Source organism: Streptomyces sp. NPDC053069 (genome assembly GCF_044546895.1).
Taxonomy (GTDB): domain Bacteria; phylum Actinomycetota; class Actinomycetes; order Streptomycetales; family Streptomycetaceae; genus Streptomyces.
Map to the genome: position 1 here is coordinate 518,301 of NZ_JBITZN010000001.1, position 55,757 is coordinate 574,057.

50 protein-coding genes and 4 pseudogenes (1 of these 54 only partly in view) are annotated in these 55,757 nt (G+C 71.7%); 29 read left to right on the top strand and 25 right to left on the bottom strand.

Annotated elements, in window-relative coordinates:
* Positions 1-258 precede the first annotated feature (258 nt).
* A complete protein-coding gene (locus ACIGXP_RS02290; protein WP_363215377.1) occupies positions 259-1,347 on the top strand; it encodes a sialidase family protein in 1,089 nt (362 codons plus the stop codon).
* Between the two features lie 270 nt (positions 1,348-1,617).
* Here ACIGXP_RS02290 and ACIGXP_RS02295 read toward each other — a convergent pair whose 3' ends face one another.
* Positions 1,618-2,295: a uracil-DNA glycosylase gene (locus ACIGXP_RS02295; RefSeq protein ID WP_363215376.1), complete on the bottom strand. Its 678-nt coding sequence runs from the start codon at positions 2,293-2,295 to the stop codon at positions 1,618-1,620.
* A 152-nt stretch (positions 2,296-2,447) separates the two neighbouring features.
* Here ACIGXP_RS02295 and ACIGXP_RS02300 point away from each other — a divergent pair, with 152 nt between their 5' ends.
* The 3 genes from ACIGXP_RS02300 (at position 2,448) to ACIGXP_RS02310 (ending at position 4,756) form a co-directional block, all read left to right on the top strand.
* Positions 2,448-2,642: a hypothetical protein gene (locus tag ACIGXP_RS02300; RefSeq protein WP_399763066.1), complete on the top strand. Its 195-nt coding sequence runs from the start codon at positions 2,448-2,450 to the stop codon at positions 2,640-2,642.
* Positions 2,639-3,613: an N-acetylglucosamine kinase gene (locus ACIGXP_RS02305; protein WP_399763067.1), complete on the top strand. Its 975-nt coding sequence runs from the start codon at positions 2,639-2,641 to the stop codon at positions 3,611-3,613. Before ACIGXP_RS02300 ends, ACIGXP_RS02305 begins: the two co-directional genes overlap by 4 nt.
* 216 nt (positions 3,614-3,829) lie before the next feature.
* Positions 3,830-4,756 carry a hypothetical protein gene (locus ACIGXP_RS02310; RefSeq protein WP_363215374.1) on the top strand — a complete coding sequence of 309 codons (927 nt, stop codon included), beginning with the start codon at positions 3,830-3,832 and terminating at the stop codon, positions 4,754-4,756.
* Positions 4,757-4,824: 68 nt separating this feature from the next.
* On the opposite strand, the gene ACIGXP_RS02315 is transcribed toward ACIGXP_RS02310, so the two are convergent.
* Complete coding sequence (locus ACIGXP_RS02315) at positions 4,825-5,862, bottom strand: lactonase family protein (protein ID WP_399763068.1); 1,038 nt, start codon at positions 5,860-5,862, stop codon at positions 4,825-4,827.
* 186 nt (positions 5,863-6,048) lie between these two features.
* Entirely contained in the window at positions 6,049-7,539 is a 1,491-nt protein-coding gene (locus tag ACIGXP_RS02320; RefSeq protein ID WP_399763070.1) for an FUSC family protein, read from the bottom strand.
* Between the two features lie 230 nt (positions 7,540-7,769).
* Between ACIGXP_RS02320 and ACIGXP_RS02325 the strand changes: the two genes are divergently transcribed.
* Complete coding sequence (locus tag ACIGXP_RS02325) at positions 7,770-8,246, top strand: Lrp/AsnC family transcriptional regulator (protein ID WP_363215371.1); 477 nt, start codon at positions 7,770-7,772, stop codon at positions 8,244-8,246.
* A 145-nt stretch (positions 8,247-8,391) separates the two neighbouring features.
* Complete coding sequence (locus ACIGXP_RS02330; protein ID WP_399763072.1) at positions 8,392-9,849, top strand: MFS transporter; 1,458 nt, start codon at positions 8,392-8,394, stop codon at positions 9,847-9,849.
* A gap of 119 nt (positions 9,850-9,968) precedes the next feature.
* Here ACIGXP_RS02330 and ACIGXP_RS02335 read toward each other — a convergent pair whose 3' ends face one another.
* Positions 9,969-10,754 carry a LysR family transcriptional regulator substrate-binding protein gene (locus ACIGXP_RS02335; protein WP_399763074.1) on the bottom strand — a complete coding sequence of 262 codons (786 nt, stop codon included), beginning with the start codon at positions 10,752-10,754 and terminating at the stop codon, positions 9,969-9,971.
* An 82-nt stretch (positions 10,755-10,836) separates the two neighbouring features.
* Between ACIGXP_RS02335 and ACIGXP_RS02340 the strand changes: the two genes are divergently transcribed.
* Positions 10,837-11,238 carry a DUF5997 family protein gene (locus tag ACIGXP_RS02340; RefSeq protein WP_363215368.1) on the top strand — a complete coding sequence of 134 codons (402 nt, stop codon included), beginning with the start codon at positions 10,837-10,839 and terminating at the stop codon, positions 11,236-11,238.
* Positions 11,239-11,585: 347 nt separating this feature from the next.
* On the opposite strand, the gene ACIGXP_RS02345 is transcribed toward ACIGXP_RS02340, so the two are convergent.
* Positions 11,586-12,008, bottom strand: coding sequence for a secondary thiamine-phosphate synthase enzyme YjbQ (locus tag ACIGXP_RS02345; RefSeq protein WP_363215367.1), 423 nt, complete (start codon positions 12,006-12,008; stop codon positions 11,586-11,588).
* 213 nt (positions 12,009-12,221) lie between these two features.
* Between ACIGXP_RS02345 and ACIGXP_RS02350 the strand changes: the two are divergent.
* Positions 12,222-12,425 (top strand): annotated as a pseudogene (locus tag ACIGXP_RS02350) (hypothetical protein); the annotation flags it as partial.
* 193 nt (positions 12,426-12,618) lie between these two features.
* Here ACIGXP_RS02350 and ACIGXP_RS02355 read toward each other — a convergent pair.
* Together ACIGXP_RS02355 and ACIGXP_RS02360 are read right to left on the bottom strand one after the other, a co-directional pair.
* Entirely contained in the window at positions 12,619-14,253 is a 1,635-nt protein-coding gene (locus ACIGXP_RS02355; protein WP_399763075.1) for a vanadium-dependent haloperoxidase, read from the bottom strand.
* A 283-nt stretch (positions 14,254-14,536) separates the two neighbouring features.
* Positions 14,537-14,959 carry an ATP-binding protein gene (locus ACIGXP_RS02360; protein ID WP_399763076.1) on the bottom strand — a complete coding sequence of 141 codons (423 nt, stop codon included), beginning with the start codon at positions 14,957-14,959 and terminating at the stop codon, positions 14,537-14,539.
* A 520-nt stretch (positions 14,960-15,479) separates the two neighbouring features.
* Here ACIGXP_RS02360 and ACIGXP_RS02365 point away from each other — a divergent pair.
* Positions 15,480-15,746: a hypothetical protein gene (locus ACIGXP_RS02365; RefSeq protein ID WP_399763077.1), complete on the top strand. Its 267-nt coding sequence runs from the start codon at positions 15,480-15,482 to the stop codon at positions 15,744-15,746.
* Between the two features lie 180 nt (positions 15,747-15,926).
* Here ACIGXP_RS02365 and ACIGXP_RS02370 read toward each other — a convergent pair whose 3' ends face one another.
* Positions 15,927-16,718, bottom strand: a complete 792-nt coding sequence (locus ACIGXP_RS02370) for an anti-sigma factor family protein (RefSeq protein WP_399763079.1) — start codon at positions 16,716-16,718, stop codon at positions 15,927-15,929.
* Between the two features lie 25 nt (positions 16,719-16,743).
* Positions 16,744-17,364, bottom strand: coding sequence for a sigma-70 family RNA polymerase sigma factor (locus ACIGXP_RS02375; RefSeq protein WP_399763543.1), 621 nt, complete (start codon positions 17,362-17,364; stop codon positions 16,744-16,746).
* Between the two features lie 994 nt (positions 17,365-18,358).
* Here ACIGXP_RS02375 and ACIGXP_RS02380 point away from each other — a divergent pair.
* Entirely contained in the window at positions 18,359-19,438 is a 1,080-nt protein-coding gene (locus ACIGXP_RS02380) for an NAD(P)-binding domain-containing protein (RefSeq protein WP_399763081.1), read from the top strand.
* Positions 19,439-19,450: 12 nt separating this feature from the next.
* Here the strand turns inward: ACIGXP_RS02380 and mltG are convergent, their stop codons facing one another.
* Positions 19,451-20,353, bottom strand: a complete 903-nt coding sequence (mltG, locus tag ACIGXP_RS02385; RefSeq protein ID WP_399763083.1) for an endolytic transglycosylase MltG — start codon at positions 20,351-20,353, stop codon at positions 19,451-19,453.
* 133 nt (positions 20,354-20,486) lie between these two features.
* Positions 20,487-22,295 (bottom strand): ABC transporter ATP-binding protein, encoded by a 1,809-nt coding sequence (locus tag ACIGXP_RS02390; protein ID WP_363215360.1) that lies wholly within the window; start codon positions 22,293-22,295, stop codon positions 20,487-20,489.
* A gap of 114 nt (positions 22,296-22,409) precedes the next feature.
* Here ACIGXP_RS02390 and ACIGXP_RS02395 point away from each other — a divergent pair, with 114 nt between their 5' ends.
* Positions 22,410-22,859, top strand: coding sequence for a MarR family transcriptional regulator (locus ACIGXP_RS02395; RefSeq protein ID WP_363215359.1), 450 nt, complete (start codon positions 22,410-22,412; stop codon positions 22,857-22,859).
* Between the two features lie 218 nt (positions 22,860-23,077).
* Here ACIGXP_RS02395 and ACIGXP_RS02400 read toward each other — a convergent pair whose 3' ends face one another.
* Complete coding sequence (locus tag ACIGXP_RS02400) at positions 23,078-24,688, bottom strand: peptide-N4-asparagine amidase (RefSeq protein WP_399763086.1); 1,611 nt, start codon at positions 24,686-24,688, stop codon at positions 23,078-23,080.
* A gap of 150 nt (positions 24,689-24,838) precedes the next feature.
* Between ACIGXP_RS02400 and ACIGXP_RS02405 the strand changes: the two genes are divergently transcribed.
* Positions 24,839-26,413 carry a M1 family metallopeptidase gene (locus tag ACIGXP_RS02405; RefSeq protein WP_399763087.1) on the top strand — a complete coding sequence of 525 codons (1,575 nt, stop codon included), beginning with the start codon at positions 24,839-24,841 and terminating at the stop codon, positions 26,411-26,413.
* Positions 26,414-26,572: 159 nt separating this feature from the next.
* Entirely contained in the window at positions 26,573-28,588 is a 2,016-nt protein-coding gene (locus tag ACIGXP_RS02410) for an N-acetylmuramoyl-L-alanine amidase (protein WP_399763089.1), read from the top strand.
* On the opposite strand, the gene ACIGXP_RS02415 is transcribed toward ACIGXP_RS02410, so the two are convergent.
* Positions 28,585-29,349 carry a L,D-transpeptidase family protein gene (locus tag ACIGXP_RS02415; protein WP_399763546.1) on the bottom strand — a complete coding sequence of 255 codons (765 nt, stop codon included), beginning with the start codon at positions 29,347-29,349 and terminating at the stop codon, positions 28,585-28,587. The two genes, ACIGXP_RS02410 and ACIGXP_RS02415, sit on opposite strands and share 4 nt — an antisense overlap.
* A 152-nt stretch (positions 29,350-29,501) precedes the next feature.
* Here ACIGXP_RS02415 and ACIGXP_RS02420 point away from each other — a divergent pair, with 152 nt between their 5' ends.
* The 4 genes and pseudogenes from ACIGXP_RS02420 to ACIGXP_RS02435 all read left to right on the top strand — a co-directional run bounded on the left by ACIGXP_RS02420 (position 29,502) and on the right by ACIGXP_RS02435 (position 34,598).
* Positions 29,502-31,307, top strand: a complete 1,806-nt coding sequence (locus ACIGXP_RS02420) for an ABC transporter transmembrane domain-containing protein (protein ID WP_399763090.1) — start codon at positions 29,502-29,504, stop codon at positions 31,305-31,307.
* Positions 31,304-33,085, top strand: a complete 1,782-nt coding sequence (locus ACIGXP_RS02425; RefSeq protein WP_399763092.1) for an ABC transporter ATP-binding protein — start codon at positions 31,304-31,306, stop codon at positions 33,083-33,085. Before ACIGXP_RS02420 ends, ACIGXP_RS02425 begins: the two co-directional genes overlap by 4 nt.
* 767 nt (positions 33,086-33,852) lie before the next feature.
* Positions 33,853-34,323 carry a DUF5709 domain-containing protein gene (locus ACIGXP_RS02430; protein WP_363215353.1) on the top strand — a complete coding sequence of 157 codons (471 nt, stop codon included), beginning with the start codon at positions 33,853-33,855 and terminating at the stop codon, positions 34,321-34,323.
* 18 nt (positions 34,324-34,341) lie between these two features.
* Positions 34,342-34,598 (top strand): annotated as a pseudogene (locus ACIGXP_RS02435) (type B 50S ribosomal protein L31).
* Between the two features lie 35 nt (positions 34,599-34,633).
* Here the strand turns inward: ACIGXP_RS02435 and ACIGXP_RS02440 are convergent.
* Positions 34,634-35,428 carry a metal-dependent hydrolase gene (locus tag ACIGXP_RS02440; RefSeq protein ID WP_363215351.1) on the bottom strand — a complete coding sequence of 265 codons (795 nt, stop codon included), beginning with the start codon at positions 35,426-35,428 and terminating at the stop codon, positions 34,634-34,636.
* A 145-nt stretch (positions 35,429-35,573) separates the two neighbouring features.
* On the opposite strand from ACIGXP_RS02440, the gene ACIGXP_RS02445 reads away from it, so the two are divergent.
* Together ACIGXP_RS02445 and ACIGXP_RS02450 are read left to right on the top strand one after the other, a co-directional pair.
* On the top strand, positions 35,574-38,087 hold the full coding sequence (locus ACIGXP_RS02445; protein WP_363215350.1) for a DUF3516 domain-containing protein: 2,514 nt from the start codon (positions 35,574-35,576) through the stop codon (positions 38,085-38,087).
* Between the two features lie 40 nt (positions 38,088-38,127).
* Positions 38,128-38,997 (top strand): acyl-CoA thioesterase, encoded by an 870-nt coding sequence (locus ACIGXP_RS02450; protein WP_399763094.1) that lies wholly within the window; start codon positions 38,128-38,130, stop codon positions 38,995-38,997.
* A gap of 21 nt (positions 38,998-39,018) precedes the next feature.
* Here the strand turns inward: ACIGXP_RS02450 and ACIGXP_RS02455 are convergent, their stop codons facing one another.
* Positions 39,019-39,597: a TetR/AcrR family transcriptional regulator gene (locus ACIGXP_RS02455; protein ID WP_399763095.1), complete on the bottom strand. Its 579-nt coding sequence runs from the start codon at positions 39,595-39,597 to the stop codon at positions 39,019-39,021.
* 90 nt (positions 39,598-39,687) lie between these two features.
* Here ACIGXP_RS02455 and ACIGXP_RS02460 point away from each other — a divergent pair, with 90 nt between their 5' ends.
* From ACIGXP_RS02460 to ACIGXP_RS02475, 4 genes and pseudogenes are all read left to right on the top strand, one after another.
* The gene (locus tag ACIGXP_RS02460; RefSeq protein WP_399763097.1) at positions 39,688-40,134 is read left to right on the top strand and encodes an anthrone oxygenase family protein; all 447 of its coding nucleotides are present in this window, start codon (positions 39,688-39,690) and stop codon (positions 40,132-40,134) included.
* 92 nt (positions 40,135-40,226) lie between these two features.
* Positions 40,227-40,653 (top strand): annotated as a pseudogene (locus ACIGXP_RS02465) (DUF4267 domain-containing protein).
* Between the two features lie 162 nt (positions 40,654-40,815).
* Complete coding sequence (locus tag ACIGXP_RS02470) at positions 40,816-41,352, top strand: GNAT family N-acetyltransferase (protein WP_399763098.1); 537 nt, start codon at positions 40,816-40,818, stop codon at positions 41,350-41,352.
* Between the two features lie 304 nt (positions 41,353-41,656).
* The gene (locus ACIGXP_RS02475; RefSeq protein ID WP_399763100.1) at positions 41,657-42,877 is read left to right on the top strand and encodes a metallophosphoesterase; all 1,221 of its coding nucleotides are present in this window, start codon (positions 41,657-41,659) and stop codon (positions 42,875-42,877) included.
* A 279-nt stretch (positions 42,878-43,156) separates the two neighbouring features.
* Here ACIGXP_RS02475 and ACIGXP_RS02480 read toward each other — a convergent pair whose 3' ends face one another.
* The gene (locus tag ACIGXP_RS02480; RefSeq protein ID WP_399763102.1) at positions 43,157-44,341 is read right to left on the bottom strand and encodes a DUF6397 family protein; all 1,185 of its coding nucleotides are present in this window, start codon (positions 44,339-44,341) and stop codon (positions 43,157-43,159) included.
* Positions 44,342-44,467: 126 nt separating this feature from the next.
* Positions 44,468-44,881, bottom strand: coding sequence for a roadblock/LC7 domain-containing protein (locus tag ACIGXP_RS02485; RefSeq protein ID WP_363215344.1), 414 nt, complete (start codon positions 44,879-44,881; stop codon positions 44,468-44,470).
* A gap of 91 nt (positions 44,882-44,972) precedes the next feature.
* Between ACIGXP_RS02485 and ACIGXP_RS02490 the strand changes: the two genes are divergently transcribed.
* Entirely contained in the window at positions 44,973-45,401 is a 429-nt protein-coding gene (locus ACIGXP_RS02490) for a PPOX class F420-dependent oxidoreductase (RefSeq protein ID WP_363215343.1), read from the top strand.
* Positions 45,402-45,416: 15 nt separating this feature from the next.
* Here ACIGXP_RS02490 and ACIGXP_RS02495 read toward each other — a convergent pair whose 3' ends face one another.
* From ACIGXP_RS02495 to ACIGXP_RS02515, 5 genes are all read right to left on the bottom strand, one after another.
* Positions 45,417-46,019, bottom strand: coding sequence for an ATP/GTP-binding protein (locus ACIGXP_RS02495; protein ID WP_363215342.1), 603 nt, complete (start codon positions 46,017-46,019; stop codon positions 45,417-45,419).
* A gap of 70 nt (positions 46,020-46,089) precedes the next feature.
* A complete protein-coding gene (locus ACIGXP_RS02500) occupies positions 46,090-46,503 on the bottom strand; it encodes a DUF742 domain-containing protein (RefSeq protein WP_363215385.1) in 414 nt (137 codons plus the stop codon).
* Between the two features lie 19 nt (positions 46,504-46,522).
* Positions 46,523-46,960, bottom strand: coding sequence for a roadblock/LC7 domain-containing protein (locus ACIGXP_RS02505; protein WP_363215341.1), 438 nt, complete (start codon positions 46,958-46,960; stop codon positions 46,523-46,525).
* Positions 46,957-49,491, bottom strand: a complete 2,535-nt coding sequence (locus ACIGXP_RS02510; protein ID WP_399763105.1) for a nitrate- and nitrite sensing domain-containing protein — start codon at positions 49,489-49,491, stop codon at positions 46,957-46,959. Before ACIGXP_RS02510 ends, ACIGXP_RS02505 begins: the two co-directional genes overlap by 4 nt.
* Positions 49,492-49,539: 48 nt before the next feature.
* Positions 49,540-50,313, bottom strand: a complete 774-nt coding sequence (locus ACIGXP_RS02515; protein WP_399763107.1) for an MHYT domain-containing protein — start codon at positions 50,311-50,313, stop codon at positions 49,540-49,542.
* A 151-nt stretch (positions 50,314-50,464) separates the two neighbouring features.
* On the opposite strand from ACIGXP_RS02515, the gene ACIGXP_RS02520 reads away from it, so the two are divergent.
* Complete coding sequence (locus ACIGXP_RS02520) at positions 50,465-51,064, top strand: class I SAM-dependent methyltransferase (protein WP_399763108.1); 600 nt, start codon at positions 50,465-50,467, stop codon at positions 51,062-51,064.
* Positions 51,065-51,092: 28 nt separating this feature from the next.
* On the opposite strand, the gene ACIGXP_RS02525 is transcribed toward ACIGXP_RS02520, so the two are convergent.
* Complete coding sequence (locus ACIGXP_RS02525) at positions 51,093-51,848, bottom strand: alpha/beta fold hydrolase (RefSeq protein ID WP_399763109.1); 756 nt, start codon at positions 51,846-51,848, stop codon at positions 51,093-51,095.
* 113 nt (positions 51,849-51,961) lie between these two features.
* Here ACIGXP_RS02525 and ACIGXP_RS02530 point away from each other — a divergent pair, with 113 nt between their 5' ends.
* Positions 51,962-52,495, top strand: a complete 534-nt coding sequence (locus ACIGXP_RS02530; protein ID WP_363215384.1) for a PadR family transcriptional regulator — start codon at positions 51,962-51,964, stop codon at positions 52,493-52,495.
* Here the strand turns inward: ACIGXP_RS02530 and ACIGXP_RS02535 are convergent.
* Positions 52,472-52,659, bottom strand: a pseudogene (locus ACIGXP_RS02535) (DUF2236 domain-containing protein); the annotation flags it as partial. The gene ACIGXP_RS02530 and the pseudogene ACIGXP_RS02535 sit on opposite strands and share 24 nt — an antisense overlap.
* A 180-nt stretch (positions 52,660-52,839) precedes the next feature.
* On the opposite strand from ACIGXP_RS02535, the gene ACIGXP_RS02540 reads away from it, so the two are divergent.
* Together ACIGXP_RS02540 and ACIGXP_RS02545 are read left to right on the top strand one after the other, a co-directional pair.
* On the top strand, positions 52,840-53,136 hold the full coding sequence (locus ACIGXP_RS02540; RefSeq protein ID WP_399763110.1) for a hypothetical protein: 297 nt from the start codon (positions 52,840-52,842) through the stop codon (positions 53,134-53,136).
* 137 nt (positions 53,137-53,273) lie between these two features.
* A complete protein-coding gene (locus ACIGXP_RS02545) occupies positions 53,274-54,134 on the top strand; it encodes a hypothetical protein (RefSeq protein WP_363215383.1) in 861 nt (286 codons plus the stop codon).
* 249 nt (positions 54,135-54,383) lie between these two features.
* On the opposite strand, the gene ACIGXP_RS02550 is transcribed toward ACIGXP_RS02545, so the two are convergent.
* Entirely contained in the window at positions 54,384-54,566 is a 183-nt protein-coding gene (locus ACIGXP_RS02550; RefSeq protein WP_351243327.1) for a hypothetical protein, read from the bottom strand.
* A 252-nt stretch (positions 54,567-54,818) separates the two neighbouring features.
* Here ACIGXP_RS02550 and ACIGXP_RS02555 point away from each other — a divergent pair, with 252 nt between their 5' ends.
* Positions 54,819-55,757: the beginning of an SNF2-related protein gene (locus tag ACIGXP_RS02555; protein ID WP_399763112.1), read on the top strand. Its footprint extends 1,935 nt past the window's final position; the window shows 939 of its 2,874 coding nt (coding positions 1-939); it begins with the start codon at positions 54,819-54,821; the stop codon falls past the right edge of the window.

Below are 55,757 nucleotides of genomic sequence, written 5' to 3' on the forward strand. Positions count from 1 at the left end.
CGCCCTCCCATACGCGGGAGATCGCTCCGTTGCTCACGACGAGCCGTCTCCCCGACGGTCGCACGAGACACCCCGTTCGCGCAGGCGCATGCCGCAACGGGCCCCGGCCGATCGTCGTCACGGGCCGACGACACCGCTGTGACCTGCAGAAACACGCTCTCCGGGGGAGAGTGTCAGTGGTGGGGTGCAGACTGGCCGATAACTGACGACTACCTGACTCACGACTACCTGGACGACGGCGTCCCGGAGGTGATCGGCATGACCGAGGTACTGCTGGCGGTGGGCACCCGCAAAGGTCTGTTCATCGGGCGCCGAAGGGACGGTGGCGCCTGGGAGTTCGACGACAGTCCGTATTTCAATGCTCAGGCGGTCTACTCGGTCGCGATCGACACCCGGGAGGACCGGCCCCGGCTGCTGGCGGGCGGCGACAGCGCGCACTGGGGTCCGTCGGTCTTCCACTCCGACGACCTCGGCCGCACCTGGACCGAACCGGCGCAGCCGGCCGTCAAGTTCCCCAAGGACACCGGCGCCTCCCTGGAGCGCGTCTGGCAGCTGCATCCGGCCGCCGCCGAGCCCGGCGTGGTCTACGCGGGCACGGAGCCGGCGGCGCTGTACCGCTCGGAGGACCGCGGCGAGAGCTTCTCCCTGGTCCGGCCGCTGTGGGAGCATCCGACGCGCTCGCAGTGGGTGCCGGGCGGCGGCGGTGAGGGCCTGCACACCGTGGTCACCGACGCCCGTGACCCCCGCGCGGTGACCGTGGCCGTTTCGACGGCCGGGGTGTTCCGCTCCACCGACGGCGGTGCGAGCTGGGCGCCGTCCAACTCGGGGGTGTCGGCGGTGTTCCTGCCGGATCCGAACCCGGAGTTCGGCCAGTGCGTGCACAAGGTCGCCAAGGATGCGGGCGACCCCGACCGGCTGTATCTGCAGAACCACTGGGGGGTGTACCGAAGCGACGACGCGGGCGCGCACTGGACCGACATCGGCGCGGATCTGCCGTCGACGTTCGGCTTCGCGGTGGCCACGCATCCGCACCGGGGCGACACGGCGTACGTCTTCCCGATCAACGCCGACGCGGACCGGGTGCCCGCCGAGCGCCGTTGCCGGGTCTTCCGGACCACGGACGCGGGCCGGACCTGGGAGCCGCTGTCGACGGGGCTGCCGGCGGAGGACCACTACGGCACGGTGCTGCGGGACGCCCTGTGCACCGACGACGCCGAACCGGCGGGGGTCTATTTCGGCAACCGCAACGGCGAAGTGTTCGCCTCGGCCGACGACGGCGACAGCTGGCGGCAGTTGGCTGCCCATCTGCCGGACGTGCTGTGCGTGCGGGCGGCGGTGATCGGCTGAGCCGCACGGGTGGGCCGCGAGGGCGTCTGCGTCGCGCTTTGGGGCTCGGCCACCGGTTGATCGTCCTCCTGCCCGCGGCAGGAGGTGACGCCCGTGGCACCCCGGCGAGCGGCCCGGGACAGCGGATCGACCGGTGTCCCGGGAGGTGCCACAGCGAGTGCCGGCCCTCGTGATCGACCAGCAGCTGTGGCCCGGCACCTGACGGCCTCTCAACGGTCACGCCGCCGATGCAAGGGCTGGACGCCGCCCGGACGCGGAGGAGCCGTGGCGTTACGGCAGTCGCCAGTCCACAGGCTGGGCACCCTGCCGCAGCAGCAGGTCATTGGCCCGGCTGAACGGCCGCGAACCGAAGAAGCCGCGGTCCGCCGACATCGGAGACGGGTGCGCGGACTCGATCGCCGGAAGGTCCCCCAGCAACGGCCGCAGATTCCGCGCGTCACGCCCCCACAGGACCGACACCAGCGGTTTGCCGCGCGCGGCCAACGCCCGTATCGCCTGCTCCGTGACCTGCTCCCAGCCCTTCCCGCGGTGGGCCCCGGGCTTGCGCGGGGCCGTCGTCAACGCCCTGTTGAGCAACAGCACGCCCTGCTGCGTCCACGGCGTCAGATCGCCGTTCGACGGCCTGGGCAGCCCCAGATCGGAGTGCATCTCCCGGAAGATGTTCTCCAGACTGCCCGGCAACGAACGCACCTCCGGGGAGACCGCGAAGCTCAACCCGATGGCCATACCCGGCGTGGGGTAGGGGTCCTGACCGACGATCAGGACGCGGACGTCGTCGAAGGGCTGCTGGAAGGCCCTCAGGACGTTCGGTCCAGCCGGCAGATAGGTCCGGCCCGCAGCTATCTCGGCCCGGAGGAAGTCCCCCATGGCGGCGATACGTTCGGCCACAGGCTCAAGAGCCTTCGCCCAGCCTGGTTCAACAAGTTCGTGCAAGGGTCGTGGTGCCACGGCGCGTCACTCTACTGGCACGCACAGGCACCCTGCATACGCCGGTAAGCCTCCGCCCGAGGGCCATCCCTCAGGCGCTACTCTTCGTCCTCGTCGAAACCTTCGATCCGGTCGGGCGGGTCACGCAGCCGGTCACCGAGAAGGAGGGCAGCTTGTTCCGTCCAGTGATCAAGCACCGCCTGTCGTTCTCGGCCGCCCCCGAGGTACGCCCGCTGCCGGCGGTGAAGTCCGCGCGCCCGGCGCCCGGCTCGGCCGACTACGGGTTCTTCGGCTCGCGCCCGCTCAGCCGGGCCGCCGCCCTGCCGAGCCGGCAGGGCGGCCGGCCGGTGGACAGGCGGCTGCCATGACCGTCCCCGGTTGTCTGGCGGTGGACTCGGGAGGCTCCGGCCTGCGGGTAGCCGTCGGCGTGCCGGGCCGGGCGCCCGCCGCAGAGCGGGAGTCACGGGAACCGGTCCGCACGGGGGCACGGGGCATCGATCCCGCCCATCTGATGGCGCAACTCGTCCCGCTGGCCCGGGCGTCCGCCGCCGAGGCCGGGATCAGCCGGCTGGAGACGGCCGTCATCGGCGCCGCCGGGTTCGCCAGCCTGGGCGACGCCCTGCGCGCCGAACTGCCGGGCGCCCTCGCCCGGGAGCTGGGCGTCCGGCAGGTGGCGCTCGCCGCCGACGCCGTCACCGCCTACGTCGGCGCCCTCGGGCCGCGCCCGGGTGCGGTGCTCGCCGCGGGTACCGGGCTGATCGCGGTCGGCACCGACCTGACCGCCTGGCACCGGGCCGACGGGTGGGGCCATCTGCTCGGGGACTGCGGTAGCGGCGCATGGATCGGGCGGGCCGGCCTGGAGGCGGCGCTGCGCGCCCACGACGGCCGGGACGGCGGCTCCGCACCGCTGCTGGCCCGTGCGGAGGAGCAGTTCGGGCCGGTGCGCGGCCTGCCGGGTCTGGTCTATCCCCGCTCCGACCGACCCGCCGTACTGGCCTCCTTCGCCCCCCAGGTGGCCGCGTGCGCCGCGCAGGACCCGACCGCCGCGGGCATCCTGCGCGCGGCGGCCCGGCACATGGCCGAGTCCGCGGCGGCCGTGTGCCCGGCGGAGGGCACGCCCCGAGTGGCGCTCACCGGTGGCCTGTTCCGCCTGGGCGATCCACTCCTCAACCCTCTGCGCGAGGAGCTGGCCGGCAGGCTGCCGCACGCCCGGCAGGTGCCGGCCGAGGGCGATCCGCTGCACGGCGCCGTGAGGATCGCGGCCGACCTGGCGGTCGGGCGGCTCACCCTGCCGGGTGAAAAGACCATGCTCCACGTGGTCCCGGTGCAAGCCGGCTGAGGCCCCCGCGAGGCGGATCGTTCCCCCCTTTCACTGCCTGTCGCCCCCTTGGTGCCCCTGTCACCCTCTTGCCGCCCTTTTGTCAGCCCATGTTCTCGGCACGTGCTCGGAACATGTGTCATACGCTTGTCACTCATCAGACAAAACCGGACGGAAACCGCTCACCTGCACCCTCCCCGAACGGAGGAACCCGCAAAGCCAGTAACATGCGGCGCCATGAGCACCCCCACTGGGCCCGAGTCCGGCCTGCCCGTACGAATGCCGCGACCCCGCCAGCCCGGACGGCACCGCCGACCGGAACCGCTGGTCGCTCCCGAGGGTGCGCCCGCGCTCGCCCTCGCGGTGCCCGGTGCACCCAGCGCCGCCACGCGCGCCCTTGCCGAGGAGGTCGTGAGCATCGCCCGCTCCGAGCTGCCCGGCCTGGACGCCCGGATCGGATACCTGGACGGGGACGACGCCGAGTTCCCCACGCTCCGGTCCGTGCTCGCGCACGCCGCCGACCAGCGCACGGCCCGTTACGAGCAGGCCGTCGCCGCGGGGCTCGAAGGGGTCAAGGAGCCCGACGGCCCGGTCGCGGTCGTCGTGCCGCTGCTGGCCGGCCCGGACAGCGCCCTGCTGCGGCAGATCCGCCAGTCCGTGATGGACAGCCGGGTCGCCGCCGAGCTGACCGATGTGCTCGGCCCGCACCCGCTGCTCGCCGAGGCGCTGCACGTGCGGCTGTCCGAGGCAGGTCTGGCCCGTGCCGACCGCGCCCGCCTGTTCACCGTGGCCACCGCCGCGGACGGGATCATCCTGGCGTCCGTGGGCGGCGACGAGGCCGTACAGGCGGCCGGGATCACCGGCATGCTGCTCGCCGCGCGCCTGGCCGTGCCGGTGATGGCGGCGGCCCTGGACCAGGAGGGCTCGATCTCCTCCGTCGCCGGGCAGCTGCGGTCCTCGGGCTCGCAGCAGCTGGCCCTGGCGCCGTATCTGATCGGCCCGGAGATCGACCCGGCGCTGCTGGCGGCGGCCGCCGAGGAGGCGGGCTGCGCCACGGCCGAGGCGCTCGGCGCATACCCGGCGATCGGCAAGCTCGCCCTCGCCAAGTACACGACGGCGCTGGGCATCGCCCCGCAGCAGCCGCAGGGCATGCCGGTCCGCTGACCACACGCCGGCATACGGCACCCGTACGACAAAGGGCCCGCTCCACACCCCGGAGCGGGCCCTTCGCCTCAGCCGAAGACGATGCAGGAGGCCGCAGGAACCGGCACCGAACCGTCGTACCGGGGCACCCCGGTCGCCTCGTCCACGGCGAACCATGTGACCTCGCCGGAGCGCTCATTGGCCGCGTAGAGGAAGCCGCCGTGCTCGGCGAGCGCGCGTGGCCAGTGCCCGCCGCAGGGCACGGTGCCGGTCAGCCGGAGTGTCTCGCCCTCGGTGGCGAGGACCGACAGGACGTCCTCGCCGCGGGTCGCGGTCCACACGAAGCGACCGTCGGGCGAGACCACGATGCCGGACGGATAGGCGTCGCCGGCGGGCGCACCGGGCAGCACGGGGACCTCGGTCAGCGGCTTGAGGGAGCCGGCCTCGGCGTCCCAGCGGCACACGGTCACCGTGGGGGTGAGTTCATTGACGACGTAGGCGTGCGCGCCGTCCGGGTGGAAGGCCAGATGACGGGGGCCTGAGCCGGGGCGCAGGGCGAACTCGCGGTGCAGGGCGGGGGCACCGTCCGCGAGGGTGCAGACCCGTACCGAGTCCGTGCCGAGGTCGACGCTGACGGCCCACCGGCCGCTCGGGTCGGCCTGCACCTGGTGGGCGTGCGGTCCGCGCTGGCGCCGGTCATGCGGTCCGGAGCCGGTGTGCTGCAGCTGCCCGGAGGGCTTGGCGGCGAGCGTGCCGTCCGGGAGCAGGGGTACGGCGGTGACGCTGCCGGAGCCGTAGTTGGCGGTGAGCAGGTGTCCGGCGTACAGGCCGAGGTGGGCCGGTCCGCTGCCGTCGACCGGTACGGGGGGCCCGGCGAGTACCGGCCGGCCGCCGTCGACGCGGTAGGCGGCGACGGCGCCCTCGGCCGTCTCGCTGACCGCGTAGAGCGTCTCCCCGTCCGGCGACAGGGCCAGGTAGGACGGGTCGGGTACGTCGTTCACGGCGGGGCCGAGGGCGAGGGCGCCGCCGTCCGGCGCGACCTCGGCGGTCACGAGGCCGGGGCCGCCCGCGGCCGTGAACGAGCCGATGAAAGCCCGGCACCTGCCGGGCCTGCCGTCCTCTGCCACCGCTGTCCCCTCTCGGTCCTCGGTCGAGCCCGTCCGGGGCCGACGGTAGCAGTCGATCAGGCCGGTCTAGACCAAGAGGCGCGGGCACGCAGGGAGGTTTTGCACGCACCCTCCGGCGCCGGCTCCGCACAGTCACCTTGGGGCATTCGACTGCCGGGAAGCGGAGCCGGTCACTGGGGGATGTGCTCAGGCCCCCACCAACCGCGACCCCGACGGTGCCCTCAGGGGTTCGGCCAGGTCGGCGAGGGCGCGTTCCAGGCCGTGCAGGTGGGCCAGGGCCGGTTCGGAGGGCGGGTCGGCGGGGCCGTGGACAGGCTCCGGACGGCCCGCGGTGAGCGCCTCGACCGCGGCCTCCACCCGCCAGCAGGCCGCGGCCAGGCGGGCGTCGTGGGAGGCCTCGGGATCGGCGGCGACCGCCACCAGGCCATGGACCTCGCGAGCACAGTCGTCGAGAAGGGCGAGGACCCTGCGGGCGCGCCGCTTGCGGGCCGGCATCGGGTTCAGCGGGTGCACCAGCGGGGCCACCGAGAGCCGGACCCGGCCGAGCAGCTGCTCCAGTTCGGCCACGCGAGGCGCCGGGTCCGCCGTCGGGGAGCCGGCGAGGCGTGCCGCGGCCTCGGCCGTGCAGGCGTGGACGCAGCGCAGGGCACGCTGGATCCAGGCATCCGTGACGGCATGGGTGGTGACCGGCAGCACGAACAGCACGGCGAGCGCGGCGCCCAGCGCGCCCACGCCGGTCTCGGCCAGGCGCAGCGCGAGCAGGCCGGGTTCGAGGACGCCGAGGAGGCCGTAGAGCAGCTCGGCGAGCAGCGTCACCCAGAGCATCATCCAGGTGTAGGAGACGGCGGCCGTGTAGAAGATGCCGAAGACCGCGACGGCGACGAGGACGGCCGTCGGGACCGGCGCGCCGTCCACGGGGACGGCGACGAGGAAGCCCAGGCAGATGCCGATGACCGTGCCGAGGACCCGGCGGAAGCCGCGTACCAGCGTCTCGCCGCGCGATGCGGTGTTGACGAAGATCCACCAGGTGGCGCCGACGGCCCAGTACCAGCGCTGTCCGGACAGCAGCTGGCCCACGACCAGCGCGAAGCCCGCGCCCGCCGTCGCCTGGACGGCCTGCCGGGTGGTCACCCGGGCCAGCCCGCGCCAGGCGGGCGGGGCAGGTACGGCGGCTGGGGGCAGCCGGCGCTCGTAGCACCACACGCCGAAGCGCACCACGGCCGCACTGAGCACGGACAGCAGGACGGCGGCGTACAGCTCGGGCAGCTGTGCCGGGGCGGTGTGCAGGAACTGCGCCACGAAGAACGTCATGAAGGCGAACACGCCGAGGCTGTGCCCGCGCGGTCCCCAGCGGCGCGCGTACACCCCGGCGCCGACGACGGCCAGGAAGGCCAGGTCGCGCGCGACGGGTACGTCGTGCAGCTCGGCCGCGACGGCGAGCACCGGCACGCCCACGGCGGGCAGCAGCGCGGTGGTGACCACCTGCCCGCGCACGGTCGGGTCGGCGACGGTGAACAGGGCGAGCAGTGCGGCGAGGCCGCCGGTGACCGCACCCGCGAGGGAGTGCCCGGCGAGGAGGCAGACGACGACCGCGAGGCCGATGCCGAGGACGGCCCGCGCGGCGAAGCGCAACCGCGCCCGCCCCGGGTCCGGAGCCACGAACATCCTCTTCACCACTGCTGCCCTCCCCATGGAACACCGGCACAGAAAAGGCGCCGCGGAGGTCCGCAGCGCCATCGACGGATCCATGAGAGCATCCCCCGGGTCACTGGCTCAAGTGTGATCCGAATCGCTGAGCCATTGGTACAACTCCTGGCAGGCGGTCGTGCTGACCGGAATGCCAACGGACCAGGTCGGGCGGCACACAGGGCAGCACGCATGCTGAGCCATTGGTACAGTCGTCCATCATGGCCGTGGACGAACTCGACACCCGCATCCTGCGGCTGCTTCTGGAGCAGCCGCGCACCAGCGTGCGCGAGTACGCCCGTATCCTCGGCGTCGCCCGTGGCACGCTCCAGGCACGCCTGGACCGTTTGGAACGGGACGGTGTGATCACCGGCACCGGGCCCTCCCTCTCCCCCGCCGCCCTGGGTCATCCGGTGCTGGCGTTCGTGCACATCGAGGTCACCCAGGGCCATCTGGACGACGTGGGGGACGCGCTGGCCGCCGTGCCGGAGATCGTGGAGGCGTTCTCGATCACGGGTGGCGGGGATCTGCTCGCCCGGGTGGTGGGCCGGGACAACGCCCATCTGGAGGACGTCATCCAGAAGCTGATCAGCCTGCCGGGCGTCGTGCGCACCCGCACGGAGGTGGCGCTGCGCGAGCGCGTCCCGCACCGGTTGCTGCCCCTGGTGGAGTCGGTGGGCCGGGCGGTCCGCGCCTGACCCTTGGCACGCTCGGTTGCGCGATCCCGGCGCCCTCTCGGGTCGTCTTCGATCTCGCGCGAGTGCGGGCGCGGCCGGGCGGAGCGGCGCGCTCGGCGGCTCTTCCCGCCGTGCGGGGGACGCCACGGATGCATAGCGTGATCGTATGACTACAGACCAGGTCGACCCGGCCCAGCGCGATCGACGGTGGAAAGCGCTCGCCGTCTGCCTGACCGCCGCCTTCATGTCCTTGCTGGACACGTCGATCGTGAACGTGGCACTCCCCTCGGTCGAGCGCGGGCTCTCCGCCACCCCGGCCGACCTGTCCTGGGTCGTGTCCGGTTACGCGCTCACCTTCGGTCTGGTCCTGGTCCCGGCGGGACGGCTCGGTGACCTGCGCGGACAGCGCGAGACCTTTCTGGCCGGGCTCGCCCTGTTCACGCTCGCCTCGGCGGCCTGCGGGCTCTCCTCCAGCCCGGCCTGGCTGGTGCTGTTCCGGCTGGTGCAGGGAGCATCGGCCGGCATGCTCGCACCGCAGACCACGGCGCTGATCCAGCTGATGTTCCAGGGTGCTGAACGGGCCCGCGCCTTCGGCATGATGGGCGCCACCATCGGCGTCTCCACGGCGGTCGGCCCATTGGCGGGCGGTCTGCTGATCCACGCTGCCAGCGGGGACGACGGCTGGCGCTCGGTGTTCTACGTCAACCTGCCCATCGGCGTCGTCGTCTTCTGCGCGGCGCTGCGGCTGCTGCCCCGCTCCCCCGGCTCACCGGGCAAGCGCGAGTGCTTCGACGTGCCGGGTGTCCTGCTGCTCGGCTCGGGTGTGCTCGCCCTGATGCTGCCCCTGGTGCAGGAGCAGCAGTGGCACGGGCGGCTGAAGTGGGCCCTGCTTCCGGCCGGCGCCGGGCTGCTGGCCGCATTCTGGACGTGGGAACGGCGCCAGCAGCGGCACGGCCGGGCCCCCCTGGTCGATCTACGGCTCTTCGCACTGCGCTCCTTCTCGCTCGGCGCACTGCTGAGCCTGGTGTACTTCGGCGGCTTCACGACGCTGTTCTTCGTCTACACGATCTTCCTGCAGAACGGGATGGGCTACAGCGCGCTGGCGGCGGCCCTGTCGTCGATGCCCTTCGCGACGGGGACGGCGGTGGGTGCCGCGGTCGGCGGCCGCCTGGTCACACGCTTCGGACGCAAGCTGGTCGTCACCGGGCTGTGCACGGTGACGGTGGGGATCCTCGGCGTCATCGCGGCCGTGCACTGGGTACCCGGCCGGGGCGTGGCCTGGGCGGCAGCCCTCCCCATGCTGCTCGCCGGGCTCGGCTCGGGTCTGACCACCTCCCCCAACACCACGCTCACCCTGACCCTCGTGCCGGTGCGGCGGGCCGGAGCGGCGGGCGGGGTGCTGCAGACCGGGCAGCGCATCGGCTCGGCTGCCGGTGTCGCGGCGGTGGGTTCGGTGTTCTTCGCCCACCTGGCCAACCACGGCGACCCGGCCGCCGCACTCCAGTACGGCCTGCTCACCTGCGTAGGCATCATCCTGCTGGCCCTCTGCCTGGCCTTCGCCGACCTGCGGGAACGCAGGACCCAGCCCGACCAGCCGAGGCAGACCGCGCGGCAGGAGGCGTAGGCGGGGCGCCGCGACGCGGGGCCGTACGGCGGCGGTCCGGTCTCGTCGCGGCCGTGGCTCGATTCCGCAGGGCGGGTTCGTGCGCCGGCCCGCGTTCCGTCGCGGTGCCGCTCCGGGTCTCACGACCTCCGGCGCGGCTTGCCCCGCTTGGGGGTCTGCTTGGTTCCCGCCCCCCGCGCGCGTGGCGTGCGCCCCGTGGACTTTGCCGCAGGCTTCTGCCGGGTGCCACCCGGTTCGGCACGCTTCCGCTGCTGCTCGGCCGGCGCGGAGGCCGGAGGGTTGGGCTTCGTACGGCCCCGGGTGCTGTTGACGGTGCGGCCGCGGACGATGCCGATGAGGTCCTCCACCAGCTCGGTGGTGGCCTCCTCGGGCCAGGAGAGGGCGACGCTCGACTGGGGGGCGTCGGTGACAGGGCGGTAGGTGAGGTCCTTGCGGTGGTACAGCCGGGCGAGGGACTGCGGCACGACCAGGAGGCCGACGTTGGCGGCCACCAGCTCGATCGCATCCTCGGTCGTCGCGGGACGCTCGAAGGCGGGCTCCCCGGGCGGGCCGTCGCCGTCCCACTCGAAGACGTCGTCCAGGGGGTGGAAGAGCACTTCCTCGGCGAGGTCGGCGAGAGTCACCTCGTCCACAGCCGTGATCAGGTGGTCCTTGGGGACGACGACCACTGTGGTCTCGGTGTAGAGCGGGATCGCGCTGAAGAACGTACGGTCCACAGGGAGCCGTACGAAACCCGCGTCGGCCTCCCCCGCACGCAGCACCTCGGGCGCCTCGGCGGCCGTTACCTGGACGAGGGTGAGCGGGATGTCCGGCAGGCGCTCGCCCCAGATCCTCGCCCATTTGGCGGGCGTCACTCCGGGAACGTACGCGAGCCGGAACGACGGTGATACCTCCGAGCCTGTCACCAGGCCAGGTTACCGGCCGTGGCCGGCTCACCGGCACCGGCCGTGGTCGGGCCCCCTGCACGCGGCCGATACCCTTGACCTCATGAGTTCGCAGCAGAGCACCCAGACGATGAAGCCCGCGACCGCGGCGAAGAAGCTGGGTGTGTACCTCCCCGCCACCCCCGCCTCGTTCCAGGAGGGCGTCATCTCGCGCGCCGAGCTGAACGAGCTGCAGGCGAACCCGCCGGAGTGGCTGAGCGAGCTGCGACGCAACGGCCCCCACCCGCGTCCGGTGGTCGCCGCGAAGCTCGGGGTGTCCATCGCCGGCCTCGCGCGCGGCGGGGTCACCGAGCCGCTGACCACCGAGCAGATCGAGGCGCTCAAGCAGGAGCGGCCCGAGTGGCTGGAGAAGGAGCGCGCCACGCAGGCCGACGTCCGCAAGGAGGCCGCACGGATCAAGCAGATGAAGCAGGAGAAGCAGGAGCGCGCCGCCGGGCGCGACTGATCTTCCCTTGGGCGCGGCCGGCCGCGGCGCCGCCCACTGCCACGAGTTCGCCGCGTTTGCTGTGGCTGGTGACGACGACCGTGCTGCCGGGGCCGCTCGGGATCAGCGACCGGACCTGGAGCCGCGCCCTCTTCCCCGGCGCCGTCGCTCCGGGCGGCCTCCAACTCCTCGCGCGTGGTGTCGAGTTCGTCGCCCGCTCCGCACCGCGAGAGCCACCGGGCGCCCCGCCGCCGGACATGCTTCATCTGCACTCAGGCGTCCGCGACCACCACTCCGACCAGGACCATGGCCCCCTGCGCGGCGAGCGTCCCCGACTCAGGAGCGGGCCGGTGTCGGCGCCGCCGGGGTCAGCCGAGGAAGCTGAGTCGCACCTTGCGTTCGGGGTTGTCGCGGTTGGTGTCCACCAGGCACACCGACTGCCAGGTGCCCAGTTCCAGGCGGCCGGCGATGACCGGGAGGGTCGCGTGGGGCGGGACGATGGCCGGGAGGACGTGGTCGCGGCCGTGGCCGGGGCTGCCGTGGCGGTGCTGCCAGCGGTCGTCGGCGGGGAGCAGGGTGTGCAGGGCGGCGAGGAGGTCGTCGTCACTCCCGGCACCGGTCTCGATGACGGCGATTCCGGCGGTGGCGTGCGGGACGAAGATGTTGAGCAGGCCGTCGCGGCCGGCCGCCGCCTCCCGCAGGAAGTCCTCGCAGTCTGCGGTGAGGTCGACGACGCGTTCCCGGGAGCCGGTGGAGACGTCCAGCATTCGGGTGGTGAAGGCATCTGACATGCCCCCATCCTGACCCATACGCCGCGCTTCATACTCTGCGGCGCGGGCGATTGCAGAGACGAGCGGTCCATGGGGCGAGAGACCATGGACCACGGAGCGGCCGTCTGGCTACGTATGGCCGCATGTTGCGTACGGCCCTGCTCACCACGCACGCTCACATCGACCTGCCGCGGATGGGCTCCGCCGCGTGTCGCCGCGGCCGCTGACCACTTGCTGCCGGCGCCCAGGGCGGAAGCAGTGCTCTCCCGCCCGGCCGACGCCGAGTGCCCTGAGCTGCGTGTCTGGCTGTCAACCGAGGTGCTGGCGATCTTCCGCTTCCATGCGGTGGAGAAGATCGACTTCGATGCAGATCTGCAGGAGCTCCAGGGGCAGGAGCGACTCGTCGTAGTAGGTCCTAGAGGCCGGGTCGGCCAGCGACGCGAACGCGGAGAGGAAGAACGGCTCCGGACCTTACGCCGATCCCCGGCATGGACGTCAGGACCTTTGAAAAAGGGCCTCGGCGCGCAGGATGGCCGCCCTCTGAGCGTGGCCCGAGCCAGTGGTACCCGATGCGCCGGGACCACTGGCTTCTCGGCCCAACCATGTGCATGGTTGTAGCGTGGCGGCGCGGTCAGAGCCGACCTGCCACGAAGTCGGCCACCTGGGCGCCGAGTTGCTGGCCCGCGTGATTGTCGAGGGAGGTGTGCTGGCCGGACCAGATCCGGCTGAGCCACGCTTCGGTGGCGGCGTCCTGGAAGCCGGTGAAGGTTCGAGTGACGCCCTTCGAGGTCACCGCAAAATGATGCCGCGCCCCGTAGAGTCCGGCGAGCGTCGTTGCCGCAGCCTGGCTGAGAGCGCCGTGAGCGCCCGGATAGGACGGATCCGGTGCGGTCGGCAGCAGAGGGGTCCAGCTGGGATCCCCGACGATGCTCGGGTTGTAGTGCGTACCGCCGAGCCGGATGGCCGTCACTGGCCGCCATACGCGGTAGGCGTACTTGGCGTCGTACATCGCGATCGCGGTGTCGGCGAGGGACAGGTCGAGCCGGGCGAAGACCTTCACCGCCTTCTCCAGGTTCGCGTTCTGGGAGGTGACGAGGTTCTGCGTGATCTGGTTCCAGACGTTCCATACGGGTGCCGCCGCCCAGAACTTCGCGGCTGCCGTCTGATCGGGAGTGCGGGTGGTGCTGGTCTTGCTCCCCAGGCTCTTGACCTCGTTCAAGGAGGTGGCGTACGCGGCGCTGCTCACGGCCGGCGGCGGTGCCGGGCGGAACTGCCGTCCGTGGGCCAGTACGAACGGCTTGACCGAGCCCCATTCGGTGAACACCGGTGTCGGGAAATTGGGAGGGGTGGGCCGGTAGTCCCCGGCCTTGTCGCCGGGGCGGAACCGCGGCGGCTCGGCTGAGGATCCGTCGTTGGACCGCAGGGCGATCAGCCGGCGGGCGACCTCCGCTCCCACACCAATGCCCGCCTGCTTGCCCGGGCCGTCGGAAATCGCGGACAATTGGCTGCTCAGCCGCTGGTTCAAGCCTGCACGCCTGGCCGGGTAAAGGGCGACCAGCACATCGTGGGCCGCCTGGTCCGCTGCGGCGTCCGCACGAGCGCCTCTGGGCGCCGTCACCGAGAACACGTAGGCGGGGCCGGCCCGGGTGATCGATACCACCGCGTCGTACTCGGCAGCCTGCAGAAGCGCGAAGCTGCGCGTGGGTTGGACGGTGGACGGCTGCGCCTTCGGATTGCTGAGGATGGTGACGAGCTCGCGGTTCCACTCCACGACCGACATCCCTGCCCCCGTCGCGGCGGTGCGCGGGGCCGGCGAGTGAGCGGTGGTGGACCCGAAGGCCGGGCCGGCGAGTCCGGCTGCCAGCGCGGCTCCGGCAAGTATGGCGAGTGTCTTCTGCTTTCCACCCATGTTCTGTGGCTCCTTGTCGCTGGTGGCGGGCTGTGACAACTGGCGGTCATGCGCGTGGCTCATCTGTGTCGGCCACGCGAGCGTGATGGTGTCGGGGTGGTACGAGCCGGCAGCCAGGTCGAGATGGCGGCGGTCGTGGAGGACGAGTTGCCCGGCGGGTTCCGCGGCAGCTGCGACGGGGCCGGGGTAGTCCAGGGCCCTCCGGCCCATGAGGGCCTTCCGGCGTAGCGGCCAGGCGCGTTCGGCTCCGGGGGCCAGCACTTGGTGCATCTCGCGGCGCAGATCTGGCGCATGCGTACATGCCTCGTGCGGGGGCGGGGCGTCGATGCCCTTGCCGCTGTTCGGGGTGACGTCCACGCTCACACCTCCGCCGGTACGCAGGGGCCGGCGCCGCAGCGTTGACACAGCACCGTGTCGTGGTGGGTGCCGCCACGATCGAGTGCCGATGGGCGGGCCGCGGACCGCATGGGCACCTGGGCCGGGCCCGGGCAGCCGTCGATGGGACACGGCTTGTGGGTCGCGAAGGACCACTCGGCGAGGGTGTCGGGTGGCCCTTCGCCGCGGCCGCCCCCGGTGGCCCGTCGCTGTGCTGCAGTGCCGGCCCCGGCAGGTGGCAGCTCGTGCGGAGCGTCCGGCCCGGTCATGGCGAGCACCTCAGGCAGGCGCGGACTTCGCGGCCGCTGCGTGTCTGGCGAATCTCGGTCGACTGGGCAAGGGACTGGACGATGCCGGTGCCACGGCCGTGTTCGTCGGAGGCGATGCCGGGGCGATGACGCTCCACGGCGGCGCCGGAGTCGGTGACCACGATGTGCAGAGTTTCGTGGTCGAGGGCGAGCAGCAGGGTCATGCGCTCATGGCCGTACTGGGCAGCGTTGGCGGCGAGTTCGTCGACGATGAGAACGGCGGAGTCCCGCTCACCCGCGGGCACACTCCAGGTCTCCAGCAAATCGGCTGCGAAGTGACGAGCGGCGGAGACGTGCGCCTCCTGCGCCGGCAGGGTGAGCAGTGCATGGCGGCGGCAGGGCCGGCCGAGCAGTGAAGTCGGGCTGGGGGAGTCGGTCACGAACATGGTCTTCTGGCTCTTCTGTCGATGTGCGGAGACCGGAACGGGGTGACCACAAGCAATTCGGGGGTGGTCGGCAGGCCGGATCCTGATCCTGCGTGGGCGCGCTCAATCAGTTCCACGGACGACACATGCCGGACGGTTCGAGCTAATTGCCTTTTTTGTTCCCTGCCTACATTTCGGCTGGATCGCGGTCCTCCGCGTGCAGACGTGATGGATCCTCTTCTCCGGGTTGTACGGACTTCGGGAAAAAGAGGAGTCGTGCGCGCCCCGTCGGCCCGCTCATGCATGAAGTCAGCTGCGGACTGGGCCGGTTCGACGGAGCGGGGGCGAGAGTGACCACGGCCCGGAAACCGTCGGCGCGTCGTGGGAAGGGCCAGGGTGTCGGTCTTCGCCTCCTCCGGCGGAAGCGGAGATGTATGCCGCCGCACCCCTTTCGCACAGCCGTGGTCACCCGTGTACGCGGCCGGCACCCGCGGGGCCCGGCGCGGGATGGCCGACCGGCCCCTGCGGAGGTCGCGTGACGGAAGCAGGCCAGAGCCCCAGCCGGTCGCGTACCCGGATGGCCTTCGCCTTGATCAACCTGGCGGGGGTGATCATTCCCGGCTGGCGGCGGCCGACTCGGCCATCAGCCGCCTCCGCGCGCCGGCTGCCGCTCAGCCCCTCGGCCGTACAGGTGCCGGTGCCGGCCTCCGAGGCCGCCACATTCATCGGCCGCGAGCCCTTGTCGGACGGTCCCGCCGATCCCGGAGCCACGCGGTCCGGCGGGATCGAGGGGCTACGGTGATCACGAGCGTGACCGTCCAGCCGGTGTCACGGGCAGAAACCTCTTCCATGACCATCAGCTGGACGTCCTGTGCGCGCGACGTCATCTTGGCCTCTTGTGCCACCAATCCTCACGCCCCGCTGCTGCCGTCACGCCACTGGGCGACCGGCCGCCCAGTGACATGACCGCCATGGTCTGGCCTCACGCTCGGATGGTGACCAGCTTCTGACCGTTGCCTGCGAGGATCTCGAAGTGCTCGATGGCTCCCGGAGCCATGGCGACCGCTCCTGGGATCGTGGTGCCGGGAGGGTACTCGCCTGCCCGCCAGGTAGCGCCGTCCGTCCTGGCCCCGCCGGGCCCGACCGCCTGCAGCCGACAGGTGATTCCGGCGGGTGCCCCTCCTGCGGAGATCTGCAGGACACTGCCCCAGGCAGAGGGCGAGACCTTCACCGAGGCGGAGACGCCGGTGGTGGGATCACTCCCGGAGAAGGTGCGCCAGACGGTCGGCGCGGTCGGCCCGGGCGGCCTCGCCTGACTGCCCACGGATCCGATGGCCGCCAGCCACGTGCCACCGGCCGCTGCCGCGATGAACGTCAGTGAGACTGCAGCGCCGGCCAGTTGCAGACGCCAAGACCTGCGGCGCCTGGCCGCAGCCTGCTGGAGCAGCCTCTCCAGCACACCCCCCTCTGGGGTCTTCGACACCGCGGGCGCGGCGGGCCGTTCGGGCAGCGGGGAGCCCTGCGCGCTTTCGGCTGCCCGTGCCATCAGTCGGTCGGTCAGGTCCGTTTCGGCCGCCGGCACCGTCTGGCCCGAGGCTTCGGCTTCGGTCACCGTCGCCAGCAGCGCAGGCAATCCCGCCAGCTGGGCGTGTTCGGCCCGGCATTCGGTGCATGCCGCGAGGTGGATGCGCACCTGTTCCATTTCCGCCGAGGGCAGCGTGCCCAAGACGTAGCCTCCCAGCATCAGCCGGAGGGCGTCGTGCTCCGCACTCATGGTCGCCGCCTCCTGCCCGCCACGGTCATGGCTCGATCCCCCGTTCCTGCAGCGCCAGCCGCAGGGCGTGCAGGGCGTAGTACGTCCGCGACTTCACTGTGCCCAGCGGGATGCCCAGCACCTGTGCGGCCTCCGCCATGGTCCGGCCCCGGTAGTAGGTCTCCAGCAGGACGGCGCGGTGGTCCGGGGACAGTGACCGGACGGCTTCGGCAACCGCCCAGCTCTGCAGTGCCTGCTCGATCTCGTCCTTGCCCGGCTTCTGCTCGGCGGCTCGCTCCAGCACATCGCCGCCGGCCTCGGCCGGCCTGGACTGCCGGGCCCGGTGGGCGTCGATGACCAGGTGTCGAGCGACCGTATACAGCCATGCCCGGGCCGGGCCGCGGGCGGGGTCGAATGCGGCGGGATGCTGCCACGCTCGCAGCAGTGTCTCCTGTACCACGTCCTCTGCCCATTGCCAGTCTCCCGAGGTCAGTCGCAGCACGTAGTGAAACAGGGCTCCTGCGTGCTCTGCGTACAGAGTGCGCAGCAGTTCCTCATCTGCGGTCGAGAGGGTCCCTCTATCAGAGACACGGTGCGCGGAGCGATCCGGATCGGTCCTTGAACCACGCTTTCGGGAACTCCTGGGCATAACACGATCATCAGTCATATGCACCGCTTTGTCCTGTACGGGCAGCTCGGTGCCGGGCACGCGCTGTGGGTGCTGCAGGTGGTACGCCCTTGCGGCGTTACGACCTCGCCATGATCAAGCATGCGCGGATCCTGGACCGACTCGCTTCCGCTGTGGCAAGGGGTGGAACAGGGGTGACCGAAATGCACCAGGCGACGCACGCGCTCTCGCCACCGGCCCCGCTCCCCTGCCCCCGTGCATCGAAGCCGGTGCCACTCCGCAGCCCCGACCGATGTCCAGCACACACCCACGCCGATGGCGCTATGCACAGTGATCGGTGGCTGTGCGGCGACCGGGGCAGAGTTCCATCCGGCCAGTGTGCGCATCACCCGTATGGGCGACGCCGACCTGCCCCGAGTCGCTCGTGGCTGCCCGCTCGGGTGAACTGCCGCGTGTCGCCTTCATCTTCGTGGCGTGGCAGGGCGGATGCGCAGCGCGGAGCACCTGGAGGCGGGCAGCCGGCACGGGGCGGCACCCAGGCTCGCTCGCTGGGTCCGTGAGGACGCGTGCCGATGAACGCGGCATCCACCACATCGCTGCGGTTGCGTCCAGAACGACAGCCGGGCCCGCGAGCCAGAGAGCGGCAAAGGCCCGGGCCGACCGCGGCCGACCTGTAGGTGAAATGGTCTGACATCGACGACCAGCGGCACATGCCCGTCCCGCCGAACAAGAAAGTCCGGGACATGACGTCTTCTTGCACATCCACCTTGGCGGTGAGCAGGAACGGCTGGGCCCAGATGCCCGTTACGCTCCGGTCGAAGTCAGCGTAGAGCAGGCGCGTCAACTCGAGTCGCGACTCGTAATCACATGATCACATGATCCCGCATGGGCGAGGACCAGACGACGCGCGACATGCATCCCGTTGTCCTTTGGGCCGAACATGGGCCATGCTCCGCGAGAAAAGGACATACGAGATGAAAACCCACAACCGGCTCCCGGGAAGATCCGCACCGAGACCCCTGTTAGTAGAAGAGTGAACGAACTGCGTGAGGTCGAGGTTGTCGTCATCGGCGCCGGCCAGGCCGGGCTGTCCAGCGCCTATCACCTGCGGCGCACCGGCTTCGAGCCGGAGCGCGACTTCGTGGTCCTCGACCACTCCCCCGCGCCGGGCGGCGCCTGGCAGTTCCGGTGGCCGTCGCTGACGTACGGCAAGGTGCACGGGATGCACGCCCTGCCCGGCATGGAGCTGACGGACGCCGACCCCGCGCGCCCCTCGGCGGAGGTGATCGGTGCGTACTTCGACCGGTACGAGCGCACCTTCGGCCTGCGCGTGCGACGGCCCGTCAATGTGCAGTCCGTCCGGGAGGGAGACGGCGGGCGGCTGCTCGTGGAGACCTCGGACGGCAGCTGGTCGACGCGCGCCCTGATCAACGCGACCGGCACCTGGGACCGGCCGTTCTGGCCGCACTGCCCCGGCCAGGAAACCTTCCACGGACGGCAGTTGCACACCGCGCAGTACGCCGGACCCGAGGAGTTCACCGGACAGCGGGTCGTGGTCGTCGGCGGCGGCGCCTCAGGCACCCAGCACCTGCTGGAGCTGGCCCCGTACGCGGCCGCGACCACCTGGGTCACCCGGCGGCCTCCGGTGTTCCGCGAGGGGCCCTTCGACGAGGAGACGGGCCGGGCCGCCGTCGCACTGGTGGAGGAACGGGTGCGCCAGGGGCTGCCGCCGCGCAGTGTGGTCTCGGTCACCGGGCTACCCCTCAACGACGCCGTTCGGCAGGGGCTCGCCGACGGGGTCCTGGACCGGCAGCCGATGTTCGACCGGATCACCCCGGACGGCGTGGCGTGGAACGATGGACGGAGCATCGACGCCGATGTGATCCTCTGGGCGACAGGGTTCCGGGCCGCGCTCGACCATCTGCGTCCGCTGCGGCTGCGCGAGCCTGGCGGCGGGATCCGGATCGTGGGCACCCGGGCGGTGGCCGATCCGCGTGTCCACCTCGTCGGCTACGGCCCCTCGGCCAGCACCATCGGCGCCAACCGTGCGGGCCGCGCGGCCGTCCGGGACATCAGGCGGCTGCTGGAGAAGGAACAGCCGGTCGCCGCGTGACCTTCCGCCGGGTCAGCGGACCGAAGGCTGCGAGGCTCCGGACCCGTCCGGACCCTGACCCGGGCTCTGGCCCTGTCCCTGCCCCGCGGCCTGGCGCACGGCGTTGAATTCCGCCACGTTGCGCAGGTGCGTCTGGTAGTCGGAGGTGAAACGGGTGTCTCCCGGCTTGACCGTGACGAAGTACAGCCAGTCGCCCGGCGTCGGGTTGAGCGCGGCGCGCATCGCCTCCTCGCCGGGGTTGTCGATCGGTGTGGGCGGCAGGCCCATGCGCTGATAGGAGTTGTACGGGCTCTCGATCCGGGTGTCGTCCTGGCTGGTGCGGACGGTGCTGCGGTTCATCGCGTAGTTGATCGTCGAGTCCATCTGCAGCGGCATCCCGCGTTCCAGCCGGTTGAGGACGACCCGGGCGACCTTCCCCATGTCCGCCTGCGTCGCCGCTTCCGCCTGGACGATGCTGGCGATGGTGACGGCCTGGTAGACGTTCATCGCGTTGCGCTGCGCCCCGGCCGCAACTGGCGCCGCATTGAACTCGCTGTTGGCGGTGTCGACCATCGAGCGCAGCAACGACTCGGGCGTCGCGCCCTTCTCGATGCGGTACGTCGCCGGAAAGAGATAGCCCTCCGGGTTGCCCTGGGCTTCGCCGGGCAACTGCAGGCCGGCTTTCCCGATGGACTTGCGGGTGCTGCCCGGGGGCAGCCTGAGGGCCCTGTCGATCGCGTCGTACACCTGGCTTGCGCGCCAGCCTTCCGGGACGACCAGCGCGGTGGGCGGTGGCGGCTCCTTCGGGCCGCTGTCCAGCGTCAGCAGCGGCACCGCCACGGCGGTGCCGACCAAGACGGCGCCGGCCGCGAGGAGGGCGAGTCTGCCCCGGCGTGTCAGTCGCATCGTGCCTCGTGACGGAATCTTCGTCTGCATGCGGGAACGGTAATACGCATATCGCTCTAAATCCGGTACATATGCAGTTGTCGGGCACAGCGTCAGCTTGTCGGTTCCGGCCGCGCTCAGCTCACGGGTTCCGGCCGCGCTCAGCACGAGGTTCGATCTGCGCTCAGCTCGTCGGTTCGAGTTGGGCGTCCCGGCGCACCAGCGCGGCGTACCTCCCGTCAAGCTCCAGCAGCTCCTCGTGACTGCCGCGTTCGGCGACCCGCCCGGAGTCGAGGACCACGATCTGGTCGGCGCCGCGGACCGTGGACAGGCGGTGGGCGATGGTGATCGTGGTCCGGTCCGCCGACAGGGCGTCGATCGCCTCCTGGACGGCGGCCTCCGTACGGGTGTCGAGCGCGCTGGTCGCCTCGTCGAGGATGAGGACCGGCGGATCGCGCAGGATGGTACGGGCTATCGCCAGGCGCTGTTTCTCACCGCCGGAGAAGCGGTGGCCGCGTTCGCCGACGACCGTGTCGTAGCCGTCGGGGAGCGCGGCTATGTGGTCGTGTATCTGCGCCGCCCTGGCCGCCGCCCGCAGTTCCTCGTCGGTGGCGTCCGGCTTGGCGAAGCGGAGGTTGTCGGCGACCGAGGCGTGGAAGAGGTACGTCTCCTGCGAGACCACACCGACCGCGCGGGCGAGGGTGTCGAAGTCGAGGTCCCGGACGTCGATGCCGTCCAGGGTGACGCGGCCGCCGGTGACGTCGTAGAGGCGGGGCACCAGATAGCCGAGCGTGGACTTGCCGGCGCCGGTCGGACCGACGACGGCGAGGCTGCCGCCCGCGGGCACGGTGACGTCGATGCCGTCGAGGACGGGGCGGGTCCTGTCGTCGTTGTCGTAGCGGAACTCGACGCCCTCGAAGCGGACTTCGCCCTTGACCTGGTCGAGACGGACGGGCCGTTCGCGCTCGGTGATGTCGACCGGCAGGTCCAGGTACTCGAAGATGCGCTGGAAGAGGGCGAGGGAGGTCTGGATCTGGACGCCGGTCGCGAGCAGGCTCACAGCCGGGCGGAACAGCCCCTGCTGGAGCGAGACGAAGGCGACGATGGTGCCGAGCGAGACCTTCGGGCCGCCGAACTGGAGGGCGAGACCGGCGGTCCAGTAGATGACGGCGGGCATCGCGGCCATGACGATCGTGATCACGGCCATGCGCCAGCGGCCGGCCATGTTCGACCGCACCTCCAGGTCGACCAGGCGCTCGGACTCCTCCGCGAAGGACGCGGTCAGCGAGTCGGAGCGGCCCATGGTGCGGCCGAGGAGAATGCCGCTGACCGAGAGCGACTCGGTGACGGTGGCCGCCATCGCGGCCATCTGCTTCTGCCGCTGCGTGGTGATTTTCTTGCGTTCGTTGCCGACGCGGCGGCTTATCCACACGAACACGGGCAGCAGGAGCAGCGAGACGATCGTGAGCCGCCAGTCGAGGGCGACCATCGCGACGATCGTGGCGACGACGCTGGTGGCGTTGGAGACGAGGGAAGTGGCGGTGGAGGTGACGGTGGCCTGCATGCCGCCGATGTCGTTGGCGATCCGGGACTGCACCTCGCCGGTGCGCGTGCGGGTGAAGAAGGCGAGCGACATGCGCTGCAGGCGGCCGTAGACGGCGGTGCGCAGGTCGTGCATGACGCGCTGGCCGACCGTGGTCGAGATCAGCGTCTGCAGCACGCCGAAGACGCTGGAGAGGACCGCGCTCAGGATCATGCCGAGCGCGAGCAGGCTGAGCAGACCGGTGCGGCCCTGGGGGATCGCGACGTCCAGGGTCTCCTTGAGCAGGAACGGCGTGGCCACCGAGACCAGGGAGGAGGCGCCGACCAGCAGGCCGACGACCGCCAGCCGGCCCCGGTAGGGACGGAAGAGCTTCAGGATGCGGCGCACCTGCCGGGGCTGTTCCTTGGCGTCGGCAGGCGGGGTCCAGGACGTTTCACGGTCGGGGTGCATGGGCTCCTACGGAGGTGAACGGGCGCCGGACAGGGATCGGCCGACGGTGACGAACGGATCGTAGCTCATTGTTACCTATACTCACAATGAACGGCATCCTGATATTGTTCCCGCATGACCATCCCCGACCCCGACGGCCTGCTCGCCGAGCAGTTGCTGCGGCTGACCCGCCGGGTGCACCGCATCCAGAAACGCCATCTGGAACGCCACGACCTGGGCATCACTCCGGCCCAGTCCCGGCTGCTGCGCACCCTCGCGCACTACGCTTCCCCGCCGCGCATGGCCGACCTGGCCGAGCGTCTGGAGGTGGTGCCGCGTGCGGTGACAACACTGGTCGACGGTCTGGAGGCGAGCGGGAAGGTACGGCGGGCGCCGGATCCGGCGAACCGGCGGGTGACGCGGATCGAGCTGACGGACGAGGGACGCACGACCCTGCGCGAGCTGCGCGGCGCGCGCCGCTCGGCGGCCGAGGAGATCCTCGCTCCGCTGACGGAGAAGGAACGCCAGGTGCTCGGTGTCCTGCTGGACACCCTGATCGAGGGGGACGGCGGCCAGCGCTGCTGAACCCACCGCCCCGGGCTCGGCGTACAGCGCGGCGGGCCGTACACCACTGGTGCCCAGACAGCTCTTGATGACCCCGAGGCCGCTTGCGTGCGACGCGTCGCGGCAGGGACGGATGCGGACTGCGGCACGGGCGTTCATCCGAAGGCCCGCTCGATCCCCACGGTGACGCCCGTGCCACAGCCGCTCACATCACCGTGGCGCATGCCACATCGCCGTGCTCAACAGCGGTAGCGGTCCTCCGTGAGCGCCCCTTGAGCCGTGGCCAGCGAACGGTCGTAGCAGCCGTCGGAGCCGTACAGCCGGTAGCGCTCGCTCGACGTGCCGACCGCGTGCCGCTGGTCGCGCGGGACGTTCATGGTGTACGCCGCGTCACCGTTGTAGGTGTCGTCCAGCCGCGACCACGCGGTGCGCCGGCCGCCTTGCAGTTCCACGACCGACGCGCGGTCGCCGAGTGTCAGCACGGTGCGCAGCCGGTCGTCGGTGCCGATGGTGGTCGCGCCGTTCATGGTGTACGTCCGGTGTGTGTGCGTCGTCCGCGCGGGGCCGTGTCCGCCGACGGTGACCGTCTGGTCGTCGGACCAGGTCGCGTCCAGTCCGTCCATGTTCTCGCCGTCGGTCCAGCGGTGGACGGAGGTGTTGGCGAGCGCCCGGGTGACGGTGGTGGTCACACGGCCGTGCGAGGTGTCGAGGTATCCCGAGACGGTGAGCCGGTGTCCGGCGTCGGTGGCGACACGGTTCTCCGAACCGGGCGTGTACACGGAGGAGTTGGCGATGTCCGTCGCCCGGTCCGCGGTCAGCGCGCCGGTGACGCGGTCACGGTGCGCGTCCTGCCAGACCAGGACGTTGACCGGCGCGCTCCAGCCCGGCCGGCCCGCGGGCAGACCGGCCACGGAGACCTCGAAACGGTGCGGACGGCCGTCGTTGAGCAGACCCGCGAAAGGCGTGAGGTCGTATGCGATCGGGCGGACGTCGAAGGCTCCCGGTGCCGGGAGGACGTACCAGAGGAACGGGTTGGACCAGCCGCCGGTCCAGACGTTCGGGAAGGGCGCGGCGATTCCGGCGAGCCGGCCGTCGACCTTGATCTGCACCTCGCGGTAGGGGCCGTGATCGGCCTTGCAGGAGTACGACGCCGGGTCGGCCACCGTCAGATACCAGAACTCCTCGCAGCCGCCGCCCGAACCGGTCGCGTACACCTCGGCGACGATCCGTTCGCTGTTGCGCGGCGTGGTGAGGGTCGTGCCGTCGGGCGTGTCGGCCAGGGTGAGCACGCGGTCGGGGGTCCGCTCCGCGGGACGGCCCGCGTAGAAGGTCAGGGTGACGTGCACGTCGATGACACCGGTGTAGGTGCCGTCCACGACGTTGCCGATCAGCATTTCGACGTCCTGCGCCCTGCGGAAGGTGTCGCTGTACCGGGTGACGTCCTTCTCGACGTGCCATTCGATCCCGTCGGGCGAGGGCTCCGGTGTGGAGGTGCGCAGGATCTCGACCCCGCCGACATGCAGATAGCCCAGGCGGTCGTACTGACGGCCCTTCACCTTGCCGTCGAGCCGCAGGACGACCTTGCTCCAACGGTCGCCGCAGTCCTGGGGCGGGGTGTACGCGCCCCGGTACGGCGTGAAGTCGCGGAACTGGGCGTCGGCGAGCGTGACCTGACAGGACGGGGTGTGCGGCAGGTCGACGGGCGGCGCCGCGGTGACCGGGTCGTGCCAGTCGGTGCCGAACTCGGCCGGAGCGTCGGCCGCCTGGGCGGCAGCGGCTCCCGGGCCGAACAGGGCGCTCGCCAAGAGGGTCGCTCCGGCGAGCATGGACATGACTATCCGTCTTCTCATGGCCGTGTTCTACGGGGAGTTGACCACCCACCGCAATGAGGAGATCGGACGACAGTCGCCGCGCGAGCCGGTCCGGCGGGAGCGCATACCGGCTGACCGCACAGCGGAACATTTAGTGCTATATGCACACCTCGCTGACATAGTGCGGTCATGAAGATCATGCCCGCCGGCCGCCCAGCGGGGTCCTCGCGCCGCGAGTCCCGGCACCGGCGCCCCCGCCCCGTCCTCCGCACCCCTCGCGTGACCCTGTCCCTGGCCCTCGCCGTTGCCGTCACCGGTGCCGCCGCGTTCGCCGCCCTGTCCTCGCACGGCGCCCACCGCTCGCCCGCCCCCGGCCCGGCCGCCTCCTCGGGCCCGGTGCCCTCCCCCGGCGCACCGGGCATCGGCGACCCGCTCATGCCGCTCGCCGGAAACGGCGGCTACACGGTCCGCCGCTACACGCTCGACTTCGACTGGCGGGCGCCGCGGACGCCGTTCGCCGCCGGCGCCACCATCAGCGCCACCGCCACGCAGTCCCTGTCCCGCTTCGACCTCGACTTCGCGGGCAACACGCTGCACCGGGTCACGGTCGACGGGGCGCCGGCCACCGCGGTACGCGACGGCGACGAACTCGTCGTCACCCCGGCGCGCCCCATCCCCCTCGGCAGCACCTTCACCGTGCACGTCACCTACACCGCCGACCCCAGGCAGAGCCGGCACCGCGACGATGCGATCCAGGACTACGGCTGGGTGCCCACCGCCGACGGCACCTTGGTCTGCGCTCAGCCCGACGGCGCGAAACTGATCTTCCCGGCGAACGACCACCCGAGCCTGCGGGCGCCCGTCACCTTCCGCATCACCACACCGCCCGGAATCAGTGCGGCGGCCAACGGCCGCCTCGTCGGCACCGTCCGGCAACCCGACGGACGCGTCCGGTGGACCTACGACTCCGAACAGCCGATCGCGGCACAGCTGGTCCAGATGGCGATCGGGAGGTTCACCTTCGCCGACAGCACCGGTCCGCACGGACTTCCGGTCCGGGACGTGGTCCCGGACGACCTGGTCGGCGACACGGAAGGCTTCCGCTCGCTCACCCCGGAGCATCTCGCCTGGCTGGAACAGCGGCTCGGCCCGTACCCGTTCCGCCGCTACGGCGTACTGGTCGGCGACACCGACCTGCCGGTGGCACTGGAGACACAGTCGCTGTCCGTCGTACCGAAGGACGACCTGCTGGGCGACCGGGTCGACGCCGAGCGCAACCTCGTACACGAGCTGACCCACCACTGGACGGGTGACAGCGTCGCCGTCCGGCGCTGGGCCGACCTCTGGCTGAGCGAGGGTCACGCCCGCTTCTACGAACGTCTGTACTCGGCCGAGCACGGCGGCATCAGCCTCACGGACGCGATGCGGGCGGCCTACGAACAGCACGACCAGTGGCGGCACGACGAGGGGGCGCCCGCCGAGCCCACGCAGTCCACGCTGTTCAAGGTGATGCGCTACGACGGCTCGGCGCTCGTGCTGTACGCCCTGCGGGAGAAGGTCGGCGCGGAGACCTTCGGCCGGATCGAACGCTCCTGGGTGACGGCGTATCAGGGCCGGGCGGCCGGCACCCGGGACTTCATCGCACTCGCGTCGCAGGTCGCGGGCGAGGACCTGAGCCCGTTCCTGACCCCGTGGCTGTACGGGCCGCACACCCCGCCCATGCCGGGCCACCCCGACTGGCAGGTGGACCCGGTCGAGGACTGAGCCGGCACGCCGCCGACCGAGTGGCCCCTGCCCGGCCGCTCGGCCACCCCGGTGACGCTTGGCGCGACACGGCGCGGAAGGCACGGAAACGTACCAGGGGTGGCGTCCAGGACAACCCCCTGTGTTCTGGTGGTGACGACATGTCTGGAGAACCGTGCAATGAGAAGACCCGCCGCCCCACGTGTTCCCAACTCCCTGCGCGAGTGCCGCCGGGCAGCCTGCGTGATCGCGTCGGCGGCGGTGCTGGTGCCGCTGCTGCTCATCCCACTGGCCGACGACGAAACCCCGGACCAGCAGCTGCAGAACACCTTCGCGGAGGCCGCCCGCGAGTTCCACGTGCCGCGCAGTGTGCTCATGAGCGTGTCCTACATGCAGACGCGCTGGGACACCCATCCGGGTGCCCCGAGCGTCGCGGGCGGCTACGGGCCGATGCACCTGGTGGACCCCAGCCGGACCGAGGCTCCCGCAGCGGCAGCCGGCTCGGCGGAGAACGGCGCCGGCATCCGGCCGCACGCGGGGGCGGCCGGAACCTCTGCCGCACCCGAGGCCACCCCGTCGCCCGGTCACACCGTCCAGCCGGCGGACCTGGACCGCGCCGCACGCCTGATCGAGGTCCCGGCCGAGCGCCTGCGGACGGATCCGACCGCCAACATCCGCGGCGGCGCGGCGATCCTGGCCGCCACGCAACGCCAGCTCGGCAAGCCCCTCAGCGACAACCCGGCGGACTGGTGGGAGGCGGTGCAGCACTACCCGGGCACCCGTGACATCACGGCGGCGACCACGTACGCGAACGATGTCTTCGACGTGATCCGCAAGGGGGCGCACCGCACCACCGCCGAAGGACAGGACGTCACCCTCGCCCCCAACCCCGGCGTACGCCCCCACGTCACACGGGCACAGGCCCCGCCGCGGCCCAAGCAGGTCGAGTGCCCCGCGGAGCTGGCCTGCGACTGGCTCAGCGCGCCGTACGAGGAGATCGACGAGGACGGCGACTACGGCAACCACGACCTCGGCAACCGGCCTGTCGACCAGAAGATCGACTACATCGTCATCCACGACACCGAGGCGTATCTGCCGAACATGTTCAAGACGGTGCAGGATCCCACGGAGGCGTCCTGGCACTACTCGATCCGCTCCAGCGACGGCCACATCACCCAGCATGTGAGGACCAAGGACGAGGCCTGGCACTCCGGCAACCAGTTCGTGAACGCCCGCTCGATCGGCGTGGAGCACGAGGGCTTCCTCGCCCAGCCCGGCAAGTGGTACACGGAACCGATGTACCGGGCCTCGGCGCGCCTGGTGGGCTACCTGGCGAAGAAGTACCAGGTCCCGCTCGACCGGCAGCACATCATCGGCCACGACAACGTACCGGCGCCGACCGACGACTCCATCCCCGACATGCACGACGACCCCGGTCCCTTCTGGGACTGGCGGCACTACTTCGACCTGCTCGGCGCGCCGCTGCGGGCCTCGGCCGGTCCGGACAGCGACATGGTGATGATCCTGCCGGACTACGCCATCCACAAGCCACGGTTCACCGGGTGCAAGGGCAGCGGTCAGCCGTGTGCGCCGCACGGCTCCAGCGCCGTACGCCTCCACACGCGACCGGACGACAACGCCCCGCTGATCCAGGATCCCGGCCGCAAGCCGGACGGCGACCCGTCCACGGAGGACGTCAACGACCTGGGTTCCCGCGTGTCCGCAGGGCAGTCCTTCGCCGTCGCCGACCGCAGCGGCGACTGGACGGCGATCTGGTTCCAGGGCCACAGAGCATGGTTCAGGAACCCGGCGAAACACCCGACGGCCGTCGGTGCGAGCGGCCACATGGTGACCCCGAGGGAAGGCCTGGACGAGATCCCGGTGTACGGGCGTGCCCTTCCGGAGGAGGACGCCTACCCCGAGGGCGTGGAGGGGGAGCCCGAATCGCCGCTGCCCTACCGGTTGCGGGCGGGACAGCGGTATGTGACACAGGCCCTCGTCCGCAGTTCGTACGTCCCCCGGTCGTCCATCGTCGACACACCCGACCCGGTGGTGAAGGGCCAGGAGGGGTACTACGAGATCCAGTTCGGCCACCGGCTCGCCTATGTCAGGGCCAGTGACGTGGACATCGTCGACAGTACCTCTGCGGCGGCGGGACCGCCGTCGGCGCCCACGGACGACCCGGCCGCGCGCTAGGCGGCCAGTTCCGCCCGGTCCCCCATCACCACGACCGGATCGAGCGCCGGGTCGAGCGTGCGCAGCAGGACTTCCATGGCCTGCTTGGAGACGCTGACGCAAGCCGAGGTGCCGCTGCCGTGGTCCATGTGCAGCCAGATGCCGCCCCCCTTGCCCGCACCCCAGGGACGGCCGGCGTCGCGCGGCGGGGTGCCGGGGAGGCGGTTGTAGTCGATGGCGATGACGTAGTCGAAGTCGTGCTGGTGCGCCTCGTCCCAGTCGGCCGGCGGCGTATAGGCGCTTACGTCGTGGTCGTACGGCAGTCGGGCGCCCGGGTCGGGGAGCACACCGCCCGCGTCGGAGAGGGTGAACACACCGACCGGGCTGCGCTGGTCCCCCTCATGGTGGTCGGCGGTCCAGCCGTGCCGCCCGTTGTGGGCGGGCCAACTGCCCGTCGAGTGCCACCCGGCACCACGCCGGGTGTACAGCACCAGCCTGGAGTCGGCGGAGTTCGCGCCCTCGCCGTAGACGGCCACGATCTGGCGGGAGCCGGCGGGGATCCGCCGGCGGAGGCGGGCGCCGACGCCGGGGATACGGGTCGGGTCGGTCGTGGGAACCGAGGACACGGTCGGGCTCTGCGCCGGCCGGCCGGCGGGCGCCGGCGCTCCAGCGGTGCGCGCGGGGCCGGATGCGGGGCCGCCGCACGCGGTGAGGGTGGCGAAGAGCGCTCCCAAGGCCGCCACCGCGACCGTCCCACGCCGCCGTACGTTGTCGATCTCCATGTGCACCGGGCCATGGTGGCCTGAAGCCGGTGGATTCAGATAGCGGTCGAGGAAAACCGTTTGAAATTCACCACTCTGCGACGCCAACCTGTCACGGCTTGTCCGCGTTCATCGCCGCTTCCCCCTGCCCTGACACGAGCCACTGGGACGTCATGCAGATTCAAGACCTGCCGTATTCCGATCCGGGCGTCCCCGACGCACGTTCGGGCCCCCGACTCCTGTGGTGGCTCTGGCGGAACCAGCTGGGCGGACAGCTGAAGTCGCTCGCCTGGGGCCTGTTGCACTTCGTCTCCGTGTCGGCCCTGCCCTTCTGCGTCGGCCTCGCCGTCCAGGCGGTCGTCGACCGCTCCGGCACCCGGCTCGCCCTGACGGGTGGTCTGATGCTGCTGTGCGGCACGGGCATCGCCCTCGGTGACACCTTGCTGCACCGGGCCGCCGTCACCAACTGGATCACGGCCGCCGCCCGCGTCCAGCAACTGCTGGCACGCAAGGCCGCCCTACTGGGCTCCGCCCTGACCCGGCGGGTGGCCGCCGGCGAGGTGGTGGCCGTCTCCACCGGTGACGTCGAGAAGATCGGCTGGTTCGTGGAGGCCGTCTCCCGGTTCACCGCGGCCGCGCTGACGGTCGTCGTGGTCTGTGCCGGCCTCCTCCTCTACCAGCCCGCCCTGGGTGTGGTCGTCGCCGTCGGACTGCCCGTGGTGGCCCTCGCGGTACTGCCGCTGCTGCCCCGTGCGACGCGCCGCGCCGACGTACAGCGCGAGAAGGCGGGCCGGGCCACCGAGCTGGCCTCGGACACGGTCGCCGGACTGCGGGTACTGCGCGGCATCGGCGGCGAGGAGCTGTTCCTCGACCGCTACCGCCGGGCCTCGCAGGAGGTACGGCACGCCGCGGTGCGCAGCGCCCGGATGTGGTCGCTGATCTCCGCGATCCAGGTACTCCTGCCCGGACTGCTGCTCATCGCCGTCGTCTGGCACGGCATCCACCTGGCCCGACAGGGCCGCATCACCGTGGGCGAACTCGTCACCGTCTACAGCGCGGTCATGATCCTCAACTACCCGCTGCGGCACTTCGAGGAGATCGCCATGGCGTACTCCTTCTCGCGCCCGTCGGCCAAACGGGCGGCCCGGGTGCTGTCGCTGGAGCGGTCCACGGCCACCGAGGGCACCCGCGAGGCCGAGGTCCCCGGTGGCGACCTGTACGACCCCGGCACCGGTCTGCTGGCTCCCGCCGGCCGTCTCACCGCCGTGGTCTGCGGCGACCCGGACGCGGCGGGCCGGCTCGCGGAGCGGCTGGGCGGCCATCCCACCGAACCGGGCCGCTCGGCGCTGCTCGGCGGCGTGCCCCTCGACGAACTCCCCCTGGACACCGCCCGTACCGCCGTCCTCGTCCAGGACAAGGACCCGGTGCTGCTGTCCGGCACCCTGCGCGAGCTGCTCGACGTCCCCGCCTCCGGAACCGTACGGGCCGCGGACGCGCTGGACGCGGCACAGTGCGGCGACGTCCTGGACGCGCTCGTCCAGGGATCGCTGGACGCCGCGGACCCGATGGACGCCCGTGTCACCGAGCGCGGGCGCTCCCTGTCCGGCGGCCAGCGCCAGCGGCTCGCGCTGGCCCGGTCGCTGATCACCGACCCCGAGGCGCTGGTGCTGGACGAGCCGACCTCCGCGGTCGACTCACACACCGAGGCACGGATCGCGGACGGACTGCGCCGACTGCGCTCCGGGCGCACGACGGTGGTGTTCACCTCCTCACCGCTGCTGCTCGACCGCGCGGACCGGGTCGCCCTGGTCCACGAGGGCGAGGTCGTGGCGGTCGGCGTGCACCGCGAACTGATCGACGGCGAGCCGCGATACCGGGCCGTGGTCACGCGGGAGACGGACGACGAACTGGCCGCGGCCGACCAGGGTGCACTGGTGGGCGCGCGGCAGGAGCGGGAAGAGATCGAGGAGAGCGCATGATCGGCGTTGCGCCACCGGCGTACGACCCGGCGGCCCCGACGACCGCCACCACCCTGCCCGTCGGCGCGGCGGCGACCGTACGGGCCTACGTCACCGAGCTGTTCCGCCGGCACCGCCGGGCCTTCCTGCTGCTCATCGCGGTCAACACGGTGGCCGTGATCGCGTCCATGGTGGGTCCGTACCTGCTCGGCGGCCTGGTCGAGCGAGTGTCCGACGGCGCCCGGGAGCTTCATCTCGGCCTGACCGCCGGTCTGTTCGTGCTCGCGCTCGCCGTGCAGGCGGCGTTCGTACGACAGGTACGGCTGCGAGGCGCGATGCTCGGCGAGCGGATGCTGGCCGACCTGCGCGAGGACTTCCTCGTCCGCTCGGTCGGGCTGCCGCCGGGCGTGCTGGAACGGGCGGGCACCGGCGACCTGCTCTCCCGCATCACCACCGACATCGACCGCCTGGCCAACGCGATGCGTGAGGCCGTGCCCCAGCTGGCCATCGGCGTCGTGTGGGCCCTGCTGCTGCTCGGCGGGCTGGTGGTGACGGCGCCGCCGCTGGCGGCCGCCGTGCTGCTCGCCGTGCCGGTGCTGGTGGCAGGGTGCCGCTGGTACTTCAAGCGGGCGCCCTCCGGCTACCGCTCCGAGGCCGCCGGGTACGCGGCGGTCGCCGCCGCCCTCGCCGAGACGGTGGACGCGGGTCACACCATCGAGGCGCACCGGCTCGGCGACCGCCGCGTCGCCCTGTCGGAGCGGCGGATCAAGGAGTGGACGGTCTGGGAGCGGTACACGCTCTGGCTGCGGTCCGTGCTCTTCCCGGTGATCAACGCCGTGCACGTCATCGTGCTGGGCTCGGTCCTCATGGTCGGCGGGGTGTTCGTCCTGCACGGCTGGATCGGGGTGGGCCGGCTGATCACAGGTGCGCTGATCGCACAGATGCTCGTCGACCCGGTGAACCTGATCCTGCGCTGGTACGACGAGGTACAGGTCGCCCAGGTGTCGCTGGCCCGTCTGGTCGGTGTGCGGGACATCGAGCCGGACGCCGGGGACGCCTCGCTGACGCCGGACGGACGCGACGTGCACGCCGACCGGGTGCGCTTCGGCTATCGCGAGGGCGTGGACGTGCTGCGCGAGGTGTCCCTGGAGGTCGCCCCGGGCACCCGGCTGGCCCTGGTCGGCCCGTCGGGCGCGGGCAAGTCCACCCTCGGCAGGCTGCTCGCCGGGATCTACGCACCCCGGGACGGGCGGATCACCCTGGGCGGCGCCGAGCTGTCCCTGATGCCGGCGGAACGCGTCCGCTCGCACGTCGCCCTCGTGAACCAGGAACACCATGTCTTCGTCGGCTCCCTGCGCGACAATCTCCTGCTGGCCCGCACCGGCGCCACGGACGCCGAGCTGTGGGCCGCCCTGGGCGCGGTCGACGCGGATGCCTGGGCGCGGGCGCTGGACGACGGCCTGGACACCGAGGTCGGCTCCGGCGGTCTCACGCTGACCCCGGCACAGGCCCAGCAGATCGCGCTGGCCCGGCTGGTGCTCGCCGATCCGCACACCCTGGTCCTGGACGAGGCGACCTCGCTGCTCGACCCGCGCGCGGCCCGGCATCTGGAACGCTCCCTGGCCCGCGTCCTGGACGGCCGCACGGTGGTCGCCATCGCCCACCGCCTGCACACCGCCCACGACGCCGACGTGATCGCCGTCGTGGAGAACGGCCGCATCAGCGAGCTGGGCAGCCATGACGAGCTGGTCGCGGCGGACGGCGCGTACGCCGCGCTGTGGCGGTCCTGGCACGGGTGAGGATCCGCCCCCGACCGGTACGGCAGCGCGGCACCCACCCACAACGCCGGTCACCGCGCTCCCCTGGGGGCTTCGCGGACCCTGCCCGGAACAGCACCGCCGGGCGCGGTGACCGCGACGGCCGCACCTTGGGGCGGCCGCGTCGGGGCGGGGCGGCGTGCGGCAGGGTCTGCCGGCGCTGGGGGGCACGGGGCTGTGGCGGGGCGGCGTGCGGTGAAGTGAAGGCCGCCGGCGGTCGCGCCCGGCGTTCACTGGAGTCCGACGGCGGGCGCGCCCGGTGGTCGCTGCAGTCCGACGGCGGGCGTGGCGGCCGGGCCCAGCGGATCGAGGGGCCGTGGGACCTGCCGGCGCTTGGGCAGCCAGGTCGCGGCGGCACGGCGTGCGGCGGGCTCCGCAAGCGCCCAGGAAGCGCGGGCTGTGGCGGGGCTGCCTGCGGTAAGGGCCGCCGGCGGTCGCGCCCGGCGTTCACGGGAGTCCGACGGCGGTCGCGCCCGGCGTTCGCCGGAGGCCGCCCGCGGTCTGGGGGGTCGGGCAGGGCCGGCCGGTGCGTGGTGGGGGCTGTCGGGTGCCGGTGTTCGAGTGGTGGGCCTGAGCGGCGGCCGTGCCGTTGCGCGGGGCCGAGCAAGGGTGGAAGGCTGGAGAACGGCACAGGCTCGGGGAACGCCACGGAACCATCCGGTCCGCGGCGTGTGACCCTCGTGTCGCGCGTGCTGACGGCCCGCCGCCCGTCGCGGTGGCATGGCCGTCCTCACCACCTGGAGGTACTCGTGGACAGCGCCGACGGCTGGGGGGACGACGTCTACCAGCCCGATCCCTCGGAGATCCGGGAGGACTCGGGGGTGCTCGACGTCGAGGACACACTGGACTTCGACGGCGTCAACGACCCGCTCGATCGCGGCTGGTCCCCTCCGGAGCGCCCCTGGGCAGTGGAGCACCGCGGGGTGACGGCGGCCGAACGCCAGGCGGGCGAGAGCCTCGACCAGCGGCTTGCCGAGGAACTGCCCGACCTCGACACGCCTGACGGCGACGGCCTCGGCGACTGCACCGGAACCGACGGGGAACTCCTGGACAACGAGGTCGGCCACCTCCGCTCCGGCCGGCTGGTGGCCCCGGACGAGGGAGCGCACGAGGACGAGGAGGCGGCCCTCGTCGCCACCGACGTCGGCATCGACGGTGCCGCCGCCTCCGCCGAGGAGGCCGCGATGCACATCGTCGACGAGGACTCCCTGTCCGGCTGACCCGCAGGAGGAGCCGCCATGCAGGAGGACAAGCACCCCGACTATCACCCCGTGGTCTTCCGTGACCGCGCCGCCGGATACGCGTTCCTGACCCGCTCGACCGCGCGGAGCGAGCAGACCATCGAGTGGGACGACGGCCGCACCTACCCGGTGATCGACGTGGAGATCTCCTCGGAGAGCCACCCCTTCTACACGGCCGCACCGTCGACACCGAGGGCCGGATCGCCCGCTTCGAGCGCCGGTACGGCGGGGCCGACGCAGGCGACGTGACCTGATCCGAAGCGGTGCCCCGGGTCGGGTGACGGTTGCCTCAGATCACGTTGAGGGCCGCCGCGCAGCCCACTCCGCCGAGCAGCATGAACACGGGCATCAGCACCTTCAGCTCCACCCAGCTCCCGGCGCGGAACCGCATCGCCTTCGGCGGCCCCACGGGATACCAGCGTTTGCGGCCCACGGGGATCGGCCACAGGATCGGGCAGCCCGACACCGTCAGCGCGTCCCCTATGTCATGCACCAGGGCGCCGAGGACGATCGGCAGGCCGAGCCACAGGTACTCCTGTCCCGGCGCGGTGAACAGCCAGTCGGAGCCCTTGCCCGGCTTGTCCAGGATGCCCGCGAGAATCCATGCGCTGGTCGCCGCCAGCAGCCAGACCAGGACATCGCTGCTGGAGCCGCGCGCCGCCCGCCACAGCAGCCCCTCGATCGCCAGCACCATGTGCACGAACAGGATCGCCAGCACCGCCCAGCGGCCTCCCGTGATCGCTGCCGCCGAGCAGCCGGCCCCGATCAGGACAGCCCAGATCCAGGTGTGCGTCAGCGTGCGGTGGCCGCCCGAGCGGCGCGGGTCGCCCTTCATCCTGGTCGCCTTGTAGACGGCGTACGACAGCTTGTCCACGACCTCGCAGGTCCAGCGCGAGAGCGGCCCGAAGGCCCGCGAGATGGTGGCCGCCTTGTGGTCGAGGTCCGGGGCGAGCGCGGCGCCGGCGCAGATCAGAGCGCCGACGAGGAGCACCGGCCAGGGCATCGGGCGCCCCGCTGCGGCGGCGGCCGCTCCGACGCCGAGCCAGGCCGCGGCCCCCGACAGTGAGTGTGCTGGTCCCATCATGGCCGCTTCCCGCCCCGTTCCTCGTGTGCCGCTGTCCAGTTGACCTGGTGCGCTGACCCTGCGTCGGCGTCACAGCGTAGCGGCCGTGATCTTCGTGCCCCCAGCCGATTCCCTTCTCGGGGACGAGGCCAGGCAAGATGGGTGCGTGACCCTCATCGATCAGCTGCCGCCGACCGCCGACCCCGACGCCCTGTACGAAGCCTTCGAGTCGTGGGCCCAGGAGCGCGGCCTCACCCTCTACCCGCATCAGGAGGAGGCGCTGATCGAGGTGGTCTCCGGGGCGAACGTGATCGTCTCGACGCCCACCGGCTCCGGCAAGAGCATGATCGCCGCCGGTGCGCACTTCGCCGCTCTGGCCCGGGACGAGGTCACGTTCTACACGGCCCCGATCAAGGCGCTGGTGTCGGAGAAGTTCTTCGAGCTGTGCAAGCTCTTCGGCACCGAGAACGTCGGCATGCTCACCGGCGACGCCTCCGTGAACGCCGATGCTCCCGTGATCTGCTGCACCGCCGAGGTGCTGGCCTCGATCGCGCTGCGCGACGGCAAGGACGCGGACGTCGGCCAGGTCGTCATGGACGAGTTCCACTTCTACGCCGAGGGCGACCGCGGCTGGGCCTGGCAGATCCCGCTGCTGGAGCTGCCTCAGGCGCAGTTCATCCTGATGTCGGCCACTTTGGGTGATGTTTCCTTCTTCGAGAAGGACCTCACCCGCCGCACCGGCCGCCCCACCGCGGTGGTCCGCTCGGCGACCCGCCCGGTGCCGCTCTCCTACGAGTACCAGCTCACGCCGCTCACCGAGACGCTCACCGACCTGCTGGAGAGCAAGCAGGCGCCGGTGTACATCGTGCACTTCACGCAGGCACAGGCCGTGGAGCGGGCTCAGGCGCTGATGAGTATCAACATGTGCTCGCGTGAGGAGAAGGACCAGATCGCGGAGTTGATCGGCAACTTCCGCTTCACCACCAAGTTCGGCCGCAATCTCTCCCGTTACGTCCGGCACGGCATCGGCGTGCACCACGCCGGCATGCTGCCCAAGTACCGGCGTCTGGTGGAGAAGCTCGCCCAGGCCGGTCTGCTGAAGGTCATCTGCGGCACGGACACGCTCGGTGTGGGCGTCAACGTGCCCATCCGCACGGTGCTGTTCACGGCGCTGACCAAGTACGACGGCAGCCGTGTCCGCACCCTGCGGGCCCGTGAGTTCCACCAGATCGCGGGCCGGGCCGGCCGGGCCGGCTTCGACACGGCGGGGCTCGTCGTCGCGCAGGCGCCCGAGCACGTCATCGAGAACGAAAAGGCGCTGGCGAAGGCGGGCGACGACCCGAAGAAGCGGCGCAAGGTGGTGCGCAAGAAGGCGCCGGAGGGCTTCGTCGGCTGGACCGAGAACACGTTCCAGAAGCTGATCGAGTCGGAGCCGGAGCCGCTGACGTCGCGTTTCCGGGTGACGCACACGATGCTGCTGTCGGTGATCGCCCGCCCGGGCAACGCGTTCGAGGCCATGCGTCACCTTCTGGAGGACAACCACGAGCCGCGCAGGCAGCAGCTGAGGCACATCCGGCGGGCGATCGCGATCTACCGTTCGCTGCTCGACGGCGGAATCGTGGAGAAGCTCGACAAGCCGGACGCCGAGGGTCGCATCGTCCGGCTCACGGTCGACCTCCAGCAGGACTTCGCGCTCAACCAGCCGCTGTCCACGTTCGCGCTCGCCGCGTTCGAACTCCTCGACCCCGAGTCGCCCTCCTACGCCCTCGACATGGTGTCCGTCGTCGAGTCCACCCTGGACGACCCGCGGCAGATCCTCGTCGCCCAGCAGAACAAGGCGCGCGGCGAGGCCGTGGCCGCGATGAAGGCGGACGGCGTCGAGTACGAGGAGCGCATGGAGCGGCTCCAGGACATCACGTACCCGAAGCCGCTGGAGGAGCTGCTCTTCCACGCGTACAACACCTACCGCAAGAGCCACCCGTGGGTCGGCGACCACCCTCTGTCGCCGAAGTCCGTCATCCGCGACATGTACGAACGCGCTTTGTCCTTCACGGAGTTGGTGTCCTTCTACGAGCTGGCCCGCACCGAGGGCATCGTGCTGCGCTACCTGGCCAGCGCCTACAAGACCCTCGACCACACCATCCCGGACGACCTGAAGTCCGAGGACCTGCAGGACCTCATCGAGTGGCTCGGCGAGATGGTGCGCCAGGTGGACTCCAGCCTGCTGGACGAGTGGGAGCAGCTCGCGAACCCGGAGGAGATGACCGCCGAAGAGGCCCAGGAGAAGGCCGACGAGGTCAAGCCGGTCACCGCCAACGCGCGCGCCTTCCGGGTCCTGGTCCGTAACGCGATGTTCCGCCGTGTGGAACTGGCCGCTCTCGACCAGGTCGAGGAGCTGGGCGAGATGGACGCCGAGTCGGGCTGGGACGCCGACGCCTGGGGCGAGGCGATGGACAAGTACTGGGACGAGTACGACGACCTGGGCACCGGTCCCGATGCCCGCGGCCCCAAGCTGCTGGTCATCAAGGAGGAGCCGGAGAACGGACTGTGGCGCGTCCGCCAGATCTTCGACGACCCGAACAGCGACCACGACTGGGGCATCAGCGCGGAGATCGACCTCGCGGCCTCGGACGCCGAGGGCCGTGCCGTCGTCCGCGTCACCGATGTAGGCCAGCTCTGAGCTGCTTCCGGCCAGTTGTGAGCCAAGGAGAATCCCACCGATGACGAACCCGGCCGAGAGACTGGTCGACCTGCTCGACCTGGAGCAGATCGAGGTCAACATCTTCCGTGGCCGAAGCCCGCAGGAGTCGCTGCAGCGGGTCTTCGGCGGCCAGGTGGCGGGCCAGGCGCTGGTCGCCGCCGGCCGCACCACGGACGGCGGCCGTCCGGTGCACTCGCTGCATGCGTACTTCCTGCGCCCGGGCCGCCCGGGGGTGCCGATCGTGTACCAGGTGGAACGGGTCCGCGACGGCCGGTCGTTCACCACGCGCCGGGTCACGGCCGTGCAGGAGGGCCGCACGATCTTCAATCTGACCGCCTCCTTCCACAAGCCCGAGGAAGGACCGTTCGAGCATCAGCTGCCGCCGGCCCGCGAGGTGCCGGACCCGGAGTCGCTGCCCACGGTCACCGAGGAGATCCGCAAGCACCTGGGCGCGCTGCCGGAACAGTTGGAGCGGATGGCGCGCCGCCAGCCCTTCGACATCCGCTATGTCGACCGGCTGCGCTGGAACGCCGAGGACATCGAGGGGGCCGAGCCGCGCAGCGCCGTGTGGATGCGCGCGGTCGGACCGCTCGGTGACGACCCGCTGGTCCACACGTGCGCGCTGACCTACGCCAGTGACATGACTCTCCTGGACGCGGTCCGTATCCCGGTCGAACCGCTGTGGGGGCCGCGGAACTTCGACATGGCCTCGCTGGACCACGCCATGTGGTTCCACCGGCCGTTCCGCGCGGACGAGTGGTTCCTGTACGACCAGGAGTCGCCGATCGCGGTGGGCGGCCGGGGTCTTGCCCGGGGTCGCATCTACAACCTCTCAGGGCAACTGATCGTGTCCGTGGTGCAGGAGGGACTCTTCCGCAAGCTGGGCTGACCTGGCCGCCGGGACGGTGTGTCAGACCATGGCGAGCCGGTCCACCAGCAGCTCCACCCTCGGCTCGGCGTCCTCGGGCAGCAGGCGGCCCGCGCGGGTCAGGGTCGCAAGGCCATGCAGGGCCGCCCAGAACAGCTCGGTGAACAGCCCCGGGTCGACGCCGTCGCCGGCGACCTCGCCGAGAGTCTCCAGCAGGGCGGCGAAGGCGTCCTTCAGAGGCTCGGGGGTGTCTTCCTGCGCGTACGCCAGGCCGCCGTCGAGCTGGAACAAGGCGTCGTAGACCGCCGGGTTGCGTGCGGCGAAGTCCAGGTAGGCGCGGGCCAGGGCGGCGACCCGGGCGCGCGGGCCGTCCGCGGCGGAGGTCGCGGCCCGCACCTCGGTGGCCAGTTCGGCGGCCCCCTGAAGGGCGACGGCGCCGATGATCTCGCGCTTGCCGCGGAAGTGGCTGTAGAGGACGGGCTGACTGTATTCGATGCGCTCGGCGAGCCGGCGGGTGGTGACTGCGTCCCAGCCCTGCTGCTCGGCGAGTTCGCGGGCTGTCGCCACGATGAGGCGCTCGCGCTCCGCCCGTTCGCGCTGCTTGCGTTCCTGTACCGACATAAGTCGATCCTAGCACCGCTAGACAATCGAGCGGCAGCAGCACTAGCGTTGCCTCATCAGCTAGCAACGCTAGTTCACGGAGGGATCGTCATGCTCAACGCACTTGAGGTCGTCACCACCGTCGTCGTCGGCCTGATGGTGGGGGTGGAGTTCTCCGTCGCCTTCGTCATGAACCGGATCCTGGACGCGCTTCCCGAGGACAGCGGCCAGCTCGGCCATGCCCACGGCGGCCGGATGCTCGGCGCCCTGATGCCGTTCTGGTACATCGGCTCGGTCGCCCTCAGCGCGATCTGGGCCGTCGCCGGATGGCACCGCCACGGCGCCGGACTCGTCGCCACCGCCGCCGGACTGCTGATCGTCAGCGTGGTCATGTCGATGCTGCTGCTCGTCCCGATCAACAACCGAAACAAGACCTGGACCCCCGAGAGCCGGCCCGCCGACTGGAAGGAGCAGCTGCACCGCTGGGAGCGCTTCCACTACGTCCGCGTCGCCATCATCATCGCCGCCTTCGCCCTGCTCGCCTCCGCCCTCGTCTGATACCACCACTGCCCCGGCATGCGCTGGTTCGCCCACTCAGCAAGCTCCAACGAAGCCCACCGAGCCGACGAAGACTCGCAAGGAGAAGAACGATGTCGCTGAAGAAGATCAATACCGTTCTGGCCGCCGCCTTCATCCTCTTCATCCTCTGGTGGGGGGGGGGAGTTCATCTTGAGCCCGGAGACGACGGCGCCGAGCTTCGGCCTGCCGAGCTGGCCGTCCGGCGACGGCGACGGCTTCCTGATCATCAAGGGAATCCGCGACGTCGTCCTGGCTCTGGTCCTGGGCATCCTGCTGGTGACGGGCCACCGCCGGGCGCTGGGCTGGGTGCTGCTGGTGGAGGCCCTCGCCGCGTACGGCGACATGACCACAGTGCTGGCCCACCACGGCTCCGTGGCCACCGCGCTCGGCGTCCACGGCCTGACCGCGACACTGATGGTGGTCAACGGCCTGCTGATCATGCGCGAGACCCGCAAGGCCGCGGCCGCTCCGGTCACACCAGCCCCGCAGCCCGCCTAGGGCGCGGATCGGGTCGTGATCAATCCGTGGGTTTCGCCCCGTTCCAGGCCCTGGCCCGGTAGTCCCTCGTGCGTGACGCGCGCGACTGACGGACGAAGAGCGGGAGTTCATCGAGCCGCACGGCGGTGGGGGGAGATAGTGGGGAAGAATGATGGGATGGTCATGCTTGAGACCCCACGTCTGATCCTGCGTCGCTGGCGCGAGGAAGACGTTGCGCCCATGGCCGCCATCAATGCCGACCCCGAGGTCATGCGGTGGATCCGTGACGGCAGCGTCCGTGACGAACAGCAGACACGCGGCGGGATCCGGGCATGGGAGAGCGAGTGGGAGTCACAGGGCTTCGGCCTGTTCGCCGTGGAGATCCGGTCCACTGGCGAGCTGGCCGGGTTCACCGGCCTGTCGGTACCCCACTTCTTGCCGGAGGTACTGCCGGCGGTTGAGGTCGGCTGGCGGCTGGGACGTTCCCACTGGGGGCAGGGCTTGGCCACCGAGGCCGCTGCGGCCGCTGTACGGTTCGGGTTCGAAGAGCGAGGGCTGGAGCGGATCGTCAGCATCACTCAAGTCGGCAACGACGCCTCCGAACGGATCATGACCAAACTGGGGATGCGTCCGGTCCGTGAAACCGTCAACCCCACCGGCGGTCGGCGGGTACGGGTGTTCGAGTTGTCGTCGGACCAGTACGTCACAACCACTCATTGATGGTGGTCGGTTGCTTCCGGAAGTCGTGAGGCGTGAGATACGCGCAGGGCGGCGGGCTGACCGACGCCAGGAGGACCACGCGGAAGCGGATCCGGATGGAGGCCGTCCCTCCGCTGCGGCATCCTCCTTCACAGCACCCTCACGGCCGCGTTGACCTTGTGGCCGTCAAGCCACCCAAGTACGGCCCATCAACTCGGAGGCCACGCCCCATGGGGCTGCCCACCATGTGCACCCCGTCCGACCGGACCGGGACGGCCGGATACAGTGCGCGCGACGGCAACCTGGTTGCTCAAGGAGGGGAAGCGTGACCGACACCAGCGAAACCCGATCCGCCGACAGTGCAGCGCACGCGACTCAGCAGAGCCGACTGCACCGCCTGATGCGCTACCTCCCCCTGATCGCCCCCGTCCTGCTGTGGACCGTGCCCTGCTGGCTGCTGCTGCACACCGGCCAGCACTGGCCGCTCCCTGTCACGCTCGCCGGCACCGCCCTGTTCGCCCTCGGCCTGATCGGTATGCCGCTCGCGATGGTGCGCGGCCACGGCCGACGCCAGCAGGACTGGGCGGCGATCGTCGGTGACACCCTGCTGGGCACCAGCTGGGTTCTGTTCACCTGGTCCGTTCTGATCGGCGTCTTCCTGCGGCTCACCCTGACCGTGGTCGGCGTCGGCGAGAGTCAGGACCGGGCCCGAATCGTCACCTGGGCCGTCCTCGGCGTAACCGCCGCACTGCTCGCCTGGGGGTACGCCGAGGCCCGCCGCGTGCCACGCGTGCGCGAACTTGACGTACAACTCCCGCGCCTGGGGGCCGGGTTGGACGGCACGCGCGTCGTCCTCATCACCGACACCCACTACGGCCCGCTCGACCGCGCCCGCTGGTCGGCGCGGGTCTGCGAGACGGTCAACACGCTGAAGGCCGACCTGGTCTGCCACACCGGAGACATCGCGGACGGCACGGCCGAACGTCGCCGCGCCCAGGCCGCCCCACTCGGCACCGTGCAGGCCACCCGGGCCCGGGTCTACGTCACCGGCAACCACGAGTACTACAGCGAGGCCCAGGGCTGGGTCGACCTGATGGACGAGCTGGGCTGGGAGCCGCTGCGCAACCGCCATCTGCTGCTCGAACGCGGCGGCGACACCCTCGTGGTCGCCGGCGTGGATGACGTCACGGCCGAGTCCTCCGGCCTCGCCGGCCACGGCGCCCACCTCGCCGGAGCCCTGCACGGCGCCGACCCCGACCTGCCCGTCCTGCTCCTGGCCCACCAGCCCAAGTTCGTCGACCGGGCGGCAGCCGGCGGCGTCGACCTCCAGCTCTCCGGCCACACCCACGGCGGCCAGATCTGGCCCTTCCACCACCTGGTCCGCATCGATCAGCCCGCCCTCGCCGGCCTCAGCCGCCACGGCACCCGTACCCTCCTCTACACCAGCCGTGGCACCGGCTTCTGGGGCCCGCCCTTCCGCGTCTTCGCCCCGAGCGAGATCACCCTGCTCGTACTCCGCTCCCCGCAGCGGCCCCCCACGCCGTAGCGCCGGGCGGGCCGGCGGTTCCGCCTCGGAGATGCTGCAGTGCACCGGCACCCCGAACAAGGGCTACGCATCCTGCAACGCCCTGTGCATGGCCGAACGCCGCCGCGGACTCCCCACCGGCTACGGCCCCAGCGACCTGCAGTCGGCCTACGGCCTGACCTCCGCCTCCGCCAGCGGCTCCGGCGGGACCCGCGCAGCAAACGTCTGCTTGTCCCGGTCGTGGGGGGCCTTTTCAGGTCCCTGTAGTCAGCGAGTGGTCGGGGTCCGTGGCCGAGTGGTTCAGGCTCGCGCCGGTCGGTGGTTTCTCCGCCGCAGCCAGGCACGCAGGCCGCGATCGGGCTGCGGCGGGGCCTGTTCGGGCCCGCGGTGACGGCGACGGGCCGAGGAGGACGCGGCCGGCACCACCACCGACGCACCCCCTGCCCGGACGGCCTGCGCCCGGCACGCTCGTGTCACCGGCTCGTCCGTCGGCTTGGCCGGCCCCAGCAGCGAGGCGCAGTCCGGCCCGAACGCTGCGGCCACCGTCCCACTCTGCGGCTCGGGCACCCGTGCCACGGCCGGATCTTCGGCGGGCTCTGCCGACGACCGCGCCGTCGGTTGCGTGAGTCGCGTGACCGTGGGGGCCATCGGAGGAATGGGGTGTGCTGCCACTCGCCGGGTCGGTGCGGTGCGGCGGGCGGCCGGGCGCGGGGCCGGGAAGAGGGTGCGGGCCTCCTCCAGCAGCTGGCACAGCTCGCTGCGCAGCCACTCGATCTCGTCCGCGTCCTGCGCCGTCGCGATCCGCTCGGCCAGATGCGCGGCAGGTGATCCCGGGGTGCCCTGACCGGGTTGCGCCGGCCGGAACCGGTTCAGGTAGGAACGCGCATACGGATCCTTGACGACGTCGGCGATCTCGACGGGAGACAGGAAGCCCGCCACGGCTCCGGCCCGGGCCCACGGCTGCTCGGCCTGCCGCAACAGGAACCCGAGATGGCGTGCCCGCCAGTTGCGGGCGCGCAGGTCCACCCCGGCGGCCAGCTGGCCGCGCAACGTCTCGGGTGTGCGCCCCTTGAGCAGGGTCGCGTTCTCTGTGTCCGATGTGAAGCTCCGCAGGTCGTCCGCGAGATACAGCCAGACGATGGCCCGGTAGCGGTTCAAATACCACTTCACCGGCACGAGCAGGCCCAGCCGGGCGAGGCGGGTGAACCGAGCGGCCGGGATCTTCATGAGCGCGGCGCCCTCCGTCGTGCCCACCACCCGCACGCGGTCGAGCAAACTCTCCGGATAGCCCTCCTGTGCGCGGAGGCGGTCGATCTCCGCGCGCTCCACCCTCCGGCCTCCTCCCCCGCCCTCGTCGGGCACGGTCCGGATGTGGCCGAGGTGCACGGCGAGGTCGAACTCGCCACGCTTGAGGCCCAGTTCCCGAGCGGCATGGCTGGGCGTGCAGGTGGTGGACCGGGGCTGGCTGAACGTGCTTGCCGACATGGTCGTACTCCCCCGTGGAGTCGTTGGCTCACGCCTTGTGCGTTCGTCGTGCACACACGGTAGCCAATCCGGCCCAGTTCCCGCCGAGCCTGTGGACAACTCCACCAACGAAGGAGAAGCCGCAGGTCAGACGTCTGCGATGGGGGTTCGCTCCGGCTGCCTGGCGTCGACGCCGAGGTGTTCGCCGACACGATTGACGAGCAAGGTCATCTCGTAGGCGATCTGGCCGATGTCGGCCTCCGCGCCGCTGAGCACACACAGGCAGCTGCCGGTGCCGGCCGCGGTCACGAACAGCACTGCGTCGTCGTACTCGATCATGGTCTGGCGTACCCGGCCGGCACCGAAGTGGCGTCCCGATCCCTTGGCCAGGCTGTGCAGCCCGGACGCCACGGCGGCAAGATGCTCGGCATCCTCACGGCGTAGGCCCGTACTCGCGCCCGTGACCAGGCCGTCGTTGGACAGAACCAGCGCGTGCCGCACGTGGTCCACCCGCTCGGTCAGATCGTCCAGGAGCCAGCCGAGTCCCTGGTTCTGCGCCATCTCCGTCTCCCCGTGTGATGTCTCCCCCTGGCTGGAGGAACTCCCCGCCAGCCTTCCCCACCACCGGCGTCCGGGCAAGCACGATGGGCGCATGGCACAGAAGATGACCGACGAGGAATGGCGGGCGTTCGTCTCGGACGGCACCCGGACCGGCAAGCTGTCCACCGTTCGCGCCGATGGGAGCCCTCATGTGGCCCCGATCTGGTTCCTGCTGGACGGCGACGAACTCGTTTTCAACACCGGTAAGGACACGGTGAAAGGACGCAATCTGGCCCGTGACGGGCGGATCGCCCTGTGTGTGGACGACGATCGGCCGCCGTTCCACTTCGTGGTGCTCAACGGCCGCGCACGGCTGTCGGAGGAACTGGACGAGCTGCGTCACTGGGCCACCCGGATCGCCGCCCGGTACATGGGCGAGGACCGCGCCGAGGAGTACGGCGCCCGCAACGGCGTTCCGGGTGAGCTGCTCGTCCGGGTCAGCATCGACCAGGTGGTGGCCGTGCGGGATCTGGCAGCCTGAGCGGCACGCCCGGCCTCAGCCGACCGAGTCCAGCAGCCGGGCGGTGTGCATCCGCCCGGCATACTCGACGAGCCGGATCAGGACTTCCTTGCCGGAGTCCCGCTCCCGCGCGTCGCACAGCACCACGGGCGTGCCGTGGTCCAGGTCGAGGGCCCGGGAGACGTCGTGGACGCCGTAGCTGCGGGCTCCCGCGAAGCAGTTGACGGCCACCACGAACGGGATGTGCCGGTGCTCGAAGTAGTCGACTGCGGGAAAGCAGTCCTCCAGGCGCCGGGTGTCCGCGAGGACGACGGCGCCGAGGGCGCCCTGGGACAGCTCGTCCCAGAGGAACCAGAAACGGTCCTGTCCGGGTGTGCCGAAGAGGTAGAGCGACAGGCCGGAGCGGATGGTGATGCGCCCGAAGTCCATGGCGACGGTCGTGGTGGTCTTCTGGTCCACGCCGTCGGTGTCGTCCACCAACTGCCCTGCCTCACTGAGCAGTTCCTCGGTGCGCAGCGGCCGGATCTCGCTGACGGCCCCGACCAGGGTCGTCTTGCCGACGCCGAATCCACCGGCGACCAGAATTTTCAGGGCCAGGGCGGAGGTGTCGTCGGCGTCGTCGGAGTGCTCGATGACCATGATCACTTCTCTCGGGAGGACCGGTACGGACCGGATGCAGAACGGCGTACGGCGGGTTCGGAACGTTCATCTACAGCGCTCGCAGTCCCGCGATGACCTCGCGCAGAATCCGTTCGTCGGGCAGCTGTGCCGGGGGTACGGGACGGCTGATGACCACACAGCCGAGTTCCAGGAGGTCACCGAGCAGCACCCGGACCACGCCGACGGGGAGGTCGGCGTCCGCCGCGAGTTCGGCGACGGACTGTGTCTCCGTACGGCACAGCGCTGTCAGCGTCCGGTGTTCGGGGCCGAGCGCGGTGTCGTCGTCGAGTGCCGGTGCCGCGGGGTCGAGGGTGACGAGCGCGATCAGGTCGAAGCGCACCCCGGTGGGCCCCGGCTGGGTGCGCCCGCCGGTCATCGCGTACGGGCGGACGAGCGGTCCGGCCTCGCCGTCGTACCACTGACTGCCCGGCTCCCACGGACCGCCGGTCTGGTTCTCGGTCATCGATGCCGCCATTGCGGGATCATCCGGCGGCGGGCGGCTGCGCGGCGACACGCGGCGGGGTGTACAGGTGCTCGCCGACCCTCTTGACCAGGCGCGCCATCTCGTAGGCGACCAGTCCGATGTCGGCGGTGACGGCGGTGAGGACGGCCAGGCAGGAACCGTCGCCGGCGGCGGCCACGAAGAGGAACGCGTCGTCCATCTCGACCATGGTCTGCCGCACGCCGCCCGCTCCGAAGTGCCGTCCCGCGCCCTTGGCGAGGCTGTTGAAGCCGGAGGCGACGGCGGCGAGGTGCTCGGCGTCCTCCCGTGCGAGGCCGCTGGAGGCGCCGACGGCCAGCCCGTCGTTGGAGAGCACGACGGCGTGTCGTACCTCGCTCACGCGCAGCACCAGGTCGTCGAGCAACCAGTCCAGTTCGCCGGAGCGCTGGCCGGCCCTCGTGTTCGGGTCCTGGATCATGCCGGGTCTCCTTCACTGCTGTCACTGCCCGTCGGGGGTTCCGTGGCGACGCCGCGGCCCGGCTGTCTGCCGCCGCCGCGAGCCCAGCCGTCGCGGTAGGCCGCCATGCGGTCCCGTACCTGCTCGGGGGTGCGCCGTTCGTCGCCGTGCCGTGCGGTTTCCGGTGCCTGTGCTGGGGGGCGCTGCCGGAGCTGGGGGGCGAGGCTGGCCTGGCGCACACGGCGTGGGAGGTCGTCGTCGGTCTCGGAGTGCTCGGATGGTCGGTGCAGCCTCAAGGCGGTGACTCCGGGGGGCGGGGGTTCGTCGACGCTTCCGTACGGGTTCGGCTCGTCGGCACCGTGGGGTTCGGGAGCGGTGGCCGCGAGGGCGGGCCGGTCCGACCGAGCCGTGACGGCCTCCTGGTGCGAGGTGGCGCCGGGTACGCGCGCGTACTCGCGTTCCTGCCGGGGACGGGCCCGCTCGCCCTGGTCGCAGGCGCGTTCCGGCGCGCCGCTGTGGAGCAGGGCGGTGGGCACCAGGACGACGGCCGTGGTGCCCCCGTAGGGGGAGGTCCGCAGGTGCACCTTGACGTCGTGCCGGGAGGCGAGCCGGCTCACCACGAAGAGGCCGAGCCGGTCGCTGTCGAACAGGTCGAGGGCCTCGGACTGTTCGATGCGGCGATTGGCCTCCGCGAGGGTCTCGGCGCCCATGCCGAGGCCCCGGTCCTCGATCTCCAGGGCGTAGCCGTTGCCGACGGGTTCGCCGGTGACGCGCACGCGTGTGTGGGGCGGCGAGAACTGGGCGGCGTTCTCGACGAGTTCGGCGAGCAGGTGGGTGAGGTCGGCGACGGCGGCTCCGATGACATGGGCCTCGGGGAGCTGGCGTACCTCCACGCGCGCGTAGTCCTCGACTTCCGACACGGCGGCCCGTACGACGTTGGTCAGGGACACCGGCATGCGCCAGGCCCGGCCGGGAGCGGCGCCGGAAAGGATGATCAGACTCTCGGCGTGCCGCCGCATACGCGTGGTGAGGTGGTCCAGGCGGAACAGATCGCTCAGTTCGTCGGGGTCGTCCGAGCGGCGCTCCATGCTGTCCAGGAGGCTGAGCTGGCGGTGGACCAGTACCTGACTGCGGCGGGCCAGGTTGACGAAGACGCCGGAGATGCCGCTGGCGAGTTCGGCGCGCTCCACGGCGGCGCGCAGGGCGGCGCGGTGGACGGTGGTCAGGGCTTCCGAGACCTGACCGGTCTCGTCCTCGGCGGGTGGTCCGGCGGGCGCCTCCGCCTGGATGTCGATGTCGTCGCCGGCGCGCAGTCTGCGCATCGCTTCGGGGAGTTTGCGGCGGGCGATCTCCAGGGCGTCGTTGCGCAGGCTCACGAGTTCGACGACGAGCGCGCGTCCGATGCGGACGGAGATGACGAGCGAGGCACCGACGGCGGCGAGGCCCAGGAGTACGGCGGCGCCCGCGGGGCTGAGCAGGCCGTGCGTGACCGGATCGGCCCGGCCCGCGACGGCCCGGCCCGTGTCCGTCGCGATGTCCTGCATGCCGTCCCGCACGCGCGCGTGGGCTGCGCTCCAGGCAGCCTGCGGTGCCGCGCCGGCCGGTGTGGCGCCCGGTGCTGCGGCGAGGATCTTGTCCTCGGCGGCACCGAGAGCGGTGTAGGAGTCGCTTCCGGCCACTTCCTGCCAGGCGGCGCGCTGGGCGGCGGGCAGATCGGCGACGGCCGTCTCGGTGAGGGCACGGCGCGCGGCGACGGCGGCGCCGAACAGCCGTAGCCGCTCACCCCGCAGCTGCCCGGCGGTCCGGGCACTGCCAAGGACGGTGTCCTCCTGGGCCAGCGCCTCGGCGGCCCGGCTGAATTCGAGCAGCACGCGCGCGTCGGAGCCGACGTCGGCCTGCTGGATGCCGGTGAGGGCACCGTCCGCGGCGAAGGCCGCGCCGATGGTCTTCGTGTACTGCGTGTACGCCGTGTCCCAGCCGGCCTTGTGGCCGAGTACGGCCGTACGCAGTGCGCGCAGGTGCTCGGCGCCGGTGACGAACGCAGCGAGGCGCCCGGAGACAGCGGCAGGCAACTCCTGGCTGTCCGCGACGGTATTGTCGCGGCCGAGCCGCAGCTCGGCGACGGCCCGGTCGGTGCGGGCGGCCAGGCTTCGCAGGTCGCTGCCGTCGGCCGCGCCCGGCGCGCCGGCGTAGCGCACGGCCGCGGTGCGCTCGGCCTGGAGGGCGGCGACGGCGACGGCCACCGGGGTGCGCAGTTCGGCGTCGACCCGCTGGGACTGCCGCAGCCGGGCGACGTCCTGGGCGGTGGTGACGGTGGCATACGCCCACAGGGCGAGCAGCGAGACCACGGGCACCATCAGCAGACTGACCACCTTGGCGCGCACGGTACGGGGGCGCAGGTGCCGGCGGTTTCCACGCGCGCGTGCCGTGGCCGGTGCGGTACCGAGCCCGCGGTCGGAGCCCTCGTCGGCGGGCGGTCCGGCATGGGCGCGGCGGCCGCGTGGCGGGGGCGCCGGGGCGCCGGCTTTCGGGGCGTTACGGGGTGGGCGCATGGCCTCCTCGCTCGGGACGTGGGTCGGGATGCTCGGAGCGGGCTCCCGCTAGCGGGCGATGCTCTCGACGGGCCGCTGGGCGGAGGCGGATGCCTCCCGCTCGCCGGCCGTGGGTGAGAGGGCGACGAAGGCCGAGGTGATGAACAGGTAGGACCCGAGGCCGACGGCGAGGGGGAAGATGAACTGCATCGCCGTGGCCCCGGGCAGTGTGGCGCCGGAGGGGTCCACACGCACGCTCACCGCGAACATCCCGGTGTAGTGCATGCTGCTGACGGCCGCTCCCATGACGAGGGAGGCGACGGTGACCGCGAGGGGGGACTTGATGTTGAGGCCGGCCCACAGCGCGGCGGTCGCCGCCACGACGGCGATGAGCACCGACACTCCGACGAGCACGGGGTCGTACGTGATGTCGCCGTGCAGCCGGACCGCCGCCATGCCCAGGTAGTGCATGCTGGCGACGCCCAGCCCGGTGGTGAGACCCCCCAGGAGGAGCGCCCGGTTGCGGTCGCGGCTGTAGCCGACGGCGAAGACTCCGGCGCAGACGACGACCATGGCGACGAGGAGGCTGAGGATGGTCAGCGGAACGTCGTAGCGGATGTCGGTGCCGCTGACGCGGAAGCCGAGCATGGCCACGAAGTGCATGGTCCAGATGCCCGTCCCGATGGCCGAGGCCGCGGTGACGAGCCAGTTGCGGCGCGAGCGGCCGGTGGTGGCGAGCGCGCGGACGGTGCAGCGCAGTCCGAGCGCGGCGCCGATGCAGGCCATGACGTACGACAGTACGGGGGTCAGCCAGCCGAAGGCGGCGTGGTCCAGGTGTCCCATGGCCACGGGACGCTAGGGGGGTACGGGCGCACGAAGGGGGCGCATTTCGAAAGCTGTTGGAATATGACACACAGATGCGACGGAACGATCGGCTCCGGCCCGAACATGTGCGCCTCCATGTCCCCCGGGTTGATGAGGAATCATGCGGAACATGAGCGACGACCACACACATGTCCAGGAGTTCTTCACTGCCCGTGCGGCCGACTGGGACAGCAGGTTCCCCGACGACGGCCCCGCGTACGCGGCGGCCGTCGGCGATCTCGGGCTGCGGCCGGGCGACCGGGTGCTGGACGCGGGCTGCGGCACGGGGCGTGCCCTGCCGCCTCTGCGTGCCGCCGTGGGTCCGTCCGGGGTGGTGCTGGGCGCCGACCTCACCCCGGCGATGCTCACTGCGGCCGTACGGGCGGGCCGGGACCGGCACGGGCGGCTGCTGCTCGCGGACGTCTCCGCGCTGCCGCTGCGGTCCGGATCCCTGGACACCGTGTTCGCGGCCGGTCTCATCGCGCATCTGCCGCAACCGGAGGAGAACCTGCGGGAGCTGGCCCGTGTGGTGCGGCCCGGCGGAAAGCTCGCGCTGTTCCATCCCCTCGGGCGCGCGGCCCTGGCGGCGCGGCAGGGGCGGCAGATCACCCCCGACGACCTGCGCGCCGAGGGGAACCTCGGCCCTCTTCTGTCGCGTTCGGGATGGAGCATGACGTCGTACGCCGACGAGGACGCCCGCTTCCTCGCGCTCGCGGTGCGCGAGAACTGAGCGTCCCGTCGCGGAAGGCCGGGGCGGGTCAGTCCCTTCCGGCGACGGCTGCTGCGAAGGCGTCGGGGTTGTCGAACATGACGTTGTGCCCGGCGCCCGGCACGGTCACGACGCGCACCCCCGCGGCTTCCAGGCGCTCCCGGCCCGGCAGTTCGCCGCTGTGCTCGCCCTGCAGGTACACGCGCTCGACGGGCAGCTTCTCCAGGATCGTGCGCATCACAGGATCCGAGCCGCGGCGCAGGCCGACGGCGCTTCGGTGCAGGGCGCGCGGGTCGGCCAACCGCATGGTGGCCGCCCACAGCGGACCGACCGCCTCCAGCACGCGCGCGTGCTGTCGTTCGACGAAATCGCCCTCTTCGTAGGTGGCGATTCTGCTGCTTCCGGCCGTGGGCCGCGGGTAGGCGTCCAGATTGGCCTCCGTGAGGACGAGCCGGGAGGCGAGGTCGGGCCGCCGATGGGCGAGCACGATCGCCACGGCGCCCCCCATGCTGTGCGCGACCAACTCGGCGCCGCGCACTCCGGCTTCGTCCAGCGCGACCGCCACCGCCTCGGCGTGTTCCTCCAGCGTGTATCCGAACGCACTCGGCCGGTCGCTGAGACCGTGTCCCGGCAGATCCAGGAACAGACTGCGCCGGCCCGCGAGTTCGGGCCGGGACGCGATGTGCGCGTGATAGACGGCGGACATCGAGCCGAGCCCGTGCAGATACACGCGCGCGCGCTCCGCCCCCGGCGCCTCGGTCCAGCGGATCCGGCTTCCCTCGTGGTCGAACACGGCCTGCTTCACGGTGCCCCTCTCCTGCACATCCTCCGACAGCCGGACTATACATCGCCACCGATGTATAGCTGCAAGAAAGTATTAAGGTGACGAGGTACAGCGTCGTGCGCGAGAATGCGGCCGTGCTCGAACTCGCCATCCTCGGTTTCCTCTACGACGCCCCGCTGCACGGATACGTCCTGCGCCGGCACATCGCGGCCCTCACCGGCCACGTCCGGCCCGTCGCCGAGAGCACGCTCTACCCGGCGATCAAGCGGCTGGAGAAGGCGGGCCTGCTGGTACGCGCCACCGAGCCCGGCGCGGTGGCGGCACCGCGTCACGTACTGCGGCTGACCGAGGAGGGCGGGCGCGAACTGAAGCGCCGGCTGGCCGAGCCCGCGCAGCGCGAGATCACCGACGAGAACCACTGGTTCACGCTGCTCGCGTTTCTGCGGCACCTGGAGGACCCGGCCGCCCAGGCGGCCGTACTGCGCCGCCGGCTGGCCTTCCTGGAGGAGCCGGCGAGCTTCTTCTACGACGGCGACCGGCCGCTGGCCGCCGAGGAGCTGGACGACCCGTTCCGGCGCGGTGTCCTCACCATCGCCCGTGCCACGAGCCGGGCGGAACTGGCCTGGCTGCGCGACACCCTGGCATCACTCGACGCCGTCGGCCGCTGAGCCGTCGCAGTGCCGCACCGGGCAGCCACGCAGCCCGAGGACCGGGCGGTGCCCCGGTCGGCGACCCCGTAGCCGTCCGGGTAGCTCTTGATCTCCGGGTTCCGGCGTGCGAAGTGCGGGGCGCGGCGCACCAGCGCGCAGGTGGGCGCGTCGGGTGGGGCGTAAGGGTCTCGAACGCGCGGTATCGTCATACCGCTTCTGCGTACACTCGGTCAGTTCCGTGCGCCGGTGGAGTCCGTTTGACCGCGTCGTCCCCCTTCTGCTGCGGAAGGTCCGTCTCTACGTTGAATGACAGCAGATGAGCGATCGACGACGACCCCGTTTCGGGGGAGAGGGTGGTCCGCATGTTCGGCCGGATAGGCAAGATGGCCGCCAGACTCCGCGACTCCGCACAGGCTCAGCCGGCGGGCACCCGGGACAGACGTGCGCACAACCTGTTCGAAGCGGCGGCCACCTATGTCGTCGCCCGCGCGGAGGACGATCAGGAGCGGATCGAGGAGGCGGCGGCCTGGGTGTCGCCGGAGGCCCTGTCGTTCGGGGTGAGCGAACTCGCCTGCCGGGCGGTCGTCGCGTTGGCCCGGGAGCGCGACGAGTCTCCGGCGGCGGTGGCCCGTGATCTCCTCGGGCTGCCCACGAGCTGAGGAAGATCCCCTTCGATGTGGTCGTTTCGCCCCCGTCCAGGCGGAAACCTGCAGGTCCGCGTGGTGTGAGGAGTCGTGACAAGCGGCTTCCGCTCGCACTAGGGTGCGCGCCGATGGACGAACCACTGGAGGCAGGGATGGCCGGGACCGAGGATGAGGCCGTCGCCGCCGCGGAGGATGCGCTGTACGTACTGACGGCAGTGCTGCTGACGCCGGCGCAGTTCCCGAGCGTTCTGGGCGACGACTATCCGGAGGCGTGCGCGGCGCTGGGACTCGCGCCCCTCGCCGACGGGTACGGGCTGATACTGGGCCAGGACGGCGAGGGCGCCCGCTGGACGGTCGTCATCGACGACGTCTCGCTGGTCGCCGTGGCGATCGCCTCCTGGGACTGCGGCATGGAGTACGAGTTGTCTCCGGACGAGCGCGCCGTCGTGACCGCCCTGCCGGGCTGGCCGCTGGCGGTCTCGGTCGCGGCCCCGGGCGTCCCCGCGCCGCATGACCCCGCTGCCGAGGTGGCGGAGCGGCCTGCGCTGAGCCCGCCGGACACCAGTTCCTGGGGGCCGGCCCAGCGCCGCCTGGGCGCCGACGAGATAGCGCTGCAGTGGGCGACGTGGCGGGAGCAGATCAACGACGCGGAATTCTCCGTGCCCGAGGGGGAGCAGAAGCCGGACCGGCAGGAGAAGGCCGAGGAGTTGCCGTCGGAGGGCGAGAAGGGCGTGCCGCGGAGCGGCCACCGGGGAGTCAGGCGGGTGCTGGCGGAGGCCCGCGCCTATGTCGACACGCCGCCGCCGCTCGGCCGGGTACGCTCGGCGTTCGCCCCGGGCGACGCGCGTATGCTGCGCGCCGACGGCCCCGGCTGGTCGATCGTGGCCCGCACCGACGACATCGCCTTCGTCCTGCTCGACGAGGAGCCCGGCGAGGTGCTGCCGGTGGGCCGGGGCCCCGAACTGCCGGGCCTGCTGGAGGCACTCGACAAGATGGCCGTACGCCCCGTCTAGCCCGCACGACACCACGGCCGGCGCACACCGGGCCCCCGCCCCGCCAGATCGAGGCCGTCTCCGAAGCCGGACGCGCGCGAGGGGCCGGGCGGTCCGCACGTGGGGCCGGGTGAACAGGCCCGAGGGAGCAGGCCGTCCCCCGGCCAGGCGCGAAGCCCCTGGCCGGGCACCCCCTCGGCGAGGGCGCCGCGCGGTCCGCCACCCCCGACAGGCGCCCGGCGCGCCTCCCCGTGGGGATCCGCTGTCGCCTCAGCGGCCGAGTTCCTTGCGGGTGACCCTGCGCAGCCTGCGCCGCTGTGAGGGGTCCAGCGCCAGATAGGCGGCCACCGGGACCCCGACCACGATCAGGAACGCCACCCACCAGGGCAGCCAGATCAGCAGGAGCAGCCCGACCGCCACACCCCCGACGGCGATCTTCGCGTTCTTGGACATGAGCGTCGCCTCCTTCGCGGCCACTGCCGCTCTCCGACCTGAAAACGGCCGCCCGCTCCATGCAGTTCCGGAACCCGACCCCGAGACAACCCTGAGCCGCTCCCCCTACTGGCCGGGGCCGCCCTCTTCTCTCTTTCGAACAGAATGTGAAGTGGCCGGGATCACGTCGTCAGTATGCCGGGGCCACCTCCGACGTGCTGTACTCTCGGCGACTCCGACTCAGTAGTCAAATTTGAGGAGTGCGCCTCAGCTGTGCAGACCATCCCCACGGCACCACCCTCCGAACTCTCCGAACTGACCCGCTGCTGCGCGGTGTTCCTGCCGTCCGACCCGCCTCGCACTGGCCGGATCGCCTTCTGGCAACGGGACGGCGGGGAGGCCCTCCCCCTCGTCGCCGGAGGCTCCGCCGCAGAGCTGGACATCGTGATGCCCATGGTGGACGGCGGCGTCGAGCCGGTCCGTACGCCAGCGGTCCTGCTGCCCGTACACGATGTTCTGCCGCTGCTCACACGCGCGCGTGCACTGCGGCAGGGGCATCGCTCGGCGGGCTTCTGGGGTGCCGCCTGCCAACTGGCCCTGTCGTTCCTGGCGCGTGGGCTTCTGCTGCCGGGTCTGTCCCCCGGCGGTCACGACGCCTGGCGGGTGGGCCCGCTGTCGGCCCGGGACGCGGAGCTGGTCCGCGAAGTCGCCGCTTCCATGCCCCCGGAGGCCCATGCGGTACCGCTCTCGCCCGAGGGACCGCTCCGGCTGCCCGAACCGGAGCGGCTGCTGCACGCTTTCCTGGACGCGGTCGCCGACGTACTGCCACGCTCCCCCGCCGCCCCGTCGGTGACCGGCGGCCCCGCCTACGCGGCTCCCGAGCCGCAGCGGTTGCCCCATCTTCGGGCGTGGGCCGATGACATCGCCGCCGGCCAGGACGCGGGCGTGCGGCTGTCACTGCGCGTGGAGGTCTGCGGGCTCGACGACGCCGTACAGCGGGACGACGCTGCGGTCGCGTTCCGCGCGGTGCTGCAGGTGCACGGCGTGAGCGGGGCCACGGACGTCATCGATGCCGCCGCCCTGTGGGCCGGTGCGGGAGCCGTGCACGAAACGGCCGCTCCACGCGCGCGTGCCGAGGCGTTGCTGGCCCTGCGCCGCGCCGCGCACGCCTGGCCGCCGTTGACGCCGCTGCTCTCCGCCGCCGTACCCGAC

Excerpts from the sequence above, each read along its gene's own strand:
- ACIGXP_RS02550 (WP_351243327.1), bottom strand. The coding sequence starts at position 54,566 with ATGTCCAAGAACGCGAAGATCGCCGTCGGGGGTGTGGCGGTCGGGCTG.
- ACIGXP_RS02545 (WP_363215383.1), top strand. The coding sequence starts at position 53,274 with ATGGCCGGGACCGAGGATGAGGCCGTCGCCGCCGCGGAGGATGCGCTG.
- ACIGXP_RS02340 (WP_363215368.1), top strand. The coding sequence starts at position 10,837 with ATGAGTTCGCAGCAGAGCACCCAGACGATGAAGCCCGCGACCGCGGCG.
- ACIGXP_RS02495 (WP_363215342.1), bottom strand. The coding sequence starts at position 46,019 with ATGGTCATCGAGCACTCCGACGACGCCGACGACACCTCCGCCCTGGCC.
- ACIGXP_RS02415 (WP_399763546.1), bottom strand. The coding sequence starts at position 29,349 with ATGGAGATCGACAACGTACGGCGGCGTGGGACGGTCGCGGTGGCGGCC.
- ACIGXP_RS02375 (WP_399763543.1), bottom strand. The coding sequence starts at position 17,364 with ATGACTGATGATCGTGTTATGCCCAGGAGTTCCCGAAAGCGTGGTTCA.
- ACIGXP_RS02540 (WP_399763110.1), top strand. The coding sequence starts at position 52,840 with ATGTTCGGCCGGATAGGCAAGATGGCCGCCAGACTCCGCGACTCCGCA.
- ACIGXP_RS02470 (WP_399763098.1), top strand. The coding sequence starts at position 40,816 with ATGCTTGAGACCCCACGTCTGATCCTGCGTCGCTGGCGCGAGGAAGAC.
- ACIGXP_RS02395 (WP_363215359.1), top strand. The coding sequence starts at position 22,410 with ATGACCATCCCCGACCCCGACGGCCTGCTCGCCGAGCAGTTGCTGCGG.
- ACIGXP_RS02440 (WP_363215351.1), bottom strand. The coding sequence starts at position 35,428 with ATGATGGGACCAGCACACTCACTGTCGGGGGCCGCGGCCTGGCTCGGC.
- ACIGXP_RS02370 (WP_399763079.1), bottom strand. The coding sequence starts at position 16,718 with ATGAGTGCGGAGCACGACGCCCTCCGGCTGATGCTGGGAGGCTACGTC.
- ACIGXP_RS02420 (WP_399763090.1), top strand. The coding sequence starts at position 29,502 with ATGCAGATTCAAGACCTGCCGTATTCCGATCCGGGCGTCCCCGACGCA.
- ACIGXP_RS02305 (WP_399763067.1), top strand. The coding sequence starts at position 2,639 with ATGACCGTCCCCGGTTGTCTGGCGGTGGACTCGGGAGGCTCCGGCCTG.
- ACIGXP_RS02310 (WP_363215374.1), top strand. The coding sequence starts at position 3,830 with ATGAGCACCCCCACTGGGCCCGAGTCCGGCCTGCCCGTACGAATGCCG.
- ACIGXP_RS02425 (WP_399763092.1), top strand. The coding sequence starts at position 31,304 with ATGATCGGCGTTGCGCCACCGGCGTACGACCCGGCGGCCCCGACGACC.
- ACIGXP_RS02290 (WP_363215377.1), top strand. The coding sequence starts at position 259 with ATGACCGAGGTACTGCTGGCGGTGGGCACCCGCAAAGGTCTGTTCATC.
- ACIGXP_RS02505 (WP_363215341.1), bottom strand. The coding sequence starts at position 46,960 with ATGATCCAGGACCCGAACACGAGGGCCGGCCAGCGCTCCGGCGAACTG.
- ACIGXP_RS02400 (WP_399763086.1), bottom strand. The coding sequence starts at position 24,688 with ATGAGAAGACGGATAGTCATGTCCATGCTCGCCGGAGCGACCCTCTTG.
- ACIGXP_RS02450 (WP_399763094.1), top strand. The coding sequence starts at position 38,128 with ATGACGAACCCGGCCGAGAGACTGGTCGACCTGCTCGACCTGGAGCAG.
- ACIGXP_RS02325 (WP_363215371.1), top strand. The coding sequence starts at position 7,770 with ATGGCCGTGGACGAACTCGACACCCGCATCCTGCGGCTGCTTCTGGAG.
- ACIGXP_RS02455 (WP_399763095.1), bottom strand. The coding sequence starts at position 39,597 with ATGTCGGTACAGGAACGCAAGCAGCGCGAACGGGCGGAGCGCGAGCGC.
- ACIGXP_RS02405 (WP_399763087.1), top strand. The coding sequence starts at position 24,839 with ATGAAGATCATGCCCGCCGGCCGCCCAGCGGGGTCCTCGCGCCGCGAG.
- ACIGXP_RS02520 (WP_399763108.1), top strand. The coding sequence starts at position 50,465 with ATGAGCGACGACCACACACATGTCCAGGAGTTCTTCACTGCCCGTGCG.
- ACIGXP_RS02410 (WP_399763089.1), top strand. The coding sequence starts at position 26,573 with ATGAGAAGACCCGCCGCCCCACGTGTTCCCAACTCCCTGCGCGAGTGC.
- ACIGXP_RS02510 (WP_399763105.1), bottom strand. The coding sequence starts at position 49,491 with ATGCGCCCACCCCGTAACGCCCCGAAAGCCGGCGCCCCGGCGCCCCCG.
- ACIGXP_RS02515 (WP_399763107.1), bottom strand. The coding sequence starts at position 50,313 with ATGGGACACCTGGACCACGCCGCCTTCGGCTGGCTGACCCCCGTACTG.
- ACIGXP_RS02480 (WP_399763102.1), bottom strand. The coding sequence starts at position 44,341 with ATGTCGGCAAGCACGTTCAGCCAGCCCCGGTCCACCACCTGCACGCCC.
- ACIGXP_RS02330 (WP_399763072.1), top strand. The coding sequence starts at position 8,392 with ATGACTACAGACCAGGTCGACCCGGCCCAGCGCGATCGACGGTGGAAA.
- ACIGXP_RS02485 (WP_363215344.1), bottom strand. The coding sequence starts at position 44,881 with ATGGCGCAGAACCAGGGACTCGGCTGGCTCCTGGACGATCTGACCGAG.
- ACIGXP_RS02490 (WP_363215343.1), top strand. The coding sequence starts at position 44,973 with ATGGCACAGAAGATGACCGACGAGGAATGGCGGGCGTTCGTCTCGGAC.
- ACIGXP_RS02345 (WP_363215367.1), bottom strand. The coding sequence starts at position 12,008 with ATGTCAGATGCCTTCACCACCCGAATGCTGGACGTCTCCACCGGCTCC.
- ACIGXP_RS02390 (WP_363215360.1), bottom strand. The coding sequence starts at position 22,295 with ATGCACCCCGACCGTGAAACGTCCTGGACCCCGCCTGCCGACGCCAAG.
- mltG (WP_399763083.1), bottom strand. The coding sequence starts at position 20,353 with ATGCAGACGAAGATTCCGTCACGAGGCACGATGCGACTGACACGCCGG.
- ACIGXP_RS02460 (WP_399763097.1), top strand. The coding sequence starts at position 39,688 with ATGCTCAACGCACTTGAGGTCGTCACCACCGTCGTCGTCGGCCTGATG.
- ACIGXP_RS02500 (WP_363215385.1), bottom strand. The coding sequence starts at position 46,503 with ATGACCGAGAACCAGACCGGCGGTCCGTGGGAGCCGGGCAGTCAGTGG.